The organism is Devosia sp. RR2S18, from assembly GCF_030177755.1.
GTDB classification, from domain to species: Bacteria; Pseudomonadota; Alphaproteobacteria; order Rhizobiales; family Devosiaceae; genus Devosia; species Devosia rhizosphaerae.
The window spans coordinates 2,207,660-2,265,330 of the sequence record NZ_CP126539.1; the positions used below are offsets into that span (position 1 = coordinate 2,207,660).

Below are 57,671 nucleotides of genomic sequence, written 5' to 3' on the forward strand. Positions count from 1 at the left end.
CTCCACAGAGTTTGGCCCAACCAAGGAGGCGGTGGTCGGCATGATGACCGAGTGGACCAAGGACAACAACAAGGAAGTCCGCGGCACCGACACTGATCTGGGCGGCACCATGCGAGTGGGGGCCTATCCGGCGCAGCTCACGCGCGGATCGCGCGTGGCCGACATCTATGGCGGCACTCGCATCAGCGAGCGCCATCGCCACCGCTATGAGGTGAACATGGAGTACCGCAAGGTCCTGGAAAAGAATGGGCTCCTGTTCTCCGGCGTCTCGCCCGATGGCAAGCTGCCCGAGATCGTCGAGCGCACCGATCACCCGTGGTTCATCGGCGTCCAGTTCCACCCCGAGCTTAAGTCCAAACCCTTTGAGCCGCACCCGCTCTTTGCTAGCTTCATCGCGGCGGCTATTGAGCAGAGCCGGTTGGTTTAGCTCGCACAATGGCCGAGATCGTCAATCTCCGCACTGTTCGCAAGCAGAAGGCGCGTGCGGAGAAGGCCACCCAGGCTGAGCAAAACCGCATCACCCATGGCCGCACCAAGGCGGAGAAGCTGCGCAGCAAGGCCGAAGCCGAGCTCGCCGCCAAGCGGCTCGACAGCCACAAGCTTGACGAATAGCGCCGTTGCGTGAATTGCTCGCAACCCTTGGGCAGGCTGCATGTTGCAGCCCGTCGACTTCAATCACCGTGAACAACTGACAGGATTTGCTATGCGACTTCTCATGCTCGGCACCGGCGGCATGGCCCGGCTTCATGTGAAGGGGTTCAGGGAAGCCGAGGGCGTGGAGATCGTCGCGGCTGTGGATACCGATCCCAACCGCCTGCAAGCTTTCCGGGAGGCCAACGACATCCCGCGGGGTTTCGCCTCGCTGGACGCAGCTTTGGCTTGGGGCGAGTTCGACGCGATCACCAATATTACGCCCGACAGCGTGCATTACCCCACCACCATGGCGGCCCTGAAGGCTGGCAAGCACGTCTTCTGCGAGAAGCCACTCGCCACCGATCACGCCAAGGCTTTCGAAATGACCGAGACCGCCGAGCGGCTCGGTCTCGTCAACATGGTCAATCTGACCTATCGCAACGTGCCGCAGCTGCAGAAGGCGCATGAACTCATTGCGTCAGGGCAGATCGGAGCGGTGAAGCACATCGAAGCGAGCTATCTGCAGAGCTGGCTGGTGTCGAAGGCCTGGGGCGATTGGCGCACCTCGCCGACCTGGCTCTGGCGCCTCAGCACCAAGCATGGCTCCAATGGCGTGCTGGGTGATATTGGCATTCATATTCTCGACTTCGCCGCCTATGCGGCCGGCACCGAATACAAGAACGTCTTCTTTCGCCTGCAGACCTTCGACAAGGCGGAAAACGGGTCCATTGGCGAATACAAGCTCGACGCCAACGACACCTTCGTCATGACCGCTGAGATGACCAACGGCGCCATGGCGGTGATACATGCCACCCGCTGGGCATCGGGGCACCTCAACGATCTGCGGCTGCGTATCTATGGCGAGAAGGGCGGCATCCATCTGGTCGATATCAACCACACGCCCAAGCTGATGGTCTGCCTGGGCGACGATGTTGAAACCGCGACCTGGACCGAAATGGAAGTCGAGCCGGTGCAGACCAATTATGCCCGCTTCGTGGAAGCGGTGCGCGCCGGGCAAAACATGGAGCCGTCTTTCCGTCACGCCGCCAATCTGCAGAAAATCCTTGATCTAGCGGCCGTGACGGAGCGAGATCGGAGCGAGCACTTAGCCGCCGCGCCCGCCAAGCCCAAGGTCGTGATCGACTAACGAAACCAAAAGGCCGGTGTCGAAAACACCGGCCTTGTTGTTTCTACCAATTCACTTGGCATTCGGCGCCGCGCGGGCCGAACTGCATGCTGTCCTCGGTATACTGGAAGATTTCCAACTTGACCCCGTTGGGATCAGCCATCCAGGCCTGCCAAGTGCCGTCAACGCCCAGCTTCTTGTCGGTAATCTCCGCGCCCTTGCTGCGGACGGCCTCGATGAACCCATCGATGTCCTCCGTTTCAAGGCAGATGTGGTTGATCTGGTCGGTTTCCGCGAAGCGTGACTCCCCCTTGCGGAACACCTCGATAAAGGTGCGTTCCCCAAGTCGAGATAGTAGCCGATGCGTTCTTCGCCGCGCTTAAAGGTAAACGCTAGCGGCAGGCCAAGAACCTCGCAGTAGAATTTCTCGGTCGCATCGAGGTCGCGAGCGAAGATGCAGGTGTGGGCGATCTGCTTGATGTGCGGTGTGGTCAATTGGAGCCTCCTTCTTCCTGTCCATGCGTCTAACGGTTCGCGCGGGCGGAACGAACCCATCTTTTTTGCCCCGCCCCCTTTTCCTTGTCACATGGCGCGTCTAGGAGAGACACCAACACCGTAACCCCAGCGGAAGAGGGCTCTTCATGTCGTCAATCATCCACGTCACTGGCCGGCAAATCTATGACAGCCGCGGCAATCCCACGGTCGAGGTCGATGTGGTGCTGGACGATGGCAGCTTCGGCCGTGCCGCAGTTCCGTCCGGCGCTTCCACCGGCGCACACGAAGCGGTCGAGCTGCGCGACGGTGGGCAGAAGTACTCCGGCAAGGGCGTGACCCAGGCCGTCGAGAACGTCAACGGGCCAATCTTCGATGAAATCCAAGGTATGGACGCACTGGACCAGCTTGCGGTCGATCAGGCCATGATTGAGCTGGACGGCACGGCCAACAAGGGTCGCCTGGGTGCCAACGCTATTCTCGGCGTCTCCCTGGCTGTCGCCAAGGCCGCTGCCGAATCGAGCGAACTGCCGTTCTACCGCTATATCGGCGGCCCGAACGCCCATGTCCTGCCCGTGCCGATGATGAACATCATCAATGGCGGCGAGCATGCGGACAACCCGATCGACATGCAGGAATTCATGATCCTGCCGGTGGGCGCGGAAAGCCTCTCCGAAGCCGTCCGCATCGGTTCGGAAATCTTCCACACCCTCAAAAAGGGTCTGTCAGCTGAGGGTCACAATACGGCCGTGGGTGACGAGGGTGGCTTTGCGCCAAACCTCAAGTCTGCCGATGACGCGCTGGGCTTCATCATGCGCTCGATTGAAAAGGCCGGCTACAAGCCCGGCGAGGACGTGTTCCTCGCGCTCGATTGTGCGGCCACCGAATATTACAAAGGCGGCAAGTACGAGATGGTCGGCGAGGGCAAGTCACTGTCCTCCGACGAGAACGTGCGTTTCCTCGAAGACCTCGCTACCCGATTTCCCATCATCTCCATCGAAGACGGCATGGCCGAAGACGACTGGGATGGCTGGAAGGCCCTCACTGAAGCCGTCGGTAAGAAGGTGCAACTCGTGGGCGACGATCTGTTCGTCACCAATACCGAGCGTCTGGTGTCGGGCATCAAGATGGGTGTTGCCAACTCCATCCTGGTCAAGGTCAACCAGATCGGCTCACTGTCGGAAACGCTCAACGCCGTCGATACAGCGCACCGCGCTGGCTACACCTCAGTGATGTCGCACCGCTCGGGCGAGACCGAGGATTCCACAATCGCCGATCTCGCCGTGGCGCTGAACTGCGGTCAGATCAAGACCGGATCTCTGTCGCGTTCAGACCGGCTGGCCAAGTACAACCAGTTGATCCGCATCGAGGAACAGCTGGGTACGTCAGCAAAATATGCCGGCTACTCGGTGGTCAAGGGCCGCTAAGCTCTCTCAAGCCCGGCAGCGATGCCGGGCTTTTTCTTGTCAGCTGTTCTTCACTTTTGCTGTGACCGGCAACGGGCTGGTGCGCGACCCGTTGGGACACGCAGGCAGCAAAGGAGACAACTAATGGCTGAACGCGCCAAACTCGCCGTCGTGACCGGCGCCTCTTTGGGCATCGGGCTCGAACTGGCCAAGCAGTGCATCGAGCACGGCTACGACCTCATTATTGCGTCCGATACTGAGGAGATCCAGGAGGCTGCGGCCGTACTGCGCGGTCTCGGTGGCACGGTTGAGGCGGTGCAGGCCGATCTCGCGACCCGGATCGGCATCGACCAACTCTATACGACCGTGGCGCGGCAGGGGCGCCCCGTTGACGTGCTGATGGCAAATGCCGGCCGTGGCCTCGGCGAGGCCTTTGTCGATCAAGACTTCGCCGACATCCAGCGGGTGATCGACACCAATGTGTTCGGCACCACATATTTGCTGCATCGGTTCCTGCGCGACATGCGCAATCGCAACGAGGGCAAGGTGCTGATCACCGGCTCTATCGCGGGCGCGATGCCGGGCGCCTTCCAGGCGGTCTACAATGCCACCAAGGCCTATGTAGATTCTTTCGCCTATGCGCTCCGCAACGAACTCAAGGACACCGACATCACAGTCACCTGTTTGATGCCGGGGCCGACCGATACGGACTTCTTCGAGACGGCTGACATGCTCGACACCAAGGTCGGTACCGACAAGAAGGACGATCCGGCCATGGTGGCCAAAAAGGGCTTCGACGCCATGATGCGCGGCGAGGGCCACGAGGTCACCGGCTTTGCCAACAAGATGCAAGCCATGATGGCCAATATCATGCCTGACGATGCCCTGGCCGAAATGCACCGCAAGATGGCGCAGCCCGGCACCGCCAAGCACTAGAGCCTACTGGAACGCCGTCTCGGCAAAACTTCTGAGCTTGCGCGAATGCAGCCGCTCCGGCGGCTGGTCGCGCAGGATCTCCATCGCTCGCAGGCCGATCTGCAGATGCCGGTTAACCTGCGTGCGGTAGAAGTCCGAGGCCATGCCGGGCAGCTTGAGCTCGCCATGGAGCGGCTTGTCGGAGACGCAGAGCAGGGTGCCGTAGGGCACGCGGAAGCGGAACCCATTAGCAGCGATGGTCGCCGACTCCATGTCCAGGGCGACAGCGCGAGACTGGCTAAGGCGCCGCGTAATCTCGGCCTGGTCGCGCAATTCCCAATTGCGATTGTCGAAGGTCGCGACTGTACCGGTGCGCATGATCTTCTTGGTCTCAACGCCATCGGTCTGGGTCACTTCCCCCACCGCCTGCTGCAGGGCAACCTGCACCTCGGCCAGCGCCGGTATCGGCACCGAGAGCGGCAGGTCGGCGTCGAGCACGTGGTCTTCCCGCACATAGGCATGCGCCAGGACGAAGTCGCCCAACTCCTGCGAATTGCGCAAGCCGGCACAGTGCCCCAGCATGATCCAGGCATGGGGCCGCAGCACTGCGATATGGTCGGTGATCGTCTTGGCGTTGGATGGCCCCACGCCGATATTGACCATGGTGATGCCGCGCTTGCCGCCGGCGGTCAGGTGATAGGCGGGCATCTGTGGGGCCCGCACCGGGGCCGAACCGGCCGTGGTGCCGCCGCGCAGCATGTTGTCTGTCACCACATTGCCCGGCTCGATGAAGCTCTCGTAATGCGGATGCCCCTCGCGCATATATTCCTTCGCGACCCGGCAGAACTCGTCGATGTAGAAGGCGTAGTTGGTGAAGATGACGAAGTTCTGGAAGTGCTGGGCGGCAGTGCCCGTATAGTGGCTTAGCCGGAACAGCGAATAGTCCACCCGCGGTGCGGTGAAGGCCGAGAGCGGGTATGGCCCGCCCTTGCGTGGCACAAAGCTGCCATTGGCGATCTCGTCGTCGGTATGGGCTAGGTCCGGCGCGTCGAACACGTCACGGAGCGGCACGCTCAACGCATTCAGGGCTTCCCCATCCACCCGCTCATCGGGCGGCATGGAGAAATGCAGCGGAATGGGGGTGTCGGATTCTCCGATGTCGATGGTGCCGCCATGATTCTTCAGAATCGCGGCGAACTGCTCCTGTAGGTAGCTCCGAAAGAGATCCGGCGCGGTCACCGTCGTTCGGTAAATTCCGGGCGTGTGGAGAAAACCATAGGGCAGGGTGCTCTCATGCTTGCTGTAGCTGGTCGAACGCACTTCGACCTGGGGATAGCAGGCGCGCACCCGCCCTTCCGGTGCCTTGCCCGACGCCAGGGCATCGAGGTGGGCGCGGATGAAGCTCGTATTGCGATGATAGATATGCGCGAGATGGCTCCAGGCCTGCTCGGGGTCGGTAAAGGACTGGGTTTCGAGGCGGGGCGGGCTGATTGTCGTCATGCTTTTCTCTCTCGCCGGCTTTTGGGGAGCCGGTATCCTCCGGTCGTCCTCGTGGCCATTTCAGGGGCCTCGACTAGCTCCATCCAATGACAGTTTCTCAACAGCGCTTCAACTGCGGCTGGCAGGGCTGGGCCCCTTTCACATAGCGGTGAGGGCGCCTTTTCTCGCCGCATTTGCCTCCCATCTTGTAGGCAAGTTCATCGGCACGGCAAGCGACCCATGCAACCGGTGAGCGTGGAGTGCCGTGTTGGCCGCTTGTCCCCCAAGCCCTCAACAGTGCGGCAGGCCGGCACTCCCAATTGGCTGCGATGGCAGAGATGCCGTCGCAGCCTCGTCGTTTCTGGCCTGCGCTTTCCCCACCTTCCGTCCACACGCCAAGCTGCCTTGCGGCAAAAAGCATGGACGCCGCATGCGGCATTTCCTATTGCAGCGGCATGGCCGCAGCGGCCGCTCCCATTCCAATCATCGGAGGCTCCCATGACGGCTAAGATTATCGACGGCAAGAGTTTCGCCGAGGGCCTGCGTGGCCGGATCGCCGAGCATGTGGGTCGGCTTAAGCAAGATCATGGCATCACGCCGGGGCTGGCTGTGGTCATCGTCGGCCATGATCCAGCCAGCCAGGTCTATGTGACCAACAAGGCCAAGCAGACCGCTGAAGTGGGGATGGCTTCGTTGAAGCATGAACTGCCCGAGGACACCTCCCAGGAAGCGCTCCTGGCATTGGTGCAGGCGCTCAACAATGACCCGGCTGTGCACGGCATTCTCGTGCAGATGCCGCTGCCCGCGCAGATCGATCCGGTCCGCGTGATCGAGACTATCGCGCCCGAAAAGGACGTCGACTGCTTCACCCCCGCCAATGTCGGCAAGGTGCAGATCGGCTTGCCAGGGCCTGTGTCCTGCACCCCTTTGGGGTGCCTCATGCTGCTGCGCGATCAGCTTGGCTCGCTGGCAGGGCTCAACGCCGTGATCGTCGGCCGCTCCAATTTGGTCGGTAAGCCGATGGCTCAGTTGCTGCTGCGCGAGAACTGCACCGTGACGGTCGCGCACTCAAAGACGCAAAACCTGGCCGACGTGGTGCGCCAGGCCGACATCGTCATTGCCGCTGTCGGTCGTCCGCAGATGATCAAGGGCGAGTGGATCAAGTCGGGTGCTACAGTGATCGACGTAGGCATCAATCGCATCGATGCGCCCGAGCGCGGCGATGGCAAGACCCGGCTCGTGGGCGATGTGGCCTATGCGGAAGCCTCGAAAATCGCCGGGGCCATCACCCCCGTTCCGGGCGGCGTCGGTCCGATGACCATCGCGTGCCTCCTTGCCAATACCGTCACCACCGCGTGCCTCATCAACGGCTTGACACCGCCGAGCGACCTCACCGCATGATCGACGGCACCGGTCACGATCCCGGCGGCCGGGTGCGGCTGCGCCTGCTGCCGGGCGTAAAGGGCGACGCCATCTTCACCGATCACGAGCATCGCCAGCAGATGCGGCGATGGACCGGCGAAAGCTTCCCCAATCGCTACATCATGTTCATCGGCATGAATCCGTCCACCGCCGACGCCACGGTGAACGACCCGACCTGCGCCCGCGAATGGACCTTTGCGCAGCGGGAAGGCTATTCGGCCATGATCAAGACCAATGTCGGCGATTATCGCGCCACCGACCCAAAGATGCTGCTGCAACCGGGAGTCGTGGCATCATCGCCGGCCAATCTCCCCGTGATCCGTGCGGCGGCGGCGAGTGCCGAAAAGGTCGTTCTCTGCCATGGCAAGCTCAACAAGGCGCTGGCGCCTGCTGGTCGCGAGATCGTCGCGGCGTTGCGCGCCGACGGCATCGAACTATGGTGTTTCGGCACCAATGCGGATGGCTCACCCAAGCATCCGCTCTACCTGCGCCTCGATACGCCATTGGTGCTTTTCGAACACTGAGACCGGAGAAATCTCCGTCGATACGGCGGAACGGTTTCACCTGCTTTGATGTTGTCGTACCGTTAGGCCACGGGGGCGCCTACGTCAGGGTCTATCTATATGCGGTTAAGGTTATCGGCGGCGGTTGTCGTCAGTGCGATGTCTTTGATGCCGGTTTCGGCTCAAGAAGCGGCAGACCAGCGGGATCAAGCCGTGTTCTTTTTCGGTGGCCGCTTCACCGATCAATACTTCGAATACAGCTTTGCCCCTTTCACCGTAAGTTATGAAGACAACTACGTTGTCGGCGCCGGCTATCAGGAGTTTTTCCTGGGCGATCGCGGTGGTCTGATGCTCGGTGCAGAACTGGGCGTCGCAGGCCGATTTGGCGATCGCACTTCAACAGAGCTCTGGGGCGGCGTGGTCGCCCGGGCCGACGACCTGCTCGCAACCGAGGATTTCGGCGTTTCTTTCAGTCTCACCACCGGCCTGTCGGTTGCCAGCGATACCATCGGCATCGAATCGCCGCGTGAACTTGAGAGCGGTGGCGACACGACGCTGCTGTTCTATCTTGGGCCCGAGGTGAGCGTGAACGTGGCGCAACTGCCGAACACTGAGTTCTTCTGGCGCATTCATCACCGCTCGGGCGCTTGGAAAACCCTAGGCGGCATGCAGGACGGCGCCAACGCCACCGTTTTGGGCGTGCGGTGGAAGTTCTAAGCTGAAGAGCTTAGTGGGTCTAGCCGACCAAAAAGAATGTGCGTGCCACGGTATGGTCCCGCAACGCCTGCGCGGGCAACTTCCCGGTCAAGGCAAGAACAACCTGCTGTGGGTCTTTGACCGCGCTGGCGTCCACCACCACGCGGCTGAAGGCAGGACGGAGCCCACGGCGCTGGCTTTCCAGCAGATTGAACAGCAAAGCACGAACATCCGCCTGAGCGGCACACGCGATGCAGTGGTCGCCATCATCATGGCCGTGGCTGGTGTTGGCCGGCAGCCGGATCAGCGCAGTGTCGGCGTCGAGCGACAGAAGTTGGCCGGGCTTGGTGATGAGCGTGACGGGGATAGGCTTATTGCTCGTCATGAAGTACCCCCGACCACAATGTCATTCCCGCGCAAGCCGGAACCCTGTTCCTCTGTCCCAACACCCCGAACCGAGGTTCCCGCTCGCGCGGGAATGACCCTGTGGTGGAAACGAACGATCACGCACCAACAGGACCACTCCTCCTCCCAGGGGGAGGTCGGGTGGGGCTATCCTACTCCGCTGCCACAATGCTCGGCCTTGGGATGTAGTTGAGCACTGGCCCAAGCCACCGCTCCACCTCGTCCACCGCCATGCCTTTGCGCTCGGCATAGTCCAGCACCTGGTCGCGCTCCACCTTGGCTACGCCAAAATAATACGCCTCGGGATGGCTGAAATAGAATCCTGACACCGACGATCCTGGCCACATGGCATAGCTCTCGGTCAGGCTTACTCCCGCGTTCTTCTCCGCCTCAAGCAGACGGAACAGCGTGGTTTTCTCAGTATGGTCCGGCTGTGCCGGATAACCGGGGGCAGGGCGGATGCCACGGTAGGTCTCGGCGATCAGCTCTTCGGGCTTGAGGACCTCGTCGCTGGCATAGCCCCAGAACTCCTTGCGGACCCGCTCGTGCATGAACTCGGCCAAGGCCTCCGCATAACGGTCCGCCAGGGCCTTCACTAGGATCGATGAATAATCGTCGTGCTGCTTCTCGAAGCGTTCGGCAATCGCCACCTCTTCGAGACCCGCCGTAACGACGAAGCCGCCCATGAAGTCGGACTTGCCGCTCCCTTCAGGGGCCACGAAGTCGGCAAGAGCCATGTTGGGCTTGTCGCCGCGCTTGGAAAGCTGTTGCCGCAGGGTGAAGAGCGTTGCGAGTTCCTCCTCGCGCCCTTCATCGGCATAGAGTTTGATATCGTCGCCCACCGCATTGGCGGGCCAGAAGCCGACGACGGCGCGCGGCCGGAACCAGTTCTCATCGATGATCTGCTTGAGCATGGCTTGTGCATCGGCAAACAATTGCCGCGCCGCTTCGCCCTGGCGCTCGTCCTCGAGAATGGCCGGGTAGCGGCCCTTGAGCTCCCAGGTCTGGAAGAAGGGAGTCCAGTCGATGTATTCTGCCAGTTGCCTAAGGTCGAAATCGTCGAAGACCTTGGTGCCCAAGAAACTCGGCTTGGGTGGCTCATAGCCACTCCAATCTGGCTTGAACGCATTCTGCCGGGCAGCAGCAAGCGGCAGGCGCTGCTTGTCGCTTTCTGCCCGCTCATGCGCAGCCGCGGCCTTGGCATATTCCGCCCGCACCTGCTCAATAAAGGTCACTTTGGTGTCGGCCGAGAGCAGGTTCGACACCACGCCCACCGCGCGGCTGGCATCGTTCACGTGTACGGCTTGGCCGTTGCTGTAGCGCGGGTGGATCTTTACCGCCGTATGTACCCGGCTGGTGGTCGCCCCACCGATCAAGAGCGGGATGTCGAAGCCCTCGCGCTCCATTTCGGCGGCCACATGCACCATCTCGTCGAGCGAGGGTGTGATGAGGCCCGAAAGCCCGATCACGTCGACATTCTGGTCCCGTGCGGTCTGCAGGATCTTGGCTGTGGGCACCATCACGCCTAGATCGATGATCTCGTAATTGTTGCAGGCGAGAACGACCCCGACGATGTTCTTGCCAATGTCGTGCACGTCCCCCTTGACGGTGGCCATCAGCACCTTGCCAGCGGCCTTACGCTGCTCGCCGCCGTTGAGGCGCTTTTCCTCCTCCATATAGGGCAGGAGATGGGCCACGGCCTGCTTCATCACGCGGGCCGATTTGACCACCTGCGGCAGGAACATCTTGCCCGACCCGAAAAGGTCGCCCACCACATTCATGCCGGCCATCAGCGGGCCCTCGATCACGTGGAGCGGGCGCTCGGCCTCGAGCCGTGCCTCCTCGGTGTCAGCCTCGATGAATTCGGTGATGCCATTCACCAGCGCGTGGGTAATCCGGTCCTGGACGGGCTTCTCACGCCAGCTCAAATCCTTGGCGCTAGGTCCCTTGCCGGCGGTGCCGCGATAGCGTTCGGCGAGTTCGAGCAGCCGGTCGGTTGCGTCCGGCCGCCGGTTGAGGATCACGTCCTCGCAAGCGTCCCGCAATTCTCGATCGATCGTTTCGTAAACCGCCAACTGGCCGGCATTGACGATGCCCATGTCCATGCCGTTCTGGATGGCATAGTAGAGGAATACGGCGTGCATCGCTTCGCGCACCGGCTCGTTGCCGCGGAACGAAAACGACAGATTGCTGATGCCGCCCGAAATGTGCACATGGGGCAGGGTGTCGGTGATCTGCTTGGTGGCCTCGAGGAAAGCCACCCCGTAACCATTGTGTTCCTCGATGCCGGTCGCCACCGCGAACACATTGGGATCGAAGATGATGTCTTCGGGCGGAAAACCCACTTCTTCGGTGAGCAGCTTATAGGCGCGCGTACAGATCTCGACTTTGCGCTCGAGCGTATCGGCTTGGCCCTGCTCATCAAACGCCATCACCACCACGGCAGCGCCATAGGCGCGGACGAGGCGCGCTTGCTGGAGGAAGCTCTCCTCACCCTCCTTCATGGAGATCGAGTTCACCAGCGCCTTGCCCTGCACGCATTTGAGGCCCGCCTCGATTACCTCCCATTTGGAGCTGTCGATCATCAGCGGCACTTTGGCGATGTCGGGCTCGGCGGCCAGCAGATTGAGGAACTCGATCATCACCTGCTTGGAGTCGATCAGTCCCTCATCCATGTTGATGTCAATGATCTGGGCGCCATTGGCGACCTGATCGCGCGCCACGTCCAGCGCGGCGGCATAGTCACCGGCGGTGATCAGCTTGCGGAAGCGGGCCGAGCCGGTGACGTTGGTCCGCTCCCCGATGTTGACGAAGGGAATGTCTGAGGTGAGCGTGAACGGTTCGAGCCCAGCCAGCCGCAGGAGGCGGTCGGCCTCTGGCACCTGCCGCGGCTTATGCCGGCTTACCACCTCGGCTACGGCGCGGATATGGTCGGGCGTTGAGCCGCAGCAGCCGCCCACGATGTTCAGGAGGCCTTCCTCCGCGAAGCTATTGAGTTGCGCGGCCATTTGCTCGGGCGATTGGTCGTAGGCGCCCATCTCATTGGGCAGCCCGGCATTGGGATAGGCGCAGATGAACGTATCAGCGACGCTAGACAGCTCGGAAATATGCGCCCGCATCAGGTCCGCGCCCAGCGCGCAGTTGAGCCCGATGGTCAGAGGATTGGCATGGCGTATCGAATACCAGAACGCCGTTGGCGTCTGGCCCGAAAGCGTGCGGCCGGATAGGTCGGTGATCGTTCCGGAGATCATGATCGGCACATCAATGCCGCGTTCTTCAAACAGCCGCTGCGCCGCGAAAATGCCAGCCTTGGTGTTGAGCGTATCGGTGATGGTCTCGAATAAGAGGAGGTCGGCGCCGGCGTCGACAAGGCCGCGAATGGCCTCTCCATAGGCTTCCACCAGTTCATCGAAGGTGATCGCGCGATGGCCTGGGCTGTTGACGTCCGTAGACATGGACGAGGTTTTGTTGGTCGGTCCCAAAGCGCCAGCGACGAACCGCCGCCGCCCGTCTTCGGCTTCAGCCCGCAGCGCCGCCCGGCGTGCCACCACGACGCCCTGGAAGTTGATGTCGTAAACCGCCTCTTCGGTGCCGTAATCCGCCTGCGCTACGGACGTCGCCGAAAAGGTGTTGGTCTCGGCGATATCAGCGCCGGCCATGAAATATTCGAAGTGGATGTCCTCGATCCGCTTGGGCTCAGTGAGAACCAGCAGGTCATTGTTGCCCTGCAGCGGATGGCTCCAGTCCTTGAAGCGTTCGCCGCGGAAGTTCTCCTCGGTCAGCTTGAGCCGCTGTATCATGGTGCCCATGGCGCCATCGAGGATGAGGATGCGTTCGCCCATCGCCGCCGCAAGCGCTGCACGCACCTCCGACCAATCGGGGATATGAGGCGTATCAGAAGCGGTGGAGGTCATAGTGTCCTCATCGGAGAAGGGGCGGCGCAAGGCTTTCCGTAGACATAAAGATATCTTTATATCCGTCAACCAGCAACGCCTCGCGTTAGCATTCGCGCTCTTGTGCGACGCTCAAGGCTAACACTCCGTTCCCCTTAACGCCTCCGAAACCAGAAAATGTTGTTTTTGGTACAAATGCGACGGAGCCGGCGTACCATCGGGCTCCGCAGACCCACGAGCGTGTGTATTGAGTACCGTGACAACCTCCTGGCGCCATGCCGTCCGCCTTCTTTCCCTGTCCCTCGCCGCAGCTACCGCGCTGTCGGCCTGCTCGAGCATGGGCCTCGGCCCAACTGTGAAGCGCGCCGCCTTCACCTCCGAAGAATTCGGCGTCAAGTCGTCTCCCCGGGTGACAAGCAACCCCAATCCGCCCCGTGGTGGCGGGCGGAACCTCATCGGCAAACCCTATGTGGTGCGCGGCCAAACCTATGTGCCGCAGGAAAATCCGATCGGCTATGTCGGCTCCGGCAAGGGCTCCTGGTACGGAGCCGACTTCCACGGCCGCCTCACGGCAAATGGGGAAGTTTTTTCGGCCAATGCCATCACCGGCGCCCACCCGACACTGCCGCTGCCATCCTATGTCCGCGTGACAAACCAGGAAAACGGCCGCTCGCTGATCGTCCGGGTGAATGACCGAGGGCCTTACTTGGCCGGCCGGGTGATGGACCTTTCCTATCGCGCCGCTGCCATGCTCGGCTATGTCGAAAAGGGCAGTGCACCCGTTTCCGTCGAATATCTCGGCCGGGCTCCGCTCGAGGGCGACGATACCCGAATGCTCGTGGCGAGCTATAGTGGGCCTAATGAGTTCGGCAGTCACACTCGCGTCGCCGCTGTCGACAACACCAACAGCCTGGCCGATATGGCAGGCAATTTCTTGGGCGGCCTGTTCTCCTATGCCGAGGCGGCGCCAGCCCAAAGCAGCCCAGAAGGTACTGCGATGGCGGCCGTCAACGCGCTTGCCACTCAGGCATTGCCGCCGGACACCCAGCCTGTGCGGCTTGCACTTGGCAGCTACACGGATGCAGCCGGAGCAAACAACATCGCTCAGCAGTTCGCTGTTCTTGGTGCGGTGGAGAGCATCTCTGGCGATGGCAGCACGGAGCTGCGGATGACGGCATTGAAGCCAGGCGCGAGCACTGCCGACGTTCAACATTTAGCGCAGGAACTTGGCCTGCCTGGGATAGTTCTCTATTAGTTCAGGGCGGCTTGGCAGTTAAGCCAGCTACGGACAGGGAGAGCGGACTTGAAGAGGATTTTCGTCGCGGTTGCCACTGCATTGCTGCTGACGGCATCAGCATTGGCGCAAGCTACGTTCGAAACCAAGGCCAAGTTCGCCGTCCTAATGGATGAGCAGTCCGGCACCGTTATCTTCCAGAAGGACGCTGACGAGCGCCTAGAGCCCGCCAGCATGACCAAGCTCATGACAGTGGCCGTGGTGTTCAACGAACTCCGCGCTGGCCGCATCACCATGGATGACGAATTCTTCGTCTCTGAGAACGCCTGGCGCACCGGCGGTGCAGCTTCTGGCGGCTCAACCATGTTCGCGGAATTGAATTCCCAGATCCGCGTGGAAGATCTCATTCGCTCCGTTATCATCCAGTCGGGCAACGATGCATCGATCGTTCTGGCTGAAGGCATCGCCGGTTCCGAGGCGAGTTTCGCTGCGATGATGAACGAACTGGCTCGAGAAATCGGCCTGACCGGTTCCAACTTTACCAATTCCAACGGCCTGCCGGATCCGGACGAATACTCGACTGCGCGCGATCTGGCGCTGATCGGTCGGTACCTGATCCAGGAATTTCCCGAGTACTATCACTACTTCTCGGAACCTAGCATGGAGTGGAACGGCATCAACCAGCCCAACCGCAACTCGCTTGTGGAGATGGGAATCGGGGTGGACGGACTGAAGACCGGTCACACGGAAGCTGCCGGTTACGGGTCTGTCACCTCGACCAACCAAGGCGACCGGCGCCTCATCGCCGTAGTGCATGGCTTGACGTCGATGCGCGAGCGCACCGAGGAGGCGCGGAAGCTGCTCACCTGGGGCGTACGCGCTTTCGAGCGCGTAGCCGCTTATCCCGAAGGCAGCGTCATTGCCCATGCAAACGTTTATGGCGGCACCAGCGGCAGCGTTGGTCTGGTCGGTAATGGCGAGTTGTCGCTCTATCTGCCTCGTGGCTCGCGGCAATGCCTAAGCGCCGAGGTGGTCTATGTCGGTCCCCTGATGCCGCCCGTTATGGCTGGAAGCCAGATCGCCGAACTGCGCGTGTTCTGTAACGACCAGCTGGTGCAGGCAGCACCTCTCTACGCTGCTGAAACGGTGGAAGAGGGTGATTTGGTGCGCAAGGCTACCGATGCGCTCAAGCAGTTGGCTCTTGGCTGGCTCTAAGACTCGTATACAACGAGCTTCATGCTTGAGGCGTCCACCACCAGCCGCGCCCGGTTCATCACCTTCGAGGGTGGTGAGGGCGTCGGAAAATCGACACAAGTCAAGCGTCTGCAGCAGCAGCTGCAGCGCAGTGGCATAGACGTCGTCCGCACTCGTGAGCCGGGTGGAACGGCAAAGGCCGAAGCCATCCGCGCCTTTATTCTCCAGGGGCGATCTGAAGGTTGGGGGGCAGGCGGCGAGGCCGTCTTGTTTGCTGCCGCGCGCCACGACCACGTGAACCAATTGATTGCGCCAAACCTGCGGCGCGGTACCTGGGTGCTGTCCGACCGCTTCCATGACTCGACCCGCGCCTACCAGGGTTTGACCGGAGGGGTCGACGACAAGCTCATCGATGCGCTTGAACGCCTCGCACTCAACGGTCACACGCCTGATCTCACCATAGTCCTCGACATGGATCCTGAACTCGCTTTCGAGCGGGTTGCCCGCCGCTCTGTGGAGGATGGGTTGGCCCTCACCGGTGATCGCTTCGAAAAAGAAGAACTCGACTGGCACAAGCGCCTGCGAAACGGCTTTCTGGCGATTGCCAGCGCCAATCCCGATCGCTGCGCAGTGATTTCCGCCGACCAAGGTGAAGAGCCGCTTGAAGCCGCCATCTGGTCGGTCGTTGCGGAGCGCTTCGGTGAGCAACTGGGTGGCGGGCGGGCGTGAGCGATCCCGACGCGCTAACGGGTCTGCCTTTGCCCGAACGCCGGCAGGCTGTTCTGGGCCACGAAGCTGCAAAAGCTGCAGTGCTCGATCAGTTGCACGCGCGGCGGTTACCCGGCGCTATTCTCCTCCACGGACCGCAAGGCATTGGCAAGGCGACACTCGCTTTCGAACTGGCGACTGAAATTCTTTCCGCCACCGGCGATGAGGAGGCGCACCGTGTCTCTGAGCAAGTCGCCGCGCTTTCCCATCCCAACCTCTTTGTGCTGCGGAGGAGGTCCAAGGACAGCAAGGGCTTCTATACCGTGATCCGGGTGGAGGAGGTGCGTGACCTGCGCGACAGTCTGCACCACACCAGGGGAAGATCAGGACATCGAGTGGCGGTGATAGATCCGATCGACGACTGCAATCCTTCTGCTGCCAATGCTCTGCTCAAAACACTTGAGGAGCCTCCCGCCGACACCACCTTCCTGTTGATCTCGCATCGCCCCGGATCGCTCTTGCCGACCATCAAGTCTCGTTGCCACAACCTTGCGCTGCGGCCTGTTTCTGCGGAGACTGTGCGGGCACTTCTGGTTCAGTCGGATGAGAGTCTTGGACGTGAGGAAGTCGACAGAGCTGTGGAGTTGTCCGCCGGGCGCCCGCGGCGTGCCTTCGAGACCTTGGCTCTCGAGGCGGATTCATCGCTGGGCGCATTGCAAGGCTGGCTGGCCGATCCACTGAGGCACCCGACCGCGATTGTCCTAGGCCTTGCCGATGCGCTGGGCGCTAGCCCACAGAGTGCAGAGCACAGCTTCGCTCGTGAGATGATCGACGACTGGATGGCTCATGAGGCGCGCTTGGCGGCCATGCAGCCGCATGACCGCAAGCGGCTTGCCTCCATCAATGAGCTATGGGAGAAGGTCCACGCCCTCTTCGCCGAGGCCGACAGCATCAATCTGGATATGAAGCAGACGTTGGCCGCCGTATTCGACGCGATCAGGAAGCATGTGTCGACCACCTCTGTTCCCGCCGAGTCCCAATGACCACCGAGCCATTCTACGTCACGACCGCGATTTCCTACCCGAATGGCGCGCCCCATATCGGCCATGCCTACGAGATGATCGCGACTGACGCCATCGCCCGTTTCAAGCGGCTGGAGGGTCGCGATGTATTCTTCCTCACCGGCACGGACGAGCATGGCATTAAGATGGTGCAGACGGCCGCCGCGCAAGGCATCACGCCGCGTGAACTCGCCGATCGAAATGCGGCCGAGTTCCAGCGGCTCGCGGCCGAGCTCAATATCTCCAATGACGATTTTATCCGCACCACCGAGGAGCGGCATCACGAGTCTGCTCAGGCGATCTGGAAACGGATGGAGGCCAGCAGCGATGGCGACATCTTCCAGTCCACCTACAAGGGTTGGTACTCGGTGCGCGATGAGGCCTACTTCGACGAGGATGAGCTGACTGAGCGCGACGGGAAGCGCTTCGCTCCCTCGGGCGCCGAGGTCAGCTGGGTTGAAGAACCGACCTACTTCTTCCGCCTTTCGGCCTATCAGCAGAAACTGCTCGACCTCTACGAGGCAAATCCAGATTTCATCGCGCCCAAGGAGCGGCGTAACGAGATCATCTCTTTCGTCAAAGGCGGCCTGCAGGACCTCTCCATCTCACGTACCACTTTTGACTGGGGCATCCCCGTTCCGGATGCGCCCGGGCACGTGATGTATGTGTGGGTCGACGCGCTCACCAACTACATTACCGGCGTGGGCTTCCCAGACGAGACAAGCGAGCTGTTCAAGAAATTCTGGCCCGCCGACCTCCACGTGATCGGCAAGGACATCATCCGCTTCCATACCGTCTATTGGCCAGCCTTCCTGATGAGTGCCGGCCTACCGGTGCAGCATCGCGTCTTCGCTCACGGCTTCTTGACGGTCGATGGTCAGAAAATGAGCAAGTCGCTGGGCAACGTTATCGACCCCTTTGAACTCGTCGCCGAGTTCGGCGCCGACCCGGTCCGCTACTTCCTCCTGCGTGAAGTTTCGTTCGGGCATGACGGCGACTACAGCCGCGAAAAACTGACCAATCGGGTCAATGCCGACCTCGCCAACAACCTTGGCAATCTTGCACAGCGTTCTCTCAGCATGATCAACAAGAACTGTGGTGGACAGGTGCCACAGTTCGGTGCCGCTTCTGCTGAAGATGAAGCACTCGATCAGGAGGTCGGTGACGCTCTTGCAGCCGCTCGCAAGGCCATGGATGAGCAGCTTGTCCACGAAGCCGCTGGGGCGATCATCGGGGCCCTGAGCGCCGCCAACAACTACTTTGCCGCCCAAGAGCCATGGGCACTCAAGAAGACCGACCCAGAGCGCATGGCGTCTGTTCTCTATCGCACCGCTGACACAGTGCGGCGGCTTGCCATTCCCATGCTCGCCTTTGTTCCAGTCTCAGCGGCACGCCTGCTCGACCAGTTGGCGGTGCCTGAAGCCGAGCGCCTGCTGTCGTTTGCAGAAGAGGCGAACCGCCTAGCACCCGGCACTGAATTGCCTGTTCCACAAGGCGTTTTCGCCCGTATTGAGCGTGAGGCGGACTGATGTTGATCGACAGTCACTGCCACCTCGACTTCGAGGCTCTGGCCGCCGATATCGACGGCGTGCTCGCTCGGGCAGACACTGCCGGCGTGAGCGGCATGGTGACGATTTCCACACATGTGGAAAAGTTCTCCACATATGCAGGGCTGGCGGAACGTTATGCGAACGTCTGGTGCTCGGTCGGTACGCACCCGCATCATGCAGATGAAGAATTGCACATTCAAACGGAAGACCTGGTTCGGCTAAGTGCCCATCCCCGTTGCGTTGCTATCGGCGAAGCAGGGTTGGATTACTTCTACGACAATGCTCCAAGAGAGGCACAGGCGACGGGCCTGCGTCGGCACATCGCAGCCTCGCGGATAACCGGTCTTCCACTGGTTATCCACAGCCGGCAGGCTGACGACGACATGGCGAAGATCCTCGAAGAGGAGGCAAGGCAGGGCGCATTCCCGTTCGTCCTGCACTGCTTTACGGCAGGCGCAGAGCTGGCCGAACGGGCTTTGGCGCTCGGCGGCTATATCTCTTTTTCCGGCATCATCACCTTCCGCAATGCTGAAGAGATTCGCGAGGTCGCCAAAGCAGTCCCGGCCGACCGCTACCTGGTCGAAACGGATGCGCCCTACCTTGCGCCCACTCCACACCGGGGCCAGTCCAACGAACCAAGCTTTGTAAGGCACACCGCCGGCAAGGTCGCCGAGGTTCGCGGGATCACGTTGGAGCAGGTCGGAGCGGAGACAACTGCCAATTTCGCACGGCTCTTCAGCAAGACCGGACTTGCGTAGAGCTATGCCGATCGCGCAGCGGATCATTGCGACCATTCTGGGCTGCGGTTCGTCGGGTGGTGTGCCGCGCATCGGCAATGTTTGGGGCGACTGTGACCCCGATGAGCCAAGAAATCGCCGCCGTCGCTGCGCCTTGTTGCTAGAGGGTTGGAGCGAGGGAAGCGACACACCTACCCGCGTTTTAATCGACACCGGCCCCGATCTTCGCCAGCAGATGCTCGACGCCGAAGTGGACCGCGTAGAGGCAGTGCTCTATACGCACGCCCATGCCGATCACATCCATGGCATAGATGACCTGCGTGTCCTGGCCCTGCACAACCGCAAACGGGTGGACGTCTATTTCGACCCGGAGACTGGGGCGCGGCTGCATGAAGCCTTCCGCTATTGCTTTGTTTCCCCGCCAGGCAGCGACTATCCCCCCATCCTCAATGGCCATCAGATCAGTCCTGGTCAGGAGCTTGTGATAGACGGGCCGGGGGGCATAATCCATACTACAGTGTTCGAGCAGACCCATGGTCAGATCACCTCGCTCGGATTTCGAGTAGCAGATTTTGCTTACTCAGTGGACCTTTCAGGCTTTCCCGATCAGTCGATCAGTGCACTGCAAGGGTTGTCGCTCTGGGTTCTGGATTGTCTTCGCCCAACTCCGCACCCGAGTCATCTCAGCCTGCCTGAGGCACTGGACTGGATAGAGAAAGTGCAACCGCGAAGCGCCGTGCTCACCGACATGCACATCGACCTCGATTACAACCGGCTCGAGGCAGAAACACCGGAGCACATAACTCCGGCGTTCGACGGCATGCAGATCGACGTTGTGGCGGGCAAGGTGCTGAACCGCTGAGATCAGCGGAACGCGGGGATTACATGCCGACCGTAATTGGCGATAATTTCTTCCTCGTCGCCGCTATCGAGATAGATGTTGAACTGGGTAACGCCAGCATCCTTGAGCGCATGCATTTTGGCAATGTGGTCGTCGGGCTCTCCCAGCACACAGAAGTTCTCGACCACATCTGGCGTTATGAAGTCCAGAAACGGGTTGTCCGACTGGCCGTGCTTTGAATAGTCGTAGCCCCGACGCTTCTCGATGTAGCTGGTAAGGCTCTTGGGGATTTGGTCGTTGTCGGCGCCATATTTTTCGACGATGTCGGCCACGTGGTTGCCAACCATGGCTGGGAACCACTTGGTAGCTTCAACGGCCCGCGCCTTGTCGCCGAAATAGGCTGGTGCGGCCGCCATCGAGCGGTAATTGCTCATGTTCCGGCCAGCAGCCTTGCCTGCATCCAGGCACTGATCGGTAAACCACTTGCAGAGGCCGGGATCGGCCAGCTGCAGCACGACACCATCAGCGTGCTCACCCGCTGTTTTCAGCGCCAGAGGACCATAAGCCGCGATCCAACTGGGCATCTCGTGGCCCACTGCCCAAGGAAACTTTACCGGTTCGGCGACATCGCCATAGGTGACTTCTTCACCGCGAACCATGGCCTGGGTCTTGTGGATGAACTCGGCGACACGGGCCAGCGTAGCAGGCTTTTTGCCCATGACGCGGCGCGAACTGTCACCACGACCGACAGCAAGATCGAAGCGGCCGCCGCTCTGCTTGGAGAGAGAGCCAAAGATGGAAGCCGCGACTGACCAGTCCCGCACGTCGGGATTGGTCACCAGCGGACCGAACCGCATGGTATTCGTGTTTTCCATGCACATGGCGATTGCGGCGTAGCAATCGCGCCAGAGGATATGGGAGTCGTAGAACCAGCAATAGCTAAACCCCGCATATTCTGCCGCACGAACCAGGTACCTTGCCCGCTCCGCCTCAACGAAGCCCTTGAACGTGATGCCGAATTCCATGCCGCCCTCCGCTGGTTGGCTGCTGCAAAAATTTGACCAGCCGATCAAATTTTTGGGCGGAGGCTAAAGGATTGTCAATTGCTATTCTGCTGACCATCGGGCGAAAGCAAGTCATAGGCGATGATGGGCCGGCCAGTTGTAGGGTGGCGCAGTAAGCTTGCGGACACGTCGTAGACACTGTTCAGCCGGGCAGGGGTGAGGACCGCCTCCGGAGCGCCCGTGGCTATCACGCGTCCCCTATTCATTAAGACAAGATCGTCGCAGAACCCTGCTGCCAAGTTGAGGTCGTGCAGGGCAATCAGCACCGTCATGCCCTCTGCAGCCTTCTCCCTGAGGAGTTGAAGGACGGATAGTTGTGCCTGTACGTCAAGGTGGTTGGTGGGCTCGTCTAGGATCAGCAACTGCGGCTGCTGCACAAGTGCGCGGGCGATATGCAAGCGTTGCTGCTCTCCGCCGGAGAGGGTCGAGAAGTCGCGTTCAGCGAAACGCGACATGCTCACGGCACTGATTGCTGCCGACGCCAGTTCCCCGTCGTCCGGTGAGGGGACGGACTGCCAGATGGATTGAAACGGTATGCGCCCGAGCAGCACCACCTCACGGGCAGACAGGTGGACGTCGGCGCTGTGGGATTGCTCGACGAAGGCCGCCATTTGGGCACGGTCTCTCCGCGACATAGCGAGAAGGTCGATACCGGCATAAAGAATCGTGCCCGCAGCGATGCTTGTGAGCCCAAGCATCGCCCTCATGAGCGTCGACTTACCGGCTCCGTTCGGTCCCAGCAAGCCAGTCACTTTTCCCGTCCGCATGTCCAACGAGATATCCTCGATGAGGGCTTTGCCTCCAACTCGAACTGTCAAATTGCGGATTATCAGGTTCCCGCTCATGTCATGCGCCTATAACGCAGCAGCACCAGGAGGAAGATGGGAGCGCCCACAAGGGCGGTGATGATGCCCACCGGAAGTTCTCGCGGCTCGAAGAGGGTGCGAGCGGCAGTATCGGTCCATACCATGAACACAGCGCCCGTCAGCATTGTAAGCGGGAGCAAGGTACGATGCCGGCTGCCGGTAGCAAGGCGTACAACATGGGGAATGACGAGCCCGACAAAGCCAATGGCGCCGCCGATCGAAACCAATATTCCCGTCAGCAAAGCCGTAGTGCCCAGCACGAGCCAGCGCAAACGAGCGACGTCGACGCCCAGAGCAGCAGCGGCTGTGTCGCCGAAGGCGAATGCGTCCAGTGAGCGCGCTGCCAGGCAAACTGGAAGCCCGAGGACCGCGATTGCCCCCATTGCCAGAAGCGCATCCGTCCAGAGAACACCGCTGAGCGAACCCAAGAGCCAGCTCAGGATTTCTCGATACGAGTCCCCTGTTGCTGACCAGAAGATCAAAAGCGAGGTCGCCGCAGCGGCAAGCGAGGACACCGCGATGCCCGCGAGAATGGCGCGCGCAGGCGTTGCGCCTCCCAAAAGTCGCGTAATGAGCAGTGTCAACGTAATAGCGGCGAAGGCGCCAAGAAAGGCGCCGAACGGCATCAGCAAGGCTGCGCCGAGCAGAAGAAAGCTGACCGCACCCAGGGAGGCACCCGATGAAAGCCCAAGCAGATAGGGGTCCGCTAGTGGATTGCGGGTCAGGGCCTGCATGGCGGCACCGCAGAGCGCGAGGCCCGCACCAACAGCCGCTGCAACAAGCACTCTTGGCAAACGCAGTTCCCAGATGATGGCTTGGCGCAAGTTTGAGGCAGCGTCGACCTGCACCAGTCCGAGACGATGGACAATGGTGGTCCACACTTCACCTGGCGCAATATCGGCGGGGCCGACAGTCACGGCGATGGTCATGCTCGACAGCAGGGATAACCACAAGGCAGGGAACGCAAGCGCACGGGAGCGCGCTAGGTTCATTGTTCGAACGTCAGCTGGTCTAGCTGCTGCGCCATGTCAGCGGCAGCTCCGACATTGCGTACTCCGGCTTCGGAAGCAGGAAATGGAACCACCAGGTAGCGCTGGTTCGCCACTGCCGAGAGTTGGCTGGTAACCGGATTTTCTGCCAGCAAGCGTCTCTTCTGCTCCGCGGAGTTCCATTCGGAATCCACCAGAACAATGACGTCTGGGTCAGCATCGACGACCGTTTCCCAACTGGCCGAAATCCAGGACTCGTCTGTTCCGTCAAAGATGTTTTCTAAACCGACAGTCTCAAAAATCATCTGAGGCGCACCGTTTCCAGCGCCCACATAAGGGGTTTTCGTGCCGGAAGAGTACCAGAGCGCTGTCAGGCCTCGCTCGTCTAGTTCAATAGAGTCCAGTTCGGTGCGCAGTTGGTTCGTCAGCCCGGCCGCAGCCTCGGTGACTCCGAAGATGTCGCCGATTTCTTCGATCTGGCTGAACAATGCTTCAAAGGTGAGCTTCTCTGGCGTGTGGGAGCGACACGCTGCAGGCGAAACATAGCTATCGATTCCCAAAGTCGTGAGTGTCTGCCGCTCACCCGCACCATCGGCGGAGAAATTGCTTTCCCAGCCGCCGTAGATAAAGTCGGGCTCCAGCTCAAGCACTACCTCCTGCGAGGGCAGCTTCTCTGAGATCACCGGGATCGCCGATGCTGCTTCCGCCCATCTTGTAGGTACCGGCGCATCCAGGAAAGCAAGGCCGATCATCCGATCTTCCAGGCCGAGGGCAAGCAGCAGCTCGGCGGATGTCGACTTAATCGCTACCACCCGTTCGGGTGGGGCCTCGAAGATCACCTCCATTCCGCAGTTCTGCACAGCCAGCGGGTAGGTTTCCTGAGCGCGGGAAACGCCGGGAGAGGCAAGGAGGAGGGCGAGTGCTACAGCGATTACGGAGCGCATAACTTAGTCCTGTTGCTGCTTTTGCCGTTTCGGCTCTGCATGGCCGTCTCGAAGTTCCGCAAGCGCCGCTTCATAGCCGAGCCGGTAGGCTTCGGCGGAGCCGAAACGAAACATATCGTCATCTACGGAGCGAACCAGAGTACGTGCTCCAGGCGCGTCCAAGTCGGCCACGAGGCGCGACAATCCGCGCACCACGGCGACAGGGATGTTGCTCGCTTTGCCCTTCACCAGATCGGCAGCGCCAGCCAGTTCATCGGCCAACACAGTTACGGTGACCTGAAGCGGACGACCGTTGGCGTCCGCGCCACCACGCAGGTCATCTGTGACGGTCAAGCCGGCGGCCCCGATGGCAACGTCGGTTTGTCCGACGCGCCATGGTCGCCCAAATGTATCAGTTATGATAACGCCAATGCGGACGCTTAATTTGTGCCTCAGGCCCTCACAGAGGTACCGGGCAGACAAGTCGGGATCTTCTGGCAGCCGCAGTGCCACGCCATCGGGGACATTGCTCGTGTCAATTCCAGCAGCTGCCATGATGAGGCCGTGCCGCGTCTCCACTATTTGAGTCACGCCCCCTGGGTGCACGCGTTCAGCAACGATCCGGACGGTGTCTTGGGCGATCGCCTTCTCACGTTCTGCCGCGGGTACCTGACGGCCTTCACTCTTAGAAATTATCTTGCTGGTTACGACAAGAATATCTCCGTCCCGCAGCATGAACTCAGGATCTTCTGCCGCCTGCGCATCGATCGCTTCAACGAGCAGACCTATGAGATCATCACCCGGCCCGATTTCTGGAAGGCCGGTAACGCCCCAGATGCTATATCGCGGAATTGGCATCGAGGTCCTCCTCTAAAGCAGGGGCAGGGGCTATTGCAGCTTTCTCAGCCGCGGCAGAATCTCCTTGGCATAGAGATCGATGAAGCGGCTCTGATCGTCACCGGGCGCATGAAAGACCAGGTGGTCGAACCCATAATCAATATAGGCCCTGATGGCCTCGACATGCTCATCGGGGTCGCTCGACACGATCCATCGCTTGGCGATCCTCTCGATGGGCAGTTGGGCGGCCAGTCGCTCCATTTCCTCTGGATCTTCAACCGAGTGCTTCTCTTCAGCTGTCAGGGACAGCGCAGCCCAGCCGCGGGTATTCTCCATCGCCTGATGAGCATCGGGGTCGAATGACACCTTCACTTCGATCATGCGCTCGAACGGTTTGGATGCAAGCTGCGATTCTGCGCGCCCAGCAGCAACGTTGGGCAGCAGCGTCTCAGTATAGAGCTCCTGGCCTTTGCCCGACGTACAGATGAAACCATCTCCAGCACGTCCGGCATATTTCGCGTTGAGGGGCCCGGCGCCGGCGATATAGATTGGCACCATCTCGTCGGGCTTATCGTAGATCGTGGCATTCTGCGTTTTGTAGAATTCCCCCTCGAACGTTACGCGATCTTCGCTCCAGAGCTTACGAACGAGCTGGACCGCTTCCCGCAGGCGAGCCGATCTTTCCTTGAGCTCAGGCCACACCATGCCGGTTGACGGTACTTCGTTGAGGGACTCGCCCGTACCAACGCCGAGAATGACTCGGCGCGGAAACATGGCGCCGAGCGTTCCAAAGGCGTGCGCCACAACCGAGGGATGCAACCGGAAAGTTGGTGTGAGCACCGATGTACCAAGAACAACATTGCTGGTCCGTGCGAGAACCGCAGCCATCCATGCGGGCGCGAATGGTGCATGACCATCGGTGTGCTTCCAGGGCTGGAAGTGATCGCTCACAAAAACGGAGTCGAAGCCAGCTTGCTCTGCCTGCACAGCAAAGTTGAGTAGTTCAGTTGGGGCAAACTGCTCTGCCGATGCCTTGTAGCCCAAGCGCACGATGACCTCCGCTGATATCCTCTGGACAGCAGGCCTAGTTTTGACCAACTGGTCAAAAAAGTCCATGCAGAACCGCTATGATGGCGGACAACAACCCCCAAGCTTAACCAGGATGTGCTTACAAGTTCCATAATATATATTACGCGAATGGCGGAGCTGGTGATCCGTCTCGTCCCTCCCTCCTCCTGTTCCGTTGTGTGCATCCATAGGAAGTGGCTGGTCTGGCAGACGCTTGCTGCTAACCTCATCGTGCAAGGCAATTCGAATCCAGTGGAGGCTTTCCGTGCAACCGTCCCGAGATATCGCCCGGCTGATTGAAATCATGGCTGCGCTGCGTGCCCCTACGTCCGGTTGCCCGTGGGATCTCGAGCAGGACTTTGCGAGCATCCGGCACTACACGATCGAAGAAGCCTATGAAGTCGCGGATGCCATCGAGCGAAATGATATGGGCGACTTGCGGGAGGAGCTTGGCGACCTGCTGCTTCAGCCCGTCTATCATGCACAGATGGCTACTGAGGCTGGGCTGTTCGATATCGGTGACGTGGTCTACGCCATTACCGAGAAACTGATCCGCCGTCATCCGCACGTCTTCGGCGAGACACGAGCGGATAGTTCCGATGCAGCCAAGGGTCGCTGGGAAGCGATCAAGGCCGAAGAGCGTGCGGAGAAAGCTGCACGGTCTGGCGATCATGTCCCGTCCGTACTGGATGACGTACCTAATGTGTTACCGGCGCTTGCTCGTGCCGAGAAGTTAGCCAAGCGTGCAGCAAAGGTGGGCTTCGATTGGCCAGACCTTCCGTCGGTCATGGCCAAGGTTGTGGAAGAGTTAGAGGAAGTGAAGGAGGCTTCGGTACGCCAGGATGCTGCAGCCATGCACGAGGAGATCGGTGACCTTCTGTTCGCTGTGGCAAACCTTGCGCGCCATTCAGGAGTGAGCCCTGAGGCGGCCCTGCGGGACGCAAATGTTAAGTTCACACGCCGCTTTCACTACGTCGAAGAACGGTGTCGAGAAGACAGAATTGTGCCTTCTGACGCCGGGCTGGATCGCTTGGAGAGATACTGGAACGAGATCCGAGAAGCTGACAAGGCTTAAAGATCTGCTCCCTCTAGTCGGCCATTGAAGCGTTCCAAGAACGCCGCGCGATGGCGTGGCTCCACCCGCACCGAGTATTGGGTCCCCTGCTCCGTCGGCTCCTCACGTGATATGATTTCCGTATGCGAGTGCAGCCAGCCAATGTCACTTCCGGCGGAATGAGGGACATGCACCTTGTAGGTTCTGCTGTTCTCACCCAGTGCAGTTTCGATCGCGAGCTTCAGAGCATCAAGTCCTTGCCCGGTATGAGCGGATACCGGCACAACTCCTGCCACCCGTCCTGCTGGTGCGATGCCACTCAATTGATCTTCGACGGGAATGCCCTCGCTCCCCAAAAGATCGACCTTGTTCCACACTTCAATGATGGACGTCGTTTCTGGCGAAACTCCGAGCTCGGATAGAACCTGTAGAACATCCTGCGCCTGTGCGACGTGGTCAGGGCTGGCGATGTCACGCACGTGGAGGATGACGTCCGCTTCAAGCACCTCTTCAAGCGTCGCCCGGAACGCAGCGACGAGGTCGGTTGGCAGGTCGGCTACAAAACCAACCGTATCGCTGATCATCACCTCTCGTCCGTGCGGTAGCTCGAGCTTCCGCACTGTTGTGTCAAGGGTGGCAAACAGGAGATCCTCAGCGAACACCCCTGCCCCACTAATTGCGTTGAACAGGCTAGACTTACCAGCATTGGTGTAGCCGACCAGCGCAACGATGGGCATGTCCAAGCGCTTTTGGCGCTGTTGCGCACGGGTCTTCTTCACCTTCTCGAGCCGCTCCTCAAGAAGGACGATGCGCTCGGTGAGTTGGCGACGATCACTTTCGATCTGCGTCTCGCCCGGCCCGCCCATGAAACCCAGGCCGCCAGTACCGCGCTGGCGCTCCAGGTGCGTCCAAGATCGAACGAGGCGGCTCTTTTGGTAGTTGAGATGGGCGAGTTCAACCTGCAGAACACCCTCGCGCGTGGCGGCGCGTTCACCGAAAATCTCGAGAATTAGCGCGGTGCGGTCGAGCACCTTTGCCTTGGTTTCCCGCTCGAGATTGCGCTGCTGAATGGGTGAGAGCGCGGCATCGACCAGGATGAGGTCTATTCCCTCTGTCTGGACGCGCTCAGCGAGTGTCTCAACTAGGCCACCACCGATGAAAGTAGCAGGCTTGACCTCACGGACGCGAACTGTTTCCGAAAAGGCTATTTCGAGATTTATCGCTTCAGCGAGCCCTTCGAACTCGGCCTTCCTAGCCTCCAGGCTATGCTGGGAGTGGGTGCCGCGGACATCGGGACAAAGAAGGCCGGCACGCGTCGGTTGGGCCCGCCGGTCTATGAATGGCTGCGGCCCCGTCCGGCCATCCTCGTCCTCGAAGTCTCCCATAAGCTCAGTCGCTATCCTGGCTCTGCTCCGGATCGAACAGTTGGATGGGCGCGCCAGGCATAATGGTAGAGATCGCGTGCTTATAGACAAGTTGCGACTGCGCATCCCGGCGCAGCAGCAGGCAGAAATTGTCGAACCAGGTAATCACTCCCTGGAGCTTCACGCCGTTGACCAGGAATATGGTAACGGGGACCTTCTGCTTGCGAACGTGATTGAGAAAGGAGTCCTGCAGGTTTTGCTGCTTCTCACTGGGCATTTGGGCCTCTATTTTCGCGGCATTGTATGTCGCTGTTCTCGTTGTCTAAAATTCGGCCAGAGAGCTGCCGCGCGGCCCCCGAACCTTCTCTAATCAACTCACTCACTATTGCACAGAACACCGTGGGTGCATACCCGCACTGCTTGCATGCCCCGACAGCGCGCTAGGAAGGTCAAAGTCCGAGTGACTTGATTTTCCTGTGCAAAGCACTGCGTTCCATCCCGACGAACTCTGCGGTCTTGGAAATGTTCCCCCCGAACCGTTCGATTTGAGCCAGCAGATACTGGCGCTCGAACACCTCGCGCGCCTCTCGCAAAGGCAGGCTCATCAGGTGGGCAGAGGCATCCGTGTCGCCCACCGTGGGCAACACTTCGCCGATGTCGGATGGCAGCATGGCGGCAGTGATCACGCCGCCTTCTGGCTGCTGGTCCTTCATCAGGATCAACAAGCGTTCGATGGAATTGCGAAGCTGGCGAGCATTGCCGGGCCACTCTTGGGCCTGGAGTACCGCCATAGCATCATCGCCGATGATCATCCGCTGCAGATTGTGCATACGGCAGACCTGCTCGATGAAGACATTGACCAGTGGCGGCACGTCTTCCCGGCGCTCCTTGAGCGGCGTTAAAGGCAACGGAACAATGGAGAGCCGGTGAAAGAGATCAGAGCGGAATTCGCCCGCCTCGATTTGTGCCGCCACGTTTTGCGAGCTGGCGGAGATGATGCGGACATCTATAGGCACTGCTTGTGTGCCCCCGACACGTTGGAACCTATTTTCGACCAGCGTTCGTAGCAAGGCGGCCTGCGTCTGTGCCGGCAAGGTAGACACCTCGGAAAGATAGAGAGTGCCACCATGGGCCTTTTCGAGGGCGCCGACCTCTACTTTGAGAATGCCGCTCTTTTCTCGAGTCTCCCGACCGAAAAGAACCACTGGCACCTCGTCGGGTGCGTATAACGAGGCGTTGATTTCCACAAATGGGGAACTCGCCCGAGGGCTGCGATGGTGGATCAACCGAGCCACCAGCCCCTTACCCGCACCCGATGGACCGGAGATGAATATTCGTGAGTTGGTGGGAGCGGACTTCTCGATTATCCCGCGCACCTGGTGCAGCGCCGGTGACGTTCCCACCATGTCCGCGCTTTTAGACGGAGACCGCTCTTTAAGCTCCGCGACCTCGCTACGAAGCCGCGTCGCCTCCATTGCGCGCTGCGTAATATGAAGTAGCCGATCTATCTTGAACGGTTTTTCGATGTAGTCATAGGCGCCGCGGCGAATGGCAGATACGGCAGTCTCAACATTGCCGTGGCCAGAAATCATCACAACCGGCATCTCTGGGTGTTGTGTTTGAAAAACATCCAGCAACTGCAGTCCATCCAGACGTGATCCCTGCATCCAGATGTCGAGAAACACAAGGCTCGGCCTACGGCGCGCAATCTCGTTGAGGCCGCTATCAGCATCATGGGCCTGACGAGCCTCATATCCTTCGTCTTCCAGAATTCCTGCGATTAAGTCTCGAATGTCGTCTTCGTCGTCGATGATGAGGATGTCGAGTGCCATTAGTTGTGAACCACCGCCGAGTAGAGCGGTTCCTTCTGTTGGAGCAGATCATGGGTTGCGGTGGATGAGTCGCCTGCTTTCGTCATCGCGCCAGGGGCGTTCAGGGGCAGCGTGAAGGTTACGCAGGCGCCAACGCGACCTGCAGAATCAGGCTCAGCGTCAATTAATTCCACGATACCCTCATGCTGCTCAACGATCTTGGCCACGATTGCCAAGCCCAGCCCCGTCCCCTTCTCCCGTGTCGTCATGTACGGCTCGAGAAGGCGCTGGCGATTGTCCTTGGGCCAGCCTTTGCCGTTATCGGATACTGAGACACGCGCATGACTGCCCTCGATGTGCGCCTCTACGGCAATGGTTGGCTGCCAGTCCGTTGACCGCTCGACGCTCTCGAAGGCTTCTACCGCGTTCTTAATGAGATTGGTGAGAACTTGTGCAACCAAACGATTGTCGAACCAAGCCAAAATGGGCTCTGGCGGCAGATCAGTGTCGATCGTGACCTCGGGTAGACGAACGCTCTCCAGGAACACTGCCTGCCGGATAGTGTCTGAGAGGTCTGCCACCTCGGGAGCGGCCTCGGGCATCCGCGCAAAGGCGGAGAACTCATCGACCATCCTACCGATATCTCCAACTTGCCGGACGATGGTATTGATGCACTTGTCAAAGACATCCCGGTCGTCCTCAAGTTTGCTGCCATAACGCCGGCGCAGCCGCTCGGCGGAAAGCTGGATCGGGGTCAACGGGTTCTTGATTTCGTGCGCAATCCGGCGCGCCACGTCTGCCCAAGCACTGGTGCGCTGCGCCGATTCCAAATCGGTGATGTCGTCGAAGGTGAGCACGTATCCCTTGGATTCAGTTATCGATCCCTCACGGGTAAGCTGCACTTGATAGGTGCGACGGTCGGTCTCGTTCCCGATGTGAATTTGATCCCGCACCTGGCCGCGCCGCGCAGATTTCGCCCGCTCCAGGATAAGGCCTAATTCCGGCATGACCTTCTCGATACGCTCTCCCATCAGATCGATTTCGCTGCGACCAAGCATTTCGCATGCTCTCGCATTCACGAGAGTGACCGCACCAAATGGATCCAATCCGATAATGCCAGCCGAAACGCCCTCCACCACCGCCTCGGTAAACTGGCGACGCTTTTCGTTCATCTCGTTGGCGGTCAGCAACGCCTCTCGCTGAGTCTTGAGCTGCTGAGTCATCCGATTGAAGCCGTTGGACAGATCACGCAGGTCCCCCCTACCCTCCTGCACCGGCACCTGGACATCTAGATCTCCGCCGCTCACTCGGCTTGACGCAATCATGAGGTTGCGAATTGGGTCCACGAAGCGGTTCGCCAAAGCGATACCAGTCCAGAGCGCTGCCAGCAGCAACACCAGCGCTAAGCCGATGTACATAATGGTGAAGGTGATCTGGAAGACTAGCCGGTTGGAGGCGTATTCTCGATACTCACTGATGTTCTCATCTGTGAGCCGCATATACTCGAGCACTTCGGCGTCCACCGGGCGAGCCACGAACAGAAATGTGTTTTCGTACCCGCGCAATTTGATGACTGAGCCAACAAGATTGATCTTGCCGGGCGCGATGGCCGCCGGAACACCCTCCACCAACCCCTCGGTGATCCCGGCAGGCATTTGCGGATAGGCTCCTTGCACCGCTATTTGCGCCCGCATGATGGTGTTGCCATTTGCATCCACCAGCGAAGTGAAGGGCAGCGACCGGGTAACAGCAAGCGCGGTCAAAATGCGTTCAAATCGCTCTGGCTCGGCTTCGTAGGTCGTTCTGGCTCGCTCCAGTTCCTCGGCCACCCAGATTACGTCGTCGCGGAGCACCTGAGCATGCTCAAGCATGTAAGACCGCGCGACTAGGCGCGAGCTTTCCACCATCGCTCGAGTGCGCTCCGAGAACCACTGATCCAGGCCCTGGTTAAGCGCAATACTGGCGATGATCGCAACAATGGCGGCGGGCACCGCCGCAACCAACGCGAACATCCCCACCATTCGGATCTGGAGCCCGGCTCCGGCTAGTCGTTTTATGCGCGCCTGCACGAGCAGCACGGCTTCGGTCACAACAAGTGCAATCACCAGAAGGACCAATATGCCAGTAACGATCCAAATGGCGGTCCACAGCGCCGCCGAAGGCTCGATGCTAGTGGTTCCAGAGAGGATCAGAAAGGACAGGGAACTCATCAACACCGAGGCGGCCACGATGATGAAGCCGACGATGCGCAGGGCTCTGTTGTTGCGCGCAGCAAAGATCAACGAGCGCTGGCCACGCTTGTCCGTCGGAGTCGCTACTTCCTCGTTGATACTAACAGCTTCACTCATTAATGCCGACAGGCACTCCACCTCTGCCATGCAAAGGCAAAGTCTGACTCAATTCGAGCAACCCTTCAAGACAAATGTTGCCAAAATGTGACACCTATCATTAAGGGCGGGTGGGCTGTTAGCTGCGGCGGCTATGCTTCACAATCTCGATAGAGTGAGTGCGGATCTTCTTCCTAAGCGTGTTGCGGTTGAGCCCTAGGAGGTCCGCGGCTTTGATCTGATTGCCGCCACAGGCATTGAGCGCCATGGCGATGAGCGGGGCTTCCACCCTGTCGATCACTCGCTGATAGAGCCCTGCCGGTGGCAAGTTTGGCTCGTGCTCCCTAAGTAGCTGTCCCACATGCGTCTCTACCGCCATGGAGACGTCCACCGGACCAGCGATGCCGTTTGCAGAAGGCCGCTCAGCTATGTTGAGTTCGTTCTGAACGATTTCGGCCGAGATACTCTCGTCAGCATACAAGGCCGACAGCCGCCGAACGAGATTCTCCAGTTCCCGAATATTGCCGGGCCAAGAATAGTTCTGCATGAGTCGGATCGCTTCGGGAGAGATAGATTTTACAGGCTCCCCTTCCCGCTGCGCTGTGCGTAAGAAATGCGTGGTGAGATCGCCGATGTCATCGACGCGCTCGCGCAAGGGCGGCAGACGAATGGGAACGACATTCAGGCGGTAGTAGAGATCTTCCCGGAAAAGTCCTTGGCGGATCATCTGGGTCAAATCGCGGTGGGTGGCGGCAACGATCCGAACGTTGGTCTTTATCGAGCTGCGCCCGCCGACCATCGTGTATTCGCCTTCCTGCAGCACGCGCAGGAGGCGAGTTTGTGCGTCCATTGGCATGTCGCCGATCTCGTCGAGAAACAGCGTCCCGCCCTCGGCTTGCTCAAACCTGCCTGATGACCGCGTGTTGGCGCCCGTGAAAGCGCCCTTTTCATGCCCGAAGAGTTCGGCTTCGATAAGGTCGCGCGGAATGGCTGCCATGTTGATCGCGACGAAGGGGCCGTTGCGCCGCTTGCCGAAGTCGTGGAGGGCTCGAGCAACAAGTTCCTTGCCGGTGCCGCTTTCGCCGGTGATCATCACCGTCAGATCCGTTTGCATCAGGCGGGCTAAGGCCCGATAGATGTCCTGCATGGCGGTAGAGCGGCCGACCAGCGGCATGGTTTCGCCGGGCTCCTCCGACTTGCGGTCCGCGTTGGTGGGCTTCTTGGCATCTGCCAGAGCGCGCGCAACCACAGAGAGAACTTCCGTGATGTCGAACGGCTTCGGAAGATACTCGTAGGCTCCAACTTCCGAGGCCCGGATGGCCGTCATGAACGTATTCTGAGCGCTCATCACGATCATCGGCAGCTCCGGTCGGAGCTTCTTTATCTTGGGCATCACCTCAAAGGCATTGCCATCGGGCATGGCCACATCGGTGATGAGGATATCCCCTTCCCCACGGCTCACCCAATTCCACATTGTGGAGATGTTGCCTGTCGGACGAACCTCATAGCCGGCACGGGTCAGCGCCTGGTTGAGCACCATGCGGATGGCGGCATCATCATCCGCGAGCAGCACGACATGGCTCATTTGACCGGTTCTCCGTCGATGGGGGCGTTGAATGTTCCGCTCGCCACCGGCAGCAGAATACGGAAGCGAGTGCGTCCTGGTCTGCTTTCGCAGTCGATTACGCCGCCATGGTCACCAACGATCTTGGCGACCAGAGCCAAACCAAGCCCCGAACCATTGCTTTTCGTGGTGACGAAGGGATCAAAGAGGAACGGCAACAAATCAGGTGGGACACCGGGGCCATTGTCTTCGATGACGATTTCCAGGGGCAAAGATATGCGCTCGGATACGCCCGTTACGCTGATGCGGATACCAGGGCGGAAGGCAGTCGAGAACTTGATTTCGGGCTTCTGAACGCGCTCAAGGGCTTCAGAGGCATTTTTGACGAGGTTGAGGAAGACCTGAATCAGCTGATCGCGGTTGCCGAAGACTGGCGGAAGCGAGGGATCGTATTCCTCGCCAAACGTGATCCCACGCGCGACTCCGTTCCTGGCCAGAAGCTTAACACGATCCAACACCACATGGATGTTGAGCGGCTCACGTTCCATGGGTCGTTCGTCGCCGAACACTTCGACCCTGTCGATCAGCCCAACAATGCGGTCGGTCTCTTCCCGGATCAATCGGGCCAAAGGGATTTCGTCGGCGGCAACGGTCTGCTCCAGAAGCTGAGCCGCGCCACGAATGCCTGAAAGGGGGTTCTTGATCTCGTGCGCGAGCATGGCCGCCAGACCGGTCACTGAGCGTGCCGCGCCGCGGGAGACCATCTGCCGGTCGATCTTGTCGGCCATGGTGCGCTCTTGAATAAGCAGCGCTACCCGACCATCGCTGTCGGACAGGGGACTGGCGAAGACATCGGCGATACGCTCATCGCCAAAACGAGATGAACCGACCCGCACGCGGTACTCGGTCATGGGCGCACGCCGATGAGCGACGGTCTCCACGAGTGTAATGATAGGCGAACCAAAGGCGATCAGATCGTCAAGATTTTGCCGGGTTAGGACACTCGACGAGGCACCAAAGAATGCTTCGGCGGCATAGTTGACGAAAGTGATGCGGCGGTCTTCCTCACACACGATAATGGGCTGGGGCAGCGATTGCAGCACTGCTGTGGAGGGGACGAGTTCGTGCTGGGCAGATGCAGTTACAGCGCTCATGCGGCAGCTTTCCAATTACCCGAGAAGATGGTGCCGATCATGCCGATCACCTTGGCCGGCGATTCATTGTTGAGGAGTTCGCTGCGCGTAGGCTTATCCAGCGAGATTTGCGCAGCCTGGGAATACCAGTCGAGGTGCTTCCGAGCGGCGCGCAGGCCTACGGCCGTTCCATACTCGACCAGAATTCCCTCGTAGTGCTCAGCAACGACGTCAGCGAGAGCTTGCCCGACCGGCGCCTCAGTTGCGGTCTGCCCGTCGAGCTGGGCGCCGATTTGACCAACAGCCCAGGGGCGCCCTTGTGCCCCTCGGCCCAACATAACAGCCGCAGCCCCCGATTGTTCAAGCGCGCTTTTCGCGGTGGCGAGATCAACGATATCGCCATTGACAATCACTGGCACGCGGACGGCTTCCACGACGGATCTCACGAGCTCCCAGCGAGCCGTGCCCTTATAGAACTGCTCTCGCGTACGACCATGAACGGTAACCAACTGCACACCAGCGTCTACTGCGCGCCGTGCAATATCAGGGGCATTGAGACTCTCGTCGTCCCAGCCCAGGCGCATTTTGACCGTGACAGGGAGTGGCGTTGCCGATGCAACCGCTTCAATCAGCTTCATCGCGTGATCGGGAACCCGCATCAGCGCCGAACCCGAATAGCCGTTCGTCACTCGTTTGGCGGGGCAGCCAAAGTTGATATCGATGATGTCAGCACCGGAATCGTAGGCGATCCGAGCCCCACGCGTCATCCACTCCGCCTCGCACCCGGCAAGCTGCACCATGTGCGGCAGGGTGTCCGGTCGCCCCAGCTTCCGCACCATGTCGGAATTGCCGGTGCTAAGGGCATTGCTGGCGACCATCTCCGACACCACCATGCCAGCCCCGAACCGCTCGGCAAGGCGCCGAAACGGGCGGTCGGTTATGCCAGCCATTGGCGCCAGGAAGGCCCGATTGCGGAGCTTCAGGCTTCCTATGCTCAGGTCGTGGGCACCTTCAGACACTAAATGCACCAGAAATAATCATCGAGAGAACTGTGCCCGCACAATAATCAAAAGCGCTGCCTGCGCAACACCCAAAGTGCCTAGTTGCTGGGGAGCCAGCCTTGCACTTGCCGCATGCCGGTAGGGGCGCTAGACCACGCCAAGATGACGGTTTAAAGTCGAGTTCTGCCTGATGCGCCAAAAGTCCCTCGCCGTCGTGATTGTAGCTGCGGGCAAGGGAGAGCGGGCGGGCGGCGACACTGGTGAACCCAAGCAGTATCGCTTGGTGGCGGGCGAGCCCGTGCTGGCACATACGGTCGCAGCATTTCTGGGTAGTCCGCTGGTAAACCGAGTGCTGGTCGTGATCGGTGCTGACCATCAGGAAGCTTATGCCACCTTGCAGATTTCTGATGTACGGCTGATGCCGCCGGTATTTGGAGGTGCCACGCGCCAGGCGTCCGTGCTGGAGGGGCTCAAGGCGCTCGCACCGCACCAGCCAGATCTGGTTCTCGTCCACGACGGAGCACGGCCTTTTGTCGAACCCGGCCTGATAAAGGCAGTCTTGGACGGTTTAGCCGAGCACGATGGAGTTCTCCCCGCCACCGCGGTGACTGACACCATCAAGCGCTCCCCAGACGGTTTCGCAGTAACGAGTACAGAAGATCGGGCTACCCTCTTCGCCGCACAGACGCCGCAAGGCTTCCGCTTCCCACAAATTTTTTCTGCCCATATGCGCGCCGTCAGCGTGCCGAGGCAGTTCACTGACGACGCTGAGATCGCCGAATGGGCGGGCCTCCGCGTCGCGCTGGTGGAAGGCAGTCCTCAGAACTTCAAAATCACTCATCCCGCAGACTTCGAGCGGGCCGAACGCATGCTGGCGAAAGGACGACAGATGGAAACCCGTATCGGCACCGGATACGATGTCCACCCTTTCGAGCCTGGAAGCGCCGTTTGGCTTGGCGGAGTTGAGATCCCCCACTCCGCTAAGCTCAAGGGCCATTCGGATGCCGATGTGGCACTGCATGCCCTAACCGATGCGATCCTGGGCGCAATTGGCGAAGGGGACATCGGTGTCCACTTTCCACCTTCAGATATGCAGTGGAAAGGTGCCCGGTCGACCGTTTTCCTTAAGCACGCTGGAGATCTGGTTGCGAAGGCGGGGGGACGGATCGTCAATCTGGACGTGACAATCGTCTGCGAAAGGCCCAGGATCGGTCCTCATGTAGCGGCTATGCAAGCCGTTATCGCTCAAACACTGGGTGTCGCTACCTCGCGCATCGCGATCAAGGCGACGACTAGTGAACAGCTCGGGTTTACCGGGCGGGAGGAAGGTATCGTGGCCATGGCGAGCGCTAGCATAGAGATGCCGAGGGCCGACTGATGGCGGCTGACACTGCCCTTGCGACTGGCAAGCAGATCATCGAATGGCTCGCTGCAGCGAAAAAAACCCTCGTCACAGCAGAGAGCTGTACGGGTGGGTCAGTCGCAGCGACCCTGACGGACATTCCGGGTGCCTCGGCCGCGTTCTACGGCGGTTACGTGACCTACGCGAATGCAGCCAAGTCTCGCATGATAGACGTCCAGCCGCGGCTGATCCGGGATTTCGGTGCGGTTTCAAATCAAGTCGCCCGCGCTATGGCGGATGGGGCCAGGAACACAGCCCGGGCTGACTATGCGGTTGCGGTCACCGGCATCGCGGGTCCTGATGGCGGCACCGAGAAAAAACCGGTTGGTCTCGTCTACGTTGCCGTCTCTTCCGAGCTTGCAACCGTGGTTATTGAACACCGCTTCGGCGACCTTGGGCGTGAAGGTGTTCGGCAGGCCAGCGTCGCTGCAGCACTCGACCTCGTGCTGCAGGTGATCACCAGCGACACCACAAACCGGTAGATCTCAAGCGCCGTATCGCCGGTCCGCCTCTTCGCAAAAAGCGCGCATGATCTCCTGCTGCTTGGCGGCAAAGGCTGGCTCCGCAACGGCAGCAATGAACGGGTTCGAGATTTTAAAGTTGATCTCGAACCGAACGCGCGTCCCCATGCCTTCGGGTTCGAAACTCCAAACGCTGTCCAGATAAGCGAACGGCCCATCAACGGCTTTGGCGCTGATGGTCAACTGCTCATGATCCACGGTAACGCGGCTCGTATAAGCCTGGGTGATCGGGCCGAAGTGCAACGTCATTCGAGCCAGCCGAACGTCTTCAGGCCCGGCGCCTGGATCCTGGCGAACTTCCATGGCCCGGCAATTGGGCACGAACCGGGGATAGTCCTCGAGATCGGCAACGATCTCAAACATGCGTTGGGGCAGATGCGGCACATGCCGCTCGAAGAAGCGCTTCATCAGTGTCCTAGCTTCGCAATCCGGGCGGCCTTAAGCCGCGCGAAGTCTTCACCGGCATGATGCGACGAGCGGGTCAATGGGCTTGAAGAAACCAGCGAAAAACCCTTGGCAGTGGCGACCGTGGCGTAGGACTTGAACTCTTCGGGCGTCACAAAGCGCTGGAGAGGATAGTGCTTCTTGGTCGGCTGCAGATACTGCCCTATGGTGAGGAAATCCACCTCAGCTGACCGCAGATCATCCATCAACTGGAGCACTTCGTTTCGCTCCTCGCCCAACCCAACCATAATTCCAGACTTGGTGAACATGGCGGGATCGAGTTCTTTCACCTTCTGCAGCAGGCGTATCGAGTGGAAGTAGCGGGCGCCTGGGCGCACCTTCAGATATTTGGACGGAACGGTCTCAAGATTGTGGTTGAACACGTCGGGCTTCGCCTCGACCACGACCTCCAAAGCCCCGTCCTTGCGCAGGAAGTCGGGAGTCAGGATCTCGATGGTTGTTTTCGGGTTGCGCGCACGAATGGCTAGGATCACATTGGCAAAATGCTGAGCGCCGCCATCTGCCAGGTCATCGCGGTCCACCGACGTGATGACCACATGTTCGAGGCCAAGCTTCTCAACGGCTTTCGCCACGTTTTCGGGTTCGTTCGGATCCAGCGGTCCTGGCAGGCCAGTCCGGACGTTACAGAAGGCGCATGCACGCGTGCAAATTTCGCCCATGATCATCATGGTTGCGTGCTTCTTGCTCCAACACTCACCGATATTGGGGCAGCCAGCCTCTTCACAGACCGTCACGAGGTTGTTCTCGCGCACGATCTGCCGTGTTTCATTATAAACAGCCGATCCAGGCGCCTTGACGCGGATCCAGTCCGGCTTGCGCAGCACAAGGCTGTCGGGCCGGTTGGCTTTTTCGGGGTGCCGCGGCTTAGCCGTGGACGTGTCGATGAGCGTAACCAAGATAAGGTCCTGACTGGGCAGATTGCCCTTTATATCGCTCCCAAGGCCCGCCGGTTCAACCCGGCTTCTGTCTTATAGTGGCGCCCTATGCGCTTGCCATGATCTCAGCAATGTCCACCCACTCGCCTTCCTGGGCAGCCGAGGCGATTGTTGCCTGCACCAGTGCCAGAGAGTGCAGATTGTCGTGGCCCGAACTGAAGCGCGCAGGCGTCGAACCGGTCTCGATCACCTTGGAAATAGCGGCCAGGGTGCCCAGGCGGTCGGTGAAGGGCGACGGGGTGAGTTCAACCGGCTGGGCCTCTCCGCCACGCGGCCGGACCACCAAACGGTCGGGACCCGTCTTGCCCATCAAGTTGTCGCGAGAGGCCCAGAAGATCTCACCTTCTGAGCAATCCATCGTCCATTCGCCGGCCCAAGGCGTTGCCGGACCACTGCTCATCCAGCTGCCGCGATAGGAGACCATGGTGCCGTGTTCGAACTCGATCGTCGCCACCCCAATGGGGTCATGCCCAAAGGGACTAGCCTCAGGATTCCAGGTGCGGCAGGAGACGCGCTTGGGTTCATCGCCCAGCACCATACGCATCAGGTCGAAATGGTGGATCGACATATCGGCGAGGAGTGGATCGGGCATATCCCAGTAGCGGTAGCCTTGAGACGGTGCGTGCCGGCGAAAATCGATTGAGACGAGATTTACTGAACCAAAGCGCTGGGCACCGATGAGCTCAGCCACTGCTATCGGGGCGGGCTGGAAGCGGTAGTTCTGGCTCACCATCAGCACGCGCCCATGATCCTTGGCTAATTGCACCAGTTCCTTGGCTTGCGCGATGGTGGAAGCGAAGGGCTTTTCTACCAGCACGTTCAGACCCAGTTGAAGGCAGCGCTTGACGACCGGATAGTGCGCTTCCGTGCGCAAGGTACAGATCGCGAGATCGGCATCAACCGCCTTGGCTGCCCGTTCAAGATCGGTAAAGCAAAGCTCTTCAGCGATACCGAGCTCGTCCTGCGCGCGTTTCAGCGCCGCAGGATTGGCGTCGACATAGCCCAGCATCTCAATACTGGGAACATTGGGGATGACTTCTTGGGTCCAGTTAAATCCCCAGTGTCCCAAGCCGATCTGGATGGCCGTGACCATGTGGACAACTCCTTGTATTTTCGCGAATCTGGTGGGCGAATAGGCGCCCTGCCAGATCAGACGTTCAGCGCACGCCCATACGCATCAAGAACGCTTTCCTTCATCGTCTCGCTCAGCGTTGGGTGCGGGAAAATGGTGTGGATCAGCTCTTCCTCGGTGGTCTCGAGGTTCATGGCCACCACAAAGCCCTGGATCAACTCGGTGACTTCGGCACCGACCATATGGGCACCGAGCAGTTCTCCAGTCTTGGCATCGAAGATGGTTTTCACCAGCCCGTCAGGCTCGCCCAGGGCAATCGCCTTGCCATTGCCCACGAACGGGAAGCGGCCAACCTTGATCTCGCGCCCCAGTTCTTTCGCCTTGGCTTCGGTCAGGCCGACGCTGGCTACCTGAGGCTCGCAGTAGGTGCAGCCCGGCACCTTAGTCTTGTCCAGCCCGTGCACCGGCAGACCAGCAATCTTTTCAACGGTAATCACCGCCTCGTGCTCGGCCTTGTGCGCCAGCATGGGCGGGCCGGCGACATCGCCGATGGCCCAGATGCCGTCAACATTGGTCTTGCCGTAGGCGTCGATCACGATGGCGCCGCGCTCTGTCTTGACGCCGACAGTCTCGAGACCGATACCCTCGATGTTGCACTGCACGCCCACCGCAGAGATGAGCCGGTCTCCGGCGATCTGCTGCTTCTCGCCCGATTTGAGCTCCACATGAGCAACCACGCCATCGGCAGTCTTGTCGACCTTGGCCACCTTGGCTTCCGTAAGGATCTTGATTCCGCGCTTTTCGAGCCGCTTGCGTGCCAGCGCTGAGATCTCGGCATCCTCCACCGGCATGATCTGCGGCAGCAGTTCGATAATGGTCACATCAGCGCCCATGGAGCGGTAGAAGGAAGCAAACTCGACGCCAATAGCGCCCGAGCCCATCACCACCAGCGACTTGGGCATTGTGGCCGGTTTCATGGCCTCGAAATAAGTCCAGATTTTCTCGCCGTCCGGTTCGATGCCGGGCAGAACGCGTGGTCGAGCCCCCGTCGCGATGATGATGTTCTTGGCCTTGTAGGTCCCCTCGCCCAAGGTGTTCTTTGGGATCGGCCCCTGGGGTTGCACGATCTCTTTCTTGGTGGGGGCGACCTTGACCTCACCGGGATTGGTGATGACCGCTTCACCCCAAATGATGTCGACCTTGTTCTTCTTCATGAGGAACTGGACGCCATTGTTCATCTGCGCGGCGATAGCGCGGGAGCGCTTGACCACGCCATCAATGTCGAAGCCGAACTTTTCGGCTGTCAGGCCGTAGTCTTTGGCATGGCCCATATGGCCGTAGATTTCGGCAGAACGCAGCAGCGCCTTGGTAGGAATGCAGCCCCAGTTGGAGCAGATACCCGCCATGTGCTCGCGCTCGACAATGGCCACCTTCATACCCAGCTGGGCGCCACGAATGGCCGCGATATATCCGCCGGGTCCGGCGCCGATGACGAGAAGGTCGTATTGGTCAGCCATGTTGGCCTCCAGATAAGTAGAGGGTCAGAGACCCAGCACGGATTTCACGAGCGGCACGAGACCCTCGCCAATGGCACGGGTATTGGCGAGGTCGAGATGCACGCCGTCGCGCGGATCCGCCTTAGCCACGGTAGCGGAATCGAAGAAGGCGACGCCCGTCTCCTCGGCATGGCGACGATAATGGCGCGCAAATTCGTGGGATTCGTGCAAGAGGTGCTCCATCCCGCCAAAATTGCTCAGCATGTTTTCATTGCTGGTCTCGACAACATGGGGCGGCGAGACGAGGATGATCTGCGGCGCCAGCTCGCCCACCGCGGCGAAGTGCCCGCGAGTGATTTCGATCAGCCGCCGCGCTCCACGTGCGGCAATCGCTGCGGTGCCCGCCACGAACGGCTTGAGATCGTTGGTCCCCAGCATGATGATGACGAGGTCGAGCGGTGCGTGGCTGGCGAGCAGCGTGGGCAGTATCCGCGCACCATTGCGGTCGGCGGCTGCCGTCCAGTCGTCATAAGCCGTGGCGCGACCGCCCAGCCCTTCGGCAATCACTCGCGCCTTGCCGTCTAAGCCCACTTCCAATGTTGTTGGCCAACGATCTTCGTAATCATGCCGCGGACCGCCGCCGGGGTCCGCGCCGTAGGTCAAGCTGTCGCCATAGGCGAGAATGGTTTTCATGCGCCCTGCACCTTAGGCCAGCATCATAACGGGAGTTTCGATCAGCCCTTTGAACACGCCCAACACTTCGGCACCGAGCGCCCCGTCAACAGCGCGGTGGTCGCAAGACAGGGTCACCGTCATGAACTGACCAATCTTGACTTGCCCGTTGTCTGGAAAGACGCGCTCTTCGCCTGCGCCGACAGCGAGGATCGTGCCATGGGGTGGATTGATCACTGCTGAGAAATGTTTGATGCCAAACATGCCCAGATTGGACACGGATGTTGCGCCCCCCTGATATTCGTGGGGCGCCAGCTTCTTGTTGCGAGCACGGGTCGCGAGATCCTTCACTTCTTCGGAAATCTCACGAAGCGTCTTCGTGTCGGCTGATTTCACTACGGGAGTGAACAGGCCACCTGGAACAGCGACCGCCACGGCGACATCGCTGCGCTTATGGTAGAGGATTGAGTCGCCAGCCCAGGTCGCATTCGCAGCAGGGACGCGCTGCAGGGCAACAGCCCACGCTTTCATCACGAAGTCATTTACCGACAGCTTATAGGCCGGCTTGCCTTCCTTATTCTTGGGAGCCTGCGCATTGATCTGCTCGCGTGCCGACAGGAGCGCATCGATGCGACAGTCCACCGTCAAATAGAAATGCGGCACTGTCTGCTTGGACTCAGTGAGACGCGCGGCAACCGTCTTGCGCATGCCGTCATTGGGCACGAGCTCGTAGGTTCCTTCCTCGAACATGGCGAGGACCTGCTGCTTGGACATGCCTCCGGCTATGGGGGCGCCGGCGCCGGGTGCTGTGGCGGCAGTCGGAGCCGCTTTGGCGCTGCCCTTGCCCGATTTTGCCGCCTCGATGTCCGCCTTGATGACTCGGCCCTTGGGTCCAGAGCCAGCAATGCTCGCGACATCGAGGCCGGCTTCTTTGGCAAGGCGACGCGCGAGTGGCGACGCAAAAACCTTGCCCGCGGGCGCTTCAGACTTCTGCGGTTTGGGCGTGCCCGGCTGAGCGCTAGGTTTTGAATCGACCGGGGCACTTGAGGTCGTATCGGTACCCTTGTCGTACATCAGCGTACCAGCGTCTGGCTTGGGCGCTTCGGTCGTTGCCGTTGGCGCGGCTTTCTCTTCGGCCTTGCCGGACGAACTGACCGCCGAAGCATCCTCGCCCTCCTGCAGCAGCACGGCGATGACGGCGTTGACCTTCACGCCGTCGGTGCCTTCCGCAACCATGATCTTGCCGATCTTGCCCTCGTCCACGGCCTCCACTTCCATGGTAGCCTTGTCGGTCTCGATTTCGGCGATCACGTCACCGGAGGAGACACTATCGCCTTCCTTGACGTGCCATTTGGCGAGCTTGCCTTCCTCCATCGTGGGAGAAAGAGCCGGCATGGTGATATCGATCGGCATTTCTGTCTCCCTTTACGAGCGGTAGGTCACGGCATTCACCGCCGCGATCACTTCATCGACGTTGGGCAGCGCTAGCTTTTCGAGGTTGGCTGCATAGGGCATGGGGACGTCCTTGCCCGTAACACGTATCACTGGCGCATCCAGGTAGTCGAAAGCCTGCTCGGAGACGCGCGCCGAAAGCTCGGCTCCAATGCCGCCCTGCGGCCAACCTTCCTCAACAGTGACCAAGCGGCCGGTCTTTTTGACCGACTCGATCACCGTATCGCTGTCCATGGGGCGCAGGGTACGAAGGTCGATCAGTTCAACGTCCACCCCGGCCGCAACCAGCTTTTCAGTGGCTTGCGTGGCGTAGCGCATACCCATGGAGAAAGACACGATGGTGACATCAGCGCCCGTACGGGCAACACGAGCCTTGCCGATGGGCAGCAGGAAGTCGTCCATCTTCGGCACAAGGCCGGTGGAGCCGTAGAGAATTTCGTTTTCAAGGAACACGACCGGGTTCGGCGACCGGATAGCCGACTTCAGCAAGCCCTTCGCGTCGGCGGCGCTATAGGGCGCGACTACGGTCAGCCCAGGAACATGCGCATACCAGGCCGAGAAGTCCTGGCTATGCTGTGCGCCCACTCGGGCCGCCGGACCGTTGGGGCCCCGGAAAACCATAGGCGCCGTTACCTGCCCACCAGACATATAGAGCTGCTTGGCCGCCGAATTGATGATCTGATCGATGGCCTGCATTGCGAAGTTGAAGGTCATGAACTCGACCACAGGCTTGAGGCCCGCGAAAGCGGCACCCACGGCCAAGCCCGCAAAGCCGTGTTCGGTGATGGGCGTATCGACGACCCGCTCGGGCCCGAACTCTTCCAGCAGGTTTTGCGTAATTTTGTAGGCGCCCTGATACTGGGCGACTTCCTCGCCCATGATGAAGACGTCCTTGTCGCGGCGAAGCTCCTCGGCCATGGCCTCGTTAAGAGCTTGGCGGACAGTCATCTCGACCATCTCAACGCCTTCGGGCAGTTCAGGGTCGCTCTCAGCGACAAACTTTGGAGCTTCAGCGGCTCCGGATTTCGGCTCGGCCGGGACAGTGCCGCGCTGGGGCGCCGCCGACTCATCCTCAGGGTCCGAAGACGTCGCCTGTGCGGCCGACTTGGTGGCCTCACCCAACTCTTCGCCCTCGCCAAGGACCAGAGCGATAGGCGTATTGACCTTTACGCCTTCCGTACCCTCATCGATCATCAGCGATTGAACGGTGCCGCTGTCGACGGCTTCAACTTCCATCGTAGCCTTGTCAGTCTCGATCTCGGCCAGGACATCGCCCGGCGCGACCGTGTCGCCAACCTTGACTAGCCATTTGGCGAGCTTGCCCTCTTCCATGGTGGGAGACAGCGCAGGCATGAGGATTTGGGGCATTCAGCTCTCCAACAAAGTAGCGCCGGGCATTGCGGCCTCGCGGCGAATAGGAAGTTCAGTGTTCAGCGCAAATTGCGCAGGAAGCACGCGCCAGTCGTTTAGTGGTCGTGTGCCGATTGAGGCTCGGTCGCCCGGCTGGGTGCTGTTGACCGCCCAACCGCTCAGCACGAGACCCAGAAGCAGAAAGGTGATAAAGGCGATGACCGCTCGCTGGTAGACGGTGACATGGGTCACTCCTGCTGGTCCGGCGCTGGAGCGAATGTCGTCGAACTTCCACCATCCGAACAACCATTCCCGCCAGCCCCTGCCCTGCCTGGCCGTCAGGCGCATCAGGACGACGGCTTGCCCGGCTGCAATCAGCCAGGCAAGCCCCGCACACAATGCTATGACGCCGAGCAGAGCGATCATGGATGCGCCTCAGGCCGAGATGGTGATGTCAGTCCAGAGTTCGGAGGCATCGGGTTCAGAATCGTTCGTGGCGAAGTCGGCAGCTTCGGTGACGATCGCACGGATCTTGCTCTCGATTTCCTTGAGCGTTTCCTCGGTAGCGGCACCAGACTCAAGCAAGCGCGCTTTGACCTGCTCAATCGGATCGCGCTCCTGGCGGAACTTGGTGACCTCATCCTTGGTCCGATACTTGGCCGGATCTGACATCGAGTGACCGCGATATCGATAGGTCAGCATCTCGAGAATATAGGGGCCTTTGCCGGACCGGGCATGTTCAATGGCGCGCTGGGCGGCGTCGTACACCATGCGGACATCCATGCCATCGACCTGCTCGCCAGGAATGTCGAAGGACAACCCGCGCTTGGAGAAATCGGTGGTGGCAGAAGAGCGCTCGGTAGATGTCCCCATCGCATATTTGTTGTTTTCGATGATGAAGACGACGGGCAAGCTCCACAGCTTAGCCATATTGAAGCTCTCGTAGACCTGGCCCTGATTGGCGGCACCGTCGCCGAAATAGGTGAGGCTGACGGTGTTGTCGCCGCGGTACTTGGCAGCAAACGCAAGGCCTGTACCCAGCGACGCCTGCGCCCCAACGATGCCGTTTCCGCCGTAGAAGCGATGCTCATTACTAAACATGTGCATGGAGCCGCCCTTCCCCCTGGACAGACCACCCTGCCGGCCGGTCAGCTCGGCCATGACTCCTTTGGGATCAAGCCCCATAACCAGCATGTGCCCGTGGTCACGGTAGCCTGTAATCTGAGCATCTTTGCCTTTCTCAGATGCCATGGTAACGCCGGTAACCACTGCCTCCTGGCCGATATAGAGGTGGCAAAAACCACCGATCAGCCCCATGCCATACATCTGACCAGCCTTCTCCTCGAAACGCCGGATCAACAGCATTTCGCGATAAGCCTCGAGCTCTTGCTCGGTGGTGAATTGGGGGACGTTGGACTGCGTCTTGGCTTGATTAGCCACAGCACTTCGAGCCATGAGAGCGCTCCACATCGAAAGGAAAATTGCCGCCGTAGCCAATCTGGCCACACTAATCCATCATAGTGCAAGGCAGAGGCGTTAAGCAATGGGCGCAGCAACGGCGCAAATGACGCTACAGCGTTGAATCCGCTTCAATAAGCGTCATTAACTCGTCGCTGGCTAATTCCTTGTATTTACCAGAAATCGGTTCACCGGTACCCGGATGAACCATCACGAGGATGTCGTCTGTATGGGCCATATTGAGCATCGCCCGAGCACGTTCCGTTATCAGATCGGGGTCCAAGCGCCGCGTATCCATGAGAGTTGCGCGGTGGCGATAGGCGTCAATTTCGGCTTGCAGAGCCGCAGAGCGGGATTTGAGCTGGTCGATGTCCAGGAGGATTTGGCCGCGGTTCTCGATGCCAAATTGTCCTTGGAGCGCTGAGTAGGCCAAATAGCCCTGAAAGCCCAGAAGAGCTATAGCGAGAGCCAATGGACGCCAGAAGGGCGGACGTTTGAGGCGGGTGGGCATGAAACAACCGAAACTGAACGCACCCACTATAGCCAAGGAGGCCTTAACGGGGCGTTGTTCCCGGAGGCAGGGTTCAGGTTTTGAGCCCGTGCCCGTTTTATTCCGTGAGAGCCTCCGTCGCCGCAATGGCTGCCATGTTGACAATGCCGCGGCTGGTTACCGACGGCGCCAAGATATGCGCCGGCGCCCGCGGCCCCATGAGTATCGGGCCAACCGAGAGTGCGTTGTTCATCTCCTTGAGCAGGGTCATGGAGAGGTTGGCCGCGTCGAGATTGGGGAAGATCAACAGGTTGGCTTCTCCACGCAAGATGGAGTCGGGAATATAGCGGTCGCGCAGTGCTTCGTTCAGCGCCAGATCGCCCTGCATCTCGCCTTCCACCACCATGTCGGGTGCGAGTGACTTCAATTTCTGGTAGACCTCCCGCATCTTGTAGGCACTGTCGCCATCGCGCGAACCGAAATTGGAATAGCTTAACAGCGCCACACGAGCCTCGATGTTGAACCGCTTGAGGTGGCTGCGCGCCTGCATGGCGATGCTGACGATCTCGTCGGCGGTAGGGTCGATGTTCACGTAGGTGTCGGCGAGGAAGAAGGCGCCGCGTGGCATGATTAGCATGGACAACGCCGACGCGTCGGTGATGCCTTCCTGCAAGCCGATGACCGAGCGGATATCGCGAACATGCTTGATGAAGCGTCCCTGGAGCCCGCAAATGAGCGCATCTGCCTCTCCTCGTTTCACCGCGAGAGCGCCGATGACCGTAGTATTCGTGCGGACCACCTGACGCGCAGTGTCCGGCGTCACGCCGGCACGACCTACCAGAGAGTGGAACAGTGAGACATAATCGCGATAGCGCGGATCGTCTTCGGGGTTGATCACCTCGAAGTCCTGCCCGGGCCGCAGGTTGAGTCCGAAGCGCTCGATACGAGCCTCTATGACGCTCGGTCGGCCAATGAGTATCGGGCGGGCGATCCGCTCCTCGAGCAGAACCTGCGTTGCCCGCAAGACCCTCTCGTCCTCACCGTCCGCGAAAGCGACTCGCTTCTCCTGGCCTTGCGCTCGGTCGATGATTGGCTTCATCACCAGGCCGGAGCGGAATACAAAACGGTTGAGGCTATCCTGATAAGCTTGCCAGTCGGTGATTGGGCGCTTGGCGACCCCGGACTCCATGGCTGCACGCGCCACGGCAGGGGCGATACGCAGGATCAGGCGCTGATCAAACGGATTGGGAATGATGTGCTCGGCGCCGTACACCGCCGGAGCCCCAGAGGGCGAGACCTCCAGACCCGGTTCGTGGGCGAGCTTGGCGATTGCGCGGACGGCAGCGAGCTTCATCTCCTCGTTGATCGTGGTCGCGCCGACGTCGAGTGCCCCGCGGAAGATAAACGGGAAACAAAGGACGTTATTGACCTGGTTGGGGTAGTCCGACCGCCCGGTGCAAACCATCGCGTCCGGACGCGTCTCTTTGGCCAATTCCGGCATGATTTCGGGATTTGGATTGGCGAGCGCAAGGATCAGCGGCTTCGGCGCCATTTTGGCGAGCATCTCCGGCCTGAGCACACCGGCGGCCGAGAGACCGAGGAAAATGTCTGCTCCATCGATGACTTCTGCGAGTGAGGTCGCATCGCTGGTCCGCCGGAATTGGCCCCGCCACTTGTCGTTGACGTCGTTACGCTTGTGCGTAACCAGGCCATCCTTATCCGCTACCCAGATATTTTCATGCCTGGCGCCCAGTGCCACGAGCACGTTCAGGCACGCTATCGCCGCTGCCCCTGCCCCGGACGTGCAGATCTTGACGTCCTCAATTCTTTTCCCGGCAAGTTCGAGCCCGTTGAGCACCGCGGCACCCACGATGATTGCTGTTCCGTGCTGGTCATCGTGAAATACCGGGATCGGCATGCGCTCGCGCAGCGCTTCCTCGATTTCGAAGCAGTCGGGTGCGCGTATATCTTCGAGGTTGATGCCCCCGAATGTCGGCCATAGGGGCGCTACTGCGTCGATGAATTTCGGCGGGTCGATCTCATCGATCTCAAGGTCGAAGACGTCAATGCCGGCGAACTTCTTGAAGAGAACCGCCTTGCCCTCCATCACGGGTTTGGACGCCAGCGCACCAATATTCCCCAGCCCCAAAACGGCAGTGCCGTTTGAAATTACAGCAACTAGATTCTGCCTGGAGGTGAAGCGTGCCACCGCCTCCGGATCGGCCGCGATCTCCTCGCAAGGCGCCGCTACGCCAGGGGAATAAGCAAGCGCCAAGTCCCGCTGATTTCCCAGCGGTTTGGTTGGCTGGATTTCAAGTTTTCCGGGCTTGGGGAATTCATGAAAGTGCAGTGCCGCTTCGCGCAAGGCTTTGCGCTGCTCATTAGCATCGGTGGTCACTGGCACGCCTCCAAACTCCGTCCTGTCGCACGGCTTGCCCGCGCTTTCGGGCTGTTGGTGCCATCAATCGGCAGCGAAGGAAAGGGCATTTCGGCGAAGGCAGAACCAGTTCAAGCCGCAGTAGCTGTCACATCAGCCTCTGCCGAAGCTGGGTTCTTGGGGGCATGCAGCGCGTACACCAGCTCCTTGAAGGCATCGACCCGCAAGGCAGGAGCGAAGATGAAGCCTTGTGCCTGCACCACTCCATGTGAGCGCAGATATAACGCCTGTTCTTCGGTCTCGACTCCCTCGGCGACGATCTCGCAATTAAGGTCCTGCGCCATTGTAATAAGCCCATCGAGCACCGGCACCTGAGTAGTTCCCGGCTTGACCATGTCAACGAAGACGCGGTCGATCTTGATGATATCCACGCCAAGAGTGCCGAGATATGCAAGGTTGGAGTGCCCGGTACCGGCGTCGTCGAGCGCTAGGCGGCATCCCAGCGCATGCAACCCGCCTATGACACTGTTGGCGATCGCTGAGTTTGCGAGTGGATGCCGTTCCGTGATTTCAAAAACCAACTGCCGGAAGTCGATGGCGGAATTGCTGAAGATGGCCTGGACGTCCTCGACGATGCTGCCGTCGCGGAAATGCCCTTCGAAGAGATTGATCGAGATCTTCAGGTCCGGTCGATCCTTGCTGAGCTCGCTCAGATCGAACTTTACCTGCTGCATCAGCGACAAGGTCATAGGAATGGCAAGCCCTGTCGTCTCGGCGTAGTCAATGAAGGCACCGGGTGAGACGATCTGGCCGTTGCGCTTCTCCCAGCGGCAGAGCACCTCACAGCCCATCAACTCACCGGTGCGGAGGTTTATGACTGGCTGGTAGTACGGTTTGATTTCACCTCGACCGATGGCCCGCTCCAAATCGAAGGCTGGCACGCGGGTCCGCCGTACGAGGTAAAGGGATATGAGGAGAACAACTGCGCTGAAGAGGCAGGCGACAGTAGTCATGCCAATGTCGAGATCAGCATAGCCGGTACGTGCCATCGCAAAGGGAACGGCATACTCCACCTTCAGTGGCAGTTCACCGGCGAAGCCTTGAGCAAAGACATATTGGCCGCTGGAAGTCCGGCGCTCGAACGGAACGGCGTCACCGACAGTCAGAATGGCCGTGCCATTAGTCAGCACCACGCGCATCATGCTGGTAGCTTGGAGGCCGCGCTGCAACGCATCCTGCCCCTGTGGCAGCAGCGGCACGAAAGCGGAAACTTCGCGCGTGTCGCCATAGGACTGGGTGATCTTAAGCGCCGGCATATCAAGAGTGCCGTACTTCACCACAGTGATTGTTTCCGGTTGCCCGGGCAGCGGCAGGCGATCGGAAATGGGCGAGTAGGTGACCGGCCGACCGATAGCATCGCAATATTGCACGCCGTCGCTATTCTCGACCAGTATTTGCTTGAGGGACAGGCTGCCTTCGATTTTTCTCTGCGCGTTCGAGACGAAGGTCGGTGTACAAAAGGATGGACTTTCACTGATCACAGCACGCAGTGAGTCCAGCGCTGCAGCAGCGCCCGTTTCGATTTGGGCCGTGACTGCACTCACCGCCTGCTGAGCTACGGCAGTCTCGCGCACGCGCACGTAGGCGTCCAATAGATGGTCGACGGCGATGATGGGCAGGAAAGCCAGCAGCGCGCCGAACAGCATCAAGACATGTGAGTACCGGGACTTCACGCGCGATTCCGAGGGTGGAAGACCCCTCTTTGGTATCAAGTAGCCATTTACCGCCAGTTAAGGCAGTGCCGGCGCACAGGTTGGCCCCGAGCGCCGGAACGGTGGATGACTACTTTTCCTGTACGTTCAAGCGGATGCTCAGCTCGCGAAGCTGCTTTGGTGCAGCAGGGCTCGGCGCACCCATCAGCAGGTCTTCGGCCTGCTGGTTCATTGGGAAAGCCGTGATCTCACGCAAATTCTGCACGCCGCAAAGCAGCATGACGATACGGTCGATCCCGAAGGCCGCGCCACCGTGGGGGGGAGCGCCGTACTGGAAAGCGCGGTACAGGCCACCAAACTGCTCTTCGACCTCAGCACGCGACTTGCCGGTCAGCTCAAAAGCCCGGACCATCGTTTCAGGCAGCTGATTACGGATCGATCCTGAAGCAATCTCGTACCCGTTGCAGACGGCGTCATATTGGTACGCCTTGATGGTGAGCGGGTCTTGCGAGTTCAGTGCGTCAATACCGCCCTGCGGCATGGAGAACGGATTGTGGGCAAAATCCACCCGCTTCTCCTCCTCGCTCCACTCGTAGAAGGGGAAGTCGACAATCCAGCAGAGGGCGAACTGATCCACATCGATCACACCGAGGTCCGTTCCTACCTTGGTGCGCGCATCGCCAGCAAACCTGTAGAACTTGTCGGGACGCCCTGCCACGAAGAAGACAGCGTCGCCATCATCGAGACCAAGCTGCGCCTTAAGCGCTGAAGTGCGCTCTTCGCCGATGTTTTTGGCGATGGGACCACTGCCCTGTCCGTCCTTGAAGAAGATGTATCCGAGCCCGGGCTGCCCCTCGCCCTGGGCCCAGGCGTTCATCCGGTCACAAAAAGCACGCCCGACCGGATCCGCCCCAGCCTTGTTCTTGGCGGGAATGGCCCAAACTTCGACCTTGGGATCGGCTTCGATCTGATTGGCGAAAACCTTGAACCCCGAGCCGGCGAAGTGTTCGGTGACAGCTTGCATCTCAATGGGGTTGCGCAGGTCCGGCTTGTCAGAGCCATACTTCCGAATAGCCGTTTCATAGGGAATCCGCGTCCAATCCTTGGTGACGCGCTTGCCTTCTGCGAACTGTTCGAAGACCGAGGTCATCACCGGCTGAACCGTGTTCCACACGTCTTCCTGGGTGACGAAGCTCATTTCGAGATCGAGTTGGTAGAACTCACCTGGCAACCGGTCAGCACGTGGATCTTCGTCGCGGAAACAGGGTGCCACCTGGAAGTACCGGTCGAAGCCGGCAACCATCAGGAGCTGCTTGTATTGCTGGGGTGCCTGCGGAAGAGCAAAAAACTTGCCGGGGTGAATGCGGCTGGGCACCAGGAAGTCACGCGCTCCTTCGGGGGAGGACGCAGTAAGGATCGGCGTCGAGTACTCGGCAAAGCCTGCATCCGCCATGCCTGATCGCATAGCGGAGATGATCTTAGTGCGCTTCACGATGTTGGCGTGCAACTTCTCGCGGCGTAGATCGACGAACCGGTAGCGCAGCCGCACATCCTCAGGATACTCCTGGTCGCCGAAAACGGGCAACGGCAATTCCTTGGCCGCGGACAAAACCTCGATCTCCCGGATGAAGATTTCGATTTCACCGGTCGCAAGGTTCGGATTAACCGCAACTGCATCGCGCAGCTTGACCTCACCGTCGATCCGTACGACCCATTCGGCACGTACTTTCTCTACAGCGGCGAAGGCCGGGGAATCCGGATCCACCACGCACTGGGTGATTCCATAGTGGTCCCGAAGGTCGATGAAGAGCAGCCCGCCATGATCGCGGATACGATGTACCCAGCCGCTGAGGCGAACAGTCTGCCCTGCATCTTTGGCGGTTAGAGCTCCGCAAGTATGCGAGCGGTAGCGGTGTATCGTCATGATCAAAAACTCAGGAAAAAGGCCGGATTCTTGGCGGGGAAAAGCGCATGGGAGCCCCCGCTTGTCAAGCAGCGCCACCCCTGATGGCTAAGCGGCCCGCCGAGCGTCCATCTTCGGCGGCACGGGAATACGGGTCTGGAGTGCCAAGGCTGCACCTGCTAGGAAGGCTATTGACTATATTGAGACGGACGTAGGCATGGATCTTGTTGTTTCTACAGACGTGCTCGCTGCTTTTTGCGAGCGCGCTGGTCAGTTCGATTTTGTAACGGTCGACACCGAGTTCCTGCGAGAGACCACCTACTGGCCCAAGCTCTGCCTCATCCAGGCGGCGACGGATGACGAGGCAGTGCTGATCGATCCGCTGGCTCCGGGGATGGACCTCACCCCCTTCTTTGACCTGCTCGCGAACCCCAGCGTCACGAAAGTTTTCCATGCTGCCCGGCAGGACGTGGAAATCTTCGTCAAGCTGACGGGCAAGGTTCCGGTCAATATCTTTGATACGCAGATTGCCGCCAGCGTCTGCGGCTTCGGCGACAGCGTATCCTACGACAACCTAGTGCGGTCGGTTGTCAGCGTCGAACTCGACAAGTCCTCACGCTTTACAGACTGGTCGGCCCGCCCGCTCTCGGAAAAACAACGTCTCTATGCACTGGCTGACGTGACGCACTTGCGTGACATCTACCGCGAGTTGCGCAAGCAGGTAGACGCTACCAGGAGGTGGGACTGGGTGGAGGATGAACTGGGCGTCCTGCGCAGCATCGATACCTATGTGGTTCAGCCCGATCGTGCTTGGGAACGCCTCAAGATGCGAATCAACCGCCCGCGGGATTTAGCCGCTCTCAAGGAACTCGCCGCCTGGCGGGAGCGCCGGGCTCAGGACACGGACCAACCGCGTAGCCGCATCCTGAAGGACGATGTCCTGTTTGAACTTGCGCAACAGCGCCCCCTTTCACCGGATGCCTTCGAGCGTCTCCGGGCGGTGCCCCGTGGCTTTGGGCGCAGCTCGGCCGCTGCGGAGATCATTGGCATTCTTCAGAACGTGGAGCGGCTCACCAAGGCCGAACTACCGTTGATGCCAGAGCGCTATCGCGGCCCATCGCCCAAGGGCGCGGTGGGTGATTTGCTGCGTGTGCTACTGAAATCCGTCGCCGAGCAAAACGGCGTTGCCGCCCGCATCATCGCCACCTCCGATGATATCGATTCCATCGTTCTTGACGATGAGGCGGATGTGCCTGCCCTCAAAGGATGGCGCCGCAAGCTCTTCGGAGAGAAAGCACTCGACATCAAGCACGGCCGTATAGGCCTTGTGGCCACCCGCAAGGGTATCGTGGAATTCCCGGTCAAGCAGACGGTAGATGCCGACTAGCGGATCTCCACCTTCGATTCCTTGAGGTCGGCAACTCCGGCGAAGTGACCAAGCCGATTGCGGAGATGGTCGGCGTCTAGAAACGCCAGGTCGGACGGCAAAATCAGTGACAGCGAGTTCTCGGCCACTTCGAAGCGGATGCGCGGCAGAATGCCTGGCATAGCTGCGGTCATGGGGTATGCCACGCGAAATAGTGCCCCCAAAAGCCGGGCCCGCTTGGTCAACTCGGGGCTGCCTAGTGGGGCCAGCGCATGAGCGGCTTTGCTTTTGAGGCCGTCGTAGCGGACTGCGATAACCTGGGCGAGGAACGAACGCCCCGGATGGTCAACGCCCATCAGCGAGCTGTATGCCACTGAGTCAATGCTCTGCGACGCCCGGTAATCTGGATGCGCCCGCCAGCCGATATCGGCGAGGAGGCAGGCGACCTCGCGCAAGCGCTTTTCGTCTGGGCTCTCTTTGGTGCCAGCGGCGCTCTGAAATTGTTCGGTGAACTCGATGAGGTCATTGGCATGGGCCGGGGACCGCGACCGCAGGACAGACAGCTCTTCGGCGCCTTGGATGAGCGGATCGATTGCCTGCTCAGCCTCGTCTAGCATGCCGAACAGATAACCTTCGCGAACGCCGAGTGCGGAAAACACGATCTCGGCGAAATTCCCAGTCTTGAGGACCTCCGCCAGAGCTGCTGCCCCAAAGGGTACCAATTCGCGACGCGAGGAACTGACATGCTCTGCACCCGCGTAGCTCTTGAGCGAACCTGAGGCGACGATGTCGTTGCAGAAGGCGATCATCTGATCGGCGGGAACGGTGTAGTTCTGCACCATGTGCAGCGGATACTGCGTCACTACCTGGTGGAGCTTTGCCAGGGCGCGCCAGGTGCCCCCAATGGCGACAAACGACCCGCCCTTCTTCACCTTGCTGAGGCAGGACTTCGCCAGGCGCTCCTGAGCAATTTCACCCGCACGCAGGGGCGACCCATCGCTGTCATCCTGTAGTCGTATCCCGCCAAGTTCGAAGGACTCGCCATCTGTGTCCACCCCGCCCGAGACGATTGAGAGCTCAAGGCTGCCACCGCCGAGGTCGCCGACAACGCCGTTGAAATCCGGCATGCCAGAAACCACCCCCAAGGCTGCGAAGTGGGCCTCCTGTTCGCCAGACAGAACCTCGACCGGCGTCTCCATCAAAGCCTCGACCGCGGAGACAAATTCGTCCCGATTCTTGGCTTCCCGAACCGCGGACGTTGCGAGCACATGAACCTTACCGACCCGCATCATGCGGGTGACCAGCGCAAATCGTTTAATGGCATTGAGCGCCTGCGCCATGTTCGCCTCGGCGAGGCGCCCGCTTTGCCCAACGCCGCGACCTAAGGCACAAGCGGCTTTTTCGTTGTAGAGCGGCGTCAAGGAGCGGGCGTGCCGCTCGTAGACAACAAGGCGCACAGAGTTCGAGCCGATGTCCAGCACTGCGACCGGCTGGGCGCCTTTGATGCGCCCTTGCGCGGTTGGGTCGGCGTCAACGCCCCAGAACTGGTTCAACTAAACCTCGTCTGCCTCGACCATGCCCGCGCTGCCGCGTCCCGACAGTGAAGGGTTGGTCATGAAGTAGTCGTGCGCGTTGAACGGCTCCTCGTCCTCGGCGCGTATACGATGCGAGCTGCCATCAGGCAGCACTTCCCAGCTCTGTTGGTTGTCCTTGAGGTATGCAACCAATATTCGATCCAAAATCTGCTTATGCACGGTGTTGTTGAGGATCGGGACCATAACCTCCACACGTCCATCGAGGTTCCGGCCCATGATGTCGGCCGATGAGATATAGACCTTTGCTCGGCGGCTCGGCATCGGCTCGCCATTTCCGAAGCAGTAGATGCGGCTATGCTCTAGGAACCGGCCGACGACTGACTTCACTCGGATGTTATCGGAGAACCCCGGTATTCCAGGCCGCAGGCAGCAAATCCCCCGCACCAGCAGATCCACCTTCACGCCGGCCTGGCTAGCGTCGTACAGCGCATCGATGACCTGCGGATCCACTAGAGAGTTCATCTTGAGGAGGATACTGGCGGCTTTGCCTTCCCGAGCGAACTCGATCTCACGCGCTATGTTGTCCACCAGTGTCGTGCGGAGGTTCACGGGTGAAACTGCAATGGTCTCGAGCTCGGTTGGGCGCGCATAACCAGTGATGAAGTTAAAGACGCGCGCTACGTCACGCGTGATCGCGGGATCGATCGTAAAATAGCTCAGGTCGGTGTAAATTTTAGCGGTGATCGGGTGATAGTTTCCCGTCCCGATATGGCAATAGCTGACCAGCTTGCCCTTCTCGCGGCGGACCACCTGGCTCAGCTTGGCGTGCGTCTTTAGCTCAATGAAACCAAAAACCACCTGCGCCCCCGCGCGCTCCAGATCACGGGCCCAGCGAATATTGGCTTCTTCATCGAAGCGAGCCTTGAGTTCGACCAGGCAGGTCACGGACTTACCGGCTTCTGCTGCGAGCACCAAGGCCTTGATGATCGGGCTATCGGCCGAGGTGCGATAAAGCGTTTGCTTGATCGCAACAACGTCGGGATCGCGCGCTGCCTGCATGAGGAATTGGGCGACCACGTCGAAGCTTTCGAACGGGTGGTGCACCAGAATATCCTTGGCCCGAATGGCAGCAAAGCTGTCGCCGCTGTAGTCGCGGATGCGTTCGGGGA

The 57,671-nt window shown here is 60.0% G+C and carries 51 protein-coding genes and 1 pseudogene (2 of these 52 running past the window's edge); 19 read left to right on the top strand and 33 right to left on the bottom strand.

All coding sequences use genetic code 11. The annotated features are described in order from the left end of the window. From QOV41_RS10935 to QOV41_RS10945, 3 genes are all read left to right on the top strand, one after another. Positions 1–427: the final stretch of a CTP synthase gene (locus QOV41_RS10935; protein ID WP_284576555.1), read on the top strand. 1,202 nt of this gene lie to the left of the window's left edge; 427 of the gene's 1,629 nt are visible here — the last part of the coding sequence; the start codon falls outside the window, past its left edge; its stop codon occupies positions 425–427. An 8-nt stretch (positions 428–435) separates the two neighbouring features. Beyond that, positions 436–612, top strand: coding sequence for a DUF4169 family protein (locus QOV41_RS10940; RefSeq protein ID WP_284576556.1), 177 nt, complete (start codon positions 436–438; stop codon positions 610–612). 91 nt (positions 613–703) lie between these two features. Further along, positions 704–1,780: a Gfo/Idh/MocA family protein gene (locus tag QOV41_RS10945; RefSeq protein WP_284576557.1), complete on the top strand. Its 1,077-nt coding sequence runs from the start codon at positions 704–706 to the stop codon at positions 1,778–1,780. A gap of 43 nt (positions 1,781–1,823) precedes the next feature. On the opposite strand, the gene QOV41_RS10950 is transcribed toward QOV41_RS10945, so the two are convergent. Beyond that, complete coding sequence (locus QOV41_RS10950) at positions 1,824–2,081, bottom strand: VOC family protein (RefSeq protein ID WP_284576558.1); 258 nt, start codon at positions 2,079–2,081, stop codon at positions 1,824–1,826. 53 nt (positions 2,082–2,134) lie between these two features. Further along, positions 2,135–2,314, bottom strand: a pseudogene (locus QOV41_RS10955) (VOC family protein); the annotation flags it as partial. An 86-nt stretch (positions 2,315–2,400) separates the two neighbouring features. On the opposite strand from QOV41_RS10955, the gene eno reads away from it, so the two are divergent. Both eno and QOV41_RS10965 read left to right on the top strand, forming a co-directional pair. Beyond that, positions 2,401–3,678: a phosphopyruvate hydratase gene (eno, locus tag QOV41_RS10960; protein ID WP_284576560.1), complete on the top strand. Its 1,278-nt coding sequence runs from the start codon at positions 2,401–2,403 to the stop codon at positions 3,676–3,678. A 123-nt stretch (positions 3,679–3,801) separates the two neighbouring features. Next, positions 3,802–4,593 carry an SDR family NAD(P)-dependent oxidoreductase gene (locus tag QOV41_RS10965; protein WP_284576562.1) on the top strand — a complete coding sequence of 264 codons (792 nt, stop codon included), beginning with the start codon at positions 3,802–3,804 and terminating at the stop codon, positions 4,591–4,593. A 3-nt stretch (positions 4,594–4,596) separates the two neighbouring features. Here QOV41_RS10965 and QOV41_RS10970 read toward each other — a convergent pair whose 3' ends face one another. Next, positions 4,597–6,072 carry an AMP nucleosidase gene (locus tag QOV41_RS10970; RefSeq protein ID WP_284576563.1) on the bottom strand — a complete coding sequence of 492 codons (1,476 nt, stop codon included), beginning with the start codon at positions 6,070–6,072 and terminating at the stop codon, positions 4,597–4,599. Between the two features lie 477 nt (positions 6,073–6,549). Here QOV41_RS10970 and folD point away from each other — a divergent pair, with 477 nt between their 5' ends. The 3 genes from folD (at position 6,550) to QOV41_RS10985 (ending at position 8,693) form a co-directional block, all read left to right on the top strand. Then, positions 6,550–7,452 (top strand): bifunctional methylenetetrahydrofolate dehydrogenase/methenyltetrahydrofolate cyclohydrolase FolD, encoded by a 903-nt coding sequence (folD, locus tag QOV41_RS10975; protein ID WP_284576564.1) that lies wholly within the window; start codon positions 6,550–6,552, stop codon positions 7,450–7,452. After that, a complete protein-coding gene (locus tag QOV41_RS10980; RefSeq protein WP_284576566.1) occupies positions 7,449–7,997 on the top strand; it encodes a DUF1643 domain-containing protein in 549 nt (182 codons plus the stop codon). Before folD ends, QOV41_RS10980 begins: the two co-directional genes overlap by 4 nt. A gap of 147 nt (positions 7,998–8,144) precedes the next feature. Then, positions 8,145–8,693 carry a hypothetical protein gene (locus tag QOV41_RS10985; protein ID WP_284576567.1) on the top strand — a complete coding sequence of 183 codons (549 nt, stop codon included), beginning with the start codon at positions 8,145–8,147 and terminating at the stop codon, positions 8,691–8,693. A gap of 19 nt (positions 8,694–8,712) precedes the next feature. Here QOV41_RS10985 and QOV41_RS10990 read toward each other — a convergent pair whose 3' ends face one another. Beyond that, positions 8,713–9,057, bottom strand: coding sequence for a hypothetical protein (locus tag QOV41_RS10990; RefSeq protein ID WP_284576568.1), 345 nt, complete (start codon positions 9,055–9,057; stop codon positions 8,713–8,715). 172 nt (positions 9,058–9,229) lie between these two features. Next, entirely contained in the window at positions 9,230–12,991 is a 3,762-nt protein-coding gene (metH, locus tag QOV41_RS10995; RefSeq protein ID WP_284576570.1) for a methionine synthase, read from the bottom strand. Positions 12,992–13,226: 235 nt separating this feature from the next. On the opposite strand from metH, the gene QOV41_RS11000 reads away from it, so the two are divergent. Genes QOV41_RS11000 through QOV41_RS11030 form a run of 7 tightly spaced genes read left to right on the top strand, consistent with a single transcriptional unit; the run spans position 13,227 to position 20,316 of the window. Beyond that, a complete protein-coding gene (locus tag QOV41_RS11000; RefSeq protein ID WP_284581278.1) occupies positions 13,227–14,225 on the top strand; it encodes a septal ring lytic transglycosylase RlpA family protein in 999 nt (332 codons plus the stop codon). A gap of 48 nt (positions 14,226–14,273) precedes the next feature. Further along, positions 14,274–15,419, top strand: coding sequence for a D-alanyl-D-alanine carboxypeptidase family protein (locus tag QOV41_RS11005; protein WP_350149793.1), 1,146 nt, complete (start codon positions 14,274–14,276; stop codon positions 15,417–15,419). Between the two features lie 21 nt (positions 15,420–15,440). Beyond that, complete coding sequence (gene tmk / locus QOV41_RS11010; RefSeq protein ID WP_284576571.1) at positions 15,441–16,127, top strand: dTMP kinase; 687 nt, start codon at positions 15,441–15,443, stop codon at positions 16,125–16,127. Further along, complete coding sequence (locus tag QOV41_RS11015) at positions 16,124–17,149, top strand: AAA family ATPase (protein ID WP_284576573.1); 1,026 nt, start codon at positions 16,124–16,126, stop codon at positions 17,147–17,149. The genes tmk and QOV41_RS11015 overlap by 4 nt, the downstream gene beginning before the upstream one ends. Further along, the gene (gene metG, locus QOV41_RS11020) at positions 17,146–18,696 is read left to right on the top strand and encodes a methionine--tRNA ligase (protein ID WP_284576574.1); all 1,551 of its coding nucleotides are present in this window, start codon (positions 17,146–17,148) and stop codon (positions 18,694–18,696) included. Before QOV41_RS11015 ends, metG begins: the two co-directional genes overlap by 4 nt. Continuing rightward, positions 18,696–19,475: a TatD family hydrolase gene (locus tag QOV41_RS11025; RefSeq protein ID WP_284576576.1), complete on the top strand. Its 780-nt coding sequence runs from the start codon at positions 18,696–18,698 to the stop codon at positions 19,473–19,475. Before metG ends, QOV41_RS11025 begins: the two co-directional genes overlap by 1 nt. A gap of 4 nt (positions 19,476–19,479) precedes the next feature. Next, the gene (locus QOV41_RS11030) at positions 19,480–20,316 is read left to right on the top strand and encodes an MBL fold metallo-hydrolase (protein WP_284576577.1); all 837 of its coding nucleotides are present in this window, start codon (positions 19,480–19,482) and stop codon (positions 20,314–20,316) included. Between the two features lie 2 nt (positions 20,317–20,318). On the opposite strand, the gene QOV41_RS11035 is transcribed toward QOV41_RS11030, so the two are convergent. The 6 genes from QOV41_RS11035 to fgd all read right to left on the bottom strand — a co-directional run bounded on the left by QOV41_RS11035 (position 20,319) and on the right by fgd (position 26,090). Beyond that, entirely contained in the window at positions 20,319–21,320 is a 1,002-nt protein-coding gene (locus QOV41_RS11035) for a TIGR03842 family LLM class F420-dependent oxidoreductase (RefSeq protein WP_284576579.1), read from the bottom strand. A gap of 74 nt (positions 21,321–21,394) precedes the next feature. Then, the gene (locus tag QOV41_RS11040) at positions 21,395–22,204 is read right to left on the bottom strand and encodes an ABC transporter ATP-binding protein (protein WP_284576580.1); all 810 of its coding nucleotides are present in this window, start codon (positions 22,202–22,204) and stop codon (positions 21,395–21,397) included. After that, positions 22,201–23,154 (bottom strand): putative F420-0 ABC transporter permease subunit, encoded by a 954-nt coding sequence (locus QOV41_RS11045; protein ID WP_284576581.1) that lies wholly within the window; start codon positions 23,152–23,154, stop codon positions 22,201–22,203. The genes QOV41_RS11040 and QOV41_RS11045 overlap by 4 nt, the downstream gene beginning before the upstream one ends. Positions 23,155–23,213: 59 nt before the next feature. Continuing rightward, positions 23,214–24,059, bottom strand: coding sequence for a putative F420-0 ABC transporter substrate-binding protein (locus tag QOV41_RS11050; protein ID WP_415926706.1), 846 nt, complete (start codon positions 24,057–24,059; stop codon positions 23,214–23,216). 102 nt (positions 24,060–24,161) lie between these two features. Continuing rightward, positions 24,162–24,995 carry a coenzyme F420-0:L-glutamate ligase gene (cofE, locus tag QOV41_RS11055; RefSeq protein ID WP_284576583.1) on the bottom strand — a complete coding sequence of 278 codons (834 nt, stop codon included), beginning with the start codon at positions 24,993–24,995 and terminating at the stop codon, positions 24,162–24,164. Between the two features lie 30 nt (positions 24,996–25,025). Further along, entirely contained in the window at positions 25,026–26,090 is a 1,065-nt protein-coding gene (fgd, locus tag QOV41_RS11060; RefSeq protein ID WP_284576584.1) for a glucose-6-phosphate dehydrogenase (coenzyme-F420), read from the bottom strand. Between the two features lie 217 nt (positions 26,091–26,307). Between fgd and mazG the strand changes: the two genes are divergently transcribed. Continuing rightward, positions 26,308–27,117 carry a nucleoside triphosphate pyrophosphohydrolase gene (gene mazG, locus QOV41_RS11065; RefSeq protein ID WP_284576585.1) on the top strand — a complete coding sequence of 270 codons (810 nt, stop codon included), beginning with the start codon at positions 26,308–26,310 and terminating at the stop codon, positions 27,115–27,117. Here the strand turns inward: mazG and hflX are convergent. The 7 genes from hflX to dusB all read right to left on the bottom strand — a co-directional run bounded on the left by hflX (position 27,114) and on the right by dusB (position 36,314). Then, positions 27,114–28,481 carry a GTPase HflX gene (gene hflX, locus QOV41_RS11070; RefSeq protein WP_284576586.1) on the bottom strand — a complete coding sequence of 456 codons (1,368 nt, stop codon included), beginning with the start codon at positions 28,479–28,481 and terminating at the stop codon, positions 27,114–27,116. The genes mazG and hflX overlap by 4 nt on opposite strands. Positions 28,482–28,485: 4 nt before the next feature. Further along, positions 28,486–28,737: an RNA chaperone Hfq gene (gene hfq, locus QOV41_RS11075; protein ID WP_284576587.1), complete on the bottom strand. Its 252-nt coding sequence runs from the start codon at positions 28,735–28,737 to the stop codon at positions 28,486–28,488. Positions 28,738–28,909: 172 nt separating this feature from the next. Continuing rightward, positions 28,910–30,292, bottom strand: a complete 1,383-nt coding sequence (gene ntrX, locus QOV41_RS11080) for a nitrogen assimilation response regulator NtrX (protein ID WP_284576588.1) — start codon at positions 30,290–30,292, stop codon at positions 28,910–28,912. After that, the gene (locus tag QOV41_RS11085; RefSeq protein WP_284576589.1) at positions 30,292–32,619 is read right to left on the bottom strand and encodes a sensor histidine kinase; all 2,328 of its coding nucleotides are present in this window, start codon (positions 32,617–32,619) and stop codon (positions 30,292–30,294) included. The genes ntrX and QOV41_RS11085 overlap by 1 nt, the downstream gene beginning before the upstream one ends. 118 nt (positions 32,620–32,737) lie before the next feature. Further along, positions 32,738–34,183 (bottom strand): nitrogen regulation protein NR(I), encoded by a 1,446-nt coding sequence (gene ntrC, locus QOV41_RS11090; RefSeq protein WP_284576590.1) that lies wholly within the window; start codon positions 34,181–34,183, stop codon positions 32,738–32,740. Next, a complete protein-coding gene (locus tag QOV41_RS11095) occupies positions 34,180–35,316 on the bottom strand; it encodes a two-component system sensor histidine kinase NtrB (protein WP_284576591.1) in 1,137 nt (378 codons plus the stop codon). Before QOV41_RS11095 ends, ntrC begins: the two co-directional genes overlap by 4 nt. Continuing rightward, positions 35,313–36,314, bottom strand: a complete 1,002-nt coding sequence (dusB, locus tag QOV41_RS11100) for a tRNA dihydrouridine synthase DusB (protein WP_284576592.1) — start codon at positions 36,312–36,314, stop codon at positions 35,313–35,315. The genes QOV41_RS11095 and dusB overlap by 4 nt, the downstream gene beginning before the upstream one ends. Positions 36,315–36,486: 172 nt before the next feature. Here dusB and QOV41_RS11105 point away from each other — a divergent pair, with 172 nt between their 5' ends. Then, a complete protein-coding gene (locus QOV41_RS11105; RefSeq protein ID WP_284576593.1) occupies positions 36,487–37,674 on the top strand; it encodes a bifunctional 2-C-methyl-D-erythritol 4-phosphate cytidylyltransferase/2-C-methyl-D-erythritol 2,4-cyclodiphosphate synthase in 1,188 nt (395 codons plus the stop codon). After that, positions 37,674–38,180, top strand: a complete 507-nt coding sequence (locus QOV41_RS11110; protein ID WP_284576594.1) for a CinA family protein — start codon at positions 37,674–37,676, stop codon at positions 38,178–38,180. Before QOV41_RS11105 ends, QOV41_RS11110 begins: the two co-directional genes overlap by 1 nt. A 3-nt stretch (positions 38,181–38,183) precedes the next feature. Here the strand turns inward: QOV41_RS11110 and QOV41_RS11115 are convergent, their stop codons facing one another. The 13 genes from QOV41_RS11115 to aspS all read right to left on the bottom strand — a co-directional run bounded on the left by QOV41_RS11115 (position 38,184) and on the right by aspS (position 53,616). Next, positions 38,184–38,627, bottom strand: a complete 444-nt coding sequence (locus QOV41_RS11115; RefSeq protein ID WP_284576595.1) for a type II toxin-antitoxin system RatA family toxin — start codon at positions 38,625–38,627, stop codon at positions 38,184–38,186. Then, positions 38,627–39,580: a lipoyl synthase gene (gene lipA, locus QOV41_RS11120; RefSeq protein ID WP_284576596.1), complete on the bottom strand. Its 954-nt coding sequence runs from the start codon at positions 39,578–39,580 to the stop codon at positions 38,627–38,629. Before lipA ends, QOV41_RS11115 begins: the two co-directional genes overlap by 1 nt. Positions 39,581–39,665: 85 nt before the next feature. After that, positions 39,666–40,712 (bottom strand): Gfo/Idh/MocA family protein, encoded by a 1,047-nt coding sequence (locus QOV41_RS11125; RefSeq protein WP_284576597.1) that lies wholly within the window; start codon positions 40,710–40,712, stop codon positions 39,666–39,668. 56 nt (positions 40,713–40,768) lie between these two features. Then, a complete protein-coding gene (gene lpdA / locus QOV41_RS11130; RefSeq protein WP_284576598.1) occupies positions 40,769–42,208 on the bottom strand; it encodes a dihydrolipoyl dehydrogenase in 1,440 nt (479 codons plus the stop codon). 24 nt (positions 42,209–42,232) lie between these two features. Further along, on the bottom strand, positions 42,233–42,880 hold the full coding sequence (locus QOV41_RS11135; RefSeq protein WP_284576599.1) for a GDSL-type esterase/lipase family protein: 648 nt from the start codon (positions 42,878–42,880) through the stop codon (positions 42,233–42,235). Positions 42,881–42,892: 12 nt separating this feature from the next. Next, positions 42,893–44,272, bottom strand: coding sequence for a pyruvate dehydrogenase complex dihydrolipoamide acetyltransferase (locus QOV41_RS11140; protein ID WP_284576600.1), 1,380 nt, complete (start codon positions 44,270–44,272; stop codon positions 42,893–42,895). 12 nt (positions 44,273–44,284) lie between these two features. Then, complete coding sequence (locus QOV41_RS11145) at positions 44,285–45,679, bottom strand: pyruvate dehydrogenase complex E1 component subunit beta (RefSeq protein ID WP_284576601.1); 1,395 nt, start codon at positions 45,677–45,679, stop codon at positions 44,285–44,287. Continuing rightward, complete coding sequence (locus tag QOV41_RS11150; RefSeq protein WP_284576602.1) at positions 45,680–46,087, bottom strand: hypothetical protein; 408 nt, start codon at positions 46,085–46,087, stop codon at positions 45,680–45,682. Between the two features lie 9 nt (positions 46,088–46,096). After that, positions 46,097–47,116 (bottom strand): pyruvate dehydrogenase (acetyl-transferring) E1 component subunit alpha, encoded by a 1,020-nt coding sequence (gene pdhA / locus QOV41_RS11155; protein ID WP_284576603.1) that lies wholly within the window; start codon positions 47,114–47,116, stop codon positions 46,097–46,099. Between the two features lie 115 nt (positions 47,117–47,231). Beyond that, positions 47,232–47,630, bottom strand: a complete 399-nt coding sequence (locus QOV41_RS11160; protein ID WP_284576605.1) for an FtsB family cell division protein — start codon at positions 47,628–47,630, stop codon at positions 47,232–47,234. A gap of 97 nt (positions 47,631–47,727) precedes the next feature. Next, positions 47,728–50,013: an NADP-dependent malic enzyme gene (locus QOV41_RS11165; RefSeq protein WP_415926707.1), complete on the bottom strand. Its 2,286-nt coding sequence runs from the start codon at positions 50,011–50,013 to the stop codon at positions 47,728–47,730. 104 nt (positions 50,014–50,117) lie between these two features. Beyond that, entirely contained in the window at positions 50,118–51,719 is a 1,602-nt protein-coding gene (locus QOV41_RS11170; RefSeq protein WP_284576608.1) for an EAL domain-containing protein, read from the bottom strand. 109 nt (positions 51,720–51,828) lie between these two features. Then, the gene (gene aspS / locus QOV41_RS11175) at positions 51,829–53,616 is read right to left on the bottom strand and encodes an aspartate--tRNA ligase (protein ID WP_284581281.1); all 1,788 of its coding nucleotides are present in this window, start codon (positions 53,614–53,616) and stop codon (positions 51,829–51,831) included. Between the two features lie 202 nt (positions 53,617–53,818). Here aspS and rnd point away from each other — a divergent pair, with 202 nt between their 5' ends. Then, positions 53,819–54,988 carry a ribonuclease D gene (gene rnd, locus QOV41_RS11180; RefSeq protein ID WP_284576609.1) on the top strand — a complete coding sequence of 390 codons (1,170 nt, stop codon included), beginning with the start codon at positions 53,819–53,821 and terminating at the stop codon, positions 54,986–54,988. Here the strand turns inward: rnd and QOV41_RS11185 are convergent. Further along, positions 54,985–56,520 (bottom strand): Ppx/GppA phosphatase family protein, encoded by a 1,536-nt coding sequence (locus QOV41_RS11185; protein WP_284576610.1) that lies wholly within the window; start codon positions 56,518–56,520, stop codon positions 54,985–54,987. The genes rnd and QOV41_RS11185 overlap by 4 nt on opposite strands. Then, positions 56,521–57,671: the 3' portion of an RNA degradosome polyphosphate kinase gene (locus QOV41_RS11190; RefSeq protein WP_284576611.1), read on the bottom strand. The gene runs 1,012 nt beyond the window's last position; 1,151 of the gene's 2,163 nt are visible here — the last part of the coding sequence; its start codon lies off the right edge, out of view; its stop codon occupies positions 56,521–56,523.

Coding starts and splice junctions, on each gene's coding strand:
- QOV41_RS10940 (WP_284576556.1), top strand. CDS start 436: ATGGCCGAGATCGTCAATCTCCGCACTGTTCGCAAGCAGAAGGCGCGT.
- QOV41_RS10945 (WP_284576557.1), top strand. CDS start 704: ATGCGACTTCTCATGCTCGGCACCGGCGGCATGGCCCGGCTTCATGTG.
- eno (WP_284576560.1), top strand. CDS start 2,401: ATGTCGTCAATCATCCACGTCACTGGCCGGCAAATCTATGACAGCCGC.
- QOV41_RS10965 (WP_284576562.1), top strand. CDS start 3,802: ATGGCTGAACGCGCCAAACTCGCCGTCGTGACCGGCGCCTCTTTGGGC.
- QOV41_RS10970 (WP_284576563.1), bottom strand. CDS start 6,072: ATGACGACAATCAGCCCGCCCCGCCTCGAAACCCAGTCCTTTACCGAC.
- folD (WP_284576564.1), top strand. CDS start 6,550: ATGACGGCTAAGATTATCGACGGCAAGAGTTTCGCCGAGGGCCTGCGT.
- QOV41_RS10980 (WP_284576566.1), top strand. CDS start 7,449: ATGATCGACGGCACCGGTCACGATCCCGGCGGCCGGGTGCGGCTGCGC.
- QOV41_RS10985 (WP_284576567.1), top strand. CDS start 8,145: ATGCCGGTTTCGGCTCAAGAAGCGGCAGACCAGCGGGATCAAGCCGTG.
- QOV41_RS10990 (WP_284576568.1), bottom strand. CDS start 9,057: ATGACGAGCAATAAGCCTATCCCCGTCACGCTCATCACCAAGCCCGGC.
- metH (WP_284576570.1), bottom strand. CDS start 12,991: ATGACCTCCACCGCTTCTGATACGCCTCATATCCCCGATTGGTCGGAG.
- tmk (WP_284576571.1), top strand. CDS start 15,441: ATGCTTGAGGCGTCCACCACCAGCCGCGCCCGGTTCATCACCTTCGAG.
- metG (WP_284576574.1), top strand. CDS start 17,146: ATGACCACCGAGCCATTCTACGTCACGACCGCGATTTCCTACCCGAAT.
- QOV41_RS11025 (WP_284576576.1), top strand. CDS start 18,696: ATGTTGATCGACAGTCACTGCCACCTCGACTTCGAGGCTCTGGCCGCC.
- QOV41_RS11030 (WP_284576577.1), top strand. CDS start 19,480: ATGCCGATCGCGCAGCGGATCATTGCGACCATTCTGGGCTGCGGTTCG.
- QOV41_RS11035 (WP_284576579.1), bottom strand. CDS start 21,320: ATGGAATTCGGCATCACGTTCAAGGGCTTCGTTGAGGCGGAGCGGGCA.
- QOV41_RS11040 (WP_284576580.1), bottom strand. CDS start 22,204: ATGAGCGGGAACCTGATAATCCGCAATTTGACAGTTCGAGTTGGAGGC.
- QOV41_RS11045 (WP_284576581.1), bottom strand. CDS start 23,154: ATGACCATCGCCGTGACTGTCGGCCCCGCCGATATTGCGCCAGGTGAA.
- QOV41_RS11050 (WP_415926706.1), bottom strand. CDS start 24,059: ATGGAGGTGATCTTCGAGGCCCCACCCGAACGGGTGGTAGCGATTAAG.
- cofE (WP_284576583.1), bottom strand. CDS start 24,995: ATGCCAATTCCGCGATATAGCATCTGGGGCGTTACCGGCCTTCCAGAA.
- fgd (WP_284576584.1), bottom strand. CDS start 26,090: ATGGACTTTTTTGACCAGTTGGTCAAAACTAGGCCTGCTGTCCAGAGG.
- hflX (WP_284576586.1), bottom strand. CDS start 28,481: ATGGGAGACTTCGAGGACGAGGATGGCCGGACGGGGCCGCAGCCATTC.
- hfq (WP_284576587.1), bottom strand. CDS start 28,737: ATGCCCAGTGAGAAGCAGCAAAACCTGCAGGACTCCTTTCTCAATCAC.
- ntrX (WP_284576588.1), bottom strand. CDS start 30,292: ATGGCACTCGACATCCTCATCATCGACGACGAAGACGACATTCGAGAC.
- QOV41_RS11085 (WP_284576589.1), bottom strand. CDS start 32,619: ATGAGTGAAGCTGTTAGTATCAACGAGGAAGTAGCGACTCCGACGGAC.
- ntrC (WP_284576590.1), bottom strand. CDS start 34,183: ATGAGCCATGTCGTGCTGCTCGCGGATGATGATGCCGCCATCCGCATG.
- QOV41_RS11095 (WP_284576591.1), bottom strand. CDS start 35,316: ATGAGCGCTGTAACTGCATCTGCCCAGCACGAACTCGTCCCCTCCACA.
- QOV41_RS11105 (WP_284576593.1), top strand. CDS start 36,487: ATGCGCCAAAAGTCCCTCGCCGTCGTGATTGTAGCTGCGGGCAAGGGA.
- QOV41_RS11110 (WP_284576594.1), top strand. CDS start 37,674: ATGGCGGCTGACACTGCCCTTGCGACTGGCAAGCAGATCATCGAATGG.
- QOV41_RS11115 (WP_284576595.1), bottom strand. CDS start 38,627: ATGAAGCGCTTCTTCGAGCGGCATGTGCCGCATCTGCCCCAACGCATG.
- QOV41_RS11125 (WP_284576597.1), bottom strand. CDS start 40,712: ATGGTCACGGCCATCCAGATCGGCTTGGGACACTGGGGATTTAACTGG.
- lpdA (WP_284576598.1), bottom strand. CDS start 42,208: ATGGCTGACCAATACGACCTTCTCGTCATCGGCGCCGGACCCGGCGGA.
- QOV41_RS11135 (WP_284576599.1), bottom strand. CDS start 42,880: ATGAAAACCATTCTCGCCTATGGCGACAGCTTGACCTACGGCGCGGAC.
- QOV41_RS11140 (WP_284576600.1), bottom strand. CDS start 44,272: ATGCCGATCGATATCACCATGCCGGCTCTTTCTCCCACGATGGAGGAA.
- QOV41_RS11145 (WP_284576601.1), bottom strand. CDS start 45,679: ATGCCCCAAATCCTCATGCCTGCGCTGTCTCCCACCATGGAAGAGGGC.
- QOV41_RS11150 (WP_284576602.1), bottom strand. CDS start 46,087: ATGATCGCTCTGCTCGGCGTCATAGCATTGTGTGCGGGGCTTGCCTGG.
- pdhA (WP_284576603.1), bottom strand. CDS start 47,116: ATGGCTCGAAGTGCTGTGGCTAATCAAGCCAAGACGCAGTCCAACGTC.
- QOV41_RS11160 (WP_284576605.1), bottom strand. CDS start 47,630: ATGCCCACCCGCCTCAAACGTCCGCCCTTCTGGCGTCCATTGGCTCTC.
- rnd (WP_284576609.1), top strand. CDS start 53,819: ATGGATCTTGTTGTTTCTACAGACGTGCTCGCTGCTTTTTGCGAGCGC.